Genomic DNA, 55,380 nt, shown 5'->3' with positions numbered 1-55,380 from the left:
GACCCCCTGCCCGCCGGGCCCCGAGGCGCGCGAGAACCGCCAGGTGAGCTCGGCCTCCGGGACCGTCAGGGCCGCGCTCACCGGGAGACCTCGGTGCGGGGTGGTGGGCATCCGTCCATCATCCCGCGTCGACAGCCGGGTCGGCGGCCGGTTCGACGGCGCCGCTCGCCTCAGGCGGCCCTCTCACCCGCGCGTCCCTCGGCGCGGTCGCGGATTCCGCGCAGCATGCGCGCGCTCATGAGGAAGCTGACGGGCTGGACCGGTTCGACGATCGCCCCGGACCACCACCGCGCGTAGCCGTAGCGCTCACGCACGAGCAGGCGTGTCGCGCCGTCGGCGGCGGGGCGGAGCACGAACGACCAGGAGAAGTCGTACGGCGGTGCCGACGCACCGACCGGGACGGCTCCCCGCAGCACGAGGTGACGTTCGGGGACGATCGCGGCGACGCGCAGCGCGACGTCAGGGTGGAGGCGCACGTCGTCCCCGACCGCGAGGCGCTGCCACCGCGGATCGATGCGGTCCGCGTTCTCGATGTCGCAGCCCACGAGGTTCTCGAGCCACTCGTAGCTGTAGAAGCCGCCTCGCCCCTGGCCGAGCTGCAGGACCCACTTCCACACCTCGCGCGGCAGGGCGTCGATCGTGACGGCGCGGGTCGCGACCGTGTCGGCGCACGGGACGATCTCGTCACCTGCGAGCGGCTCGGACGGTTCGCCGTCGCGCGTCCCCCAGGTCATGGTCATGCGTCGGGTCAGGAGCAGCGCCCCGACCAGGAACGCCGCGGTGGCGGTCCGTCGTACGAGCGGTCTCATGGCAGTCTCCTCCGTCGTGGGACCTCGGGCTGTCTCGATCGTCGCATCTCCGGGCACAGAAGAGGCGACGCTTGTGATGGATCGCACAAGCGTGTCGTGGACAGTCAGCCCACCCGGCCGAAGGCCAGGAAGTGCGGGCTCGCGGCGATCAGCGCCGGGTCCTGCTCGAGCAGGCGCGCCGCCCGGATCGCGGAACCCAGCAGGGGTTCGGCCTCGTCCAGCGGCAGGTTGTCGAGCGCCGGGGCGCTCGGCCCCTCGACGCCGTAGACCGCGACCTCGGCGAGCCCGGCCTCCGCCATCTCCCGCGCGAGCTCGTCCGGCCGGTGGAAGTACGCGGTCGTGAACCCGGACCGCGGATCGTTGACACCCGTCTCGATCGCGCGCCGCAGCGACGGCTCCGTCACGTCGCTGACCTCGCCCACGGCCGCGAGCTCCAGCAGGCCCGCGTACCTACTGATCGCCGCGACCGCCACGACGCCGCCCCGGCGGCCTACCCGGGCCGCCTCGCGCAGCGCGAGCAAACGGTCGGCGCGCGCCGTGAGGTGGTAGAGCGGTCCGAGGAGGAGCACGACGTCGGCCGACGCGTCCCCGAAGGGCAGGGTCCGCGCGTCGCCGACCTGCGCCCGGACACCCGGGACCTCGCCCGCCTGGGCCACGTGCGAGGGCACGGGGTCGATCAGGTCCACCTCGAACCCCACCTCGGCGAGCCACGCCGCGTGCACGCCGGTCGCGCCGCCGACGTCCACGACCCGGCCCGGTGGCGACGGGAGGAACCGGTCCAGCAGCTCACGCGTACGCAGCAGCTCGAGGCGACCGTGGGCGGTCGCGTGGAGACGCCGCTCCTCGCGGTAGCGGTCCGTGTAGAAGTCGAGGATCTCGGGGTCCAGCGCGGGTCCGGTGCTCACGCGGACATCCTGTCGGGGTCTGGGCGAGGTGTCCACGGCCGGCCCCACGATCCCTCGGGTCGCGTCGCATCGCGTCGGGCCGCCCCACCGCGCGCCGTCCTCACGTGAGGTGGTCGAAGTCCCCGCGCACCCACGCCGCGTGCCGGTCCGCGGACCGGCGCACGACGCCCCGCGCACCCACCGGGATCACACCCTCGAAGTTGTTGTAGAGCCGGTCGAACGCGAACCGCTCGACGTGGGTCGCGACCCGGTCCACCACGGCCCCCGACAGCGGGATGCGGTTCGGGTAGGAGCGCATGAAGCTCACCGACGTGCGGTCGGGGTTCGCGAAGATCGTGTCGCCGCTGAGCAGGACACCGCGGCCCTCGGCGCCGGCCGCCCAGTGCACGACCGCGCTGCCCGGGAAGTGCCCGCCCGGCTGGGAGAGCGTCACACCGGGCAGGATCTCGCGGTCCTCGGACCACGTCTCGATCACCGGGTCGGGGCGGGCGACCCACCCGGCGTCGGCCTCCGCGACGAGCACCGGGACGTCCCCGAGCGCACGGCTCCACTCGACCTGGACGCCGAACATGTGCGGGTGGCTCGCGACGACGGCCACGACCTCGCCCAGCTCGCGCACCCGGCGGACGGCGTCGTCGTCCAGGTACCCGACCGGGTCCCACAGCAGCATCCCGGCCGGGGTCCGCACGATCTTGGACTCCTGCCCGATCCCCACCCCGGGGTGCCCCGCGAGCGCGAAGAGGTCCGGTTCGAGCTCGGTCACCGACACCTCGTGCCCCTCGGCCGCGAGCTCGTCGAGCGTCGTCCACGCCTGACCGTCCGCGGGCACCCACTGGCGCTCGTCGGCGCAGATCGCGCACACCTCGGGACGGTCCGCGTGCTCGACGGCGCACGTCCGGCAGATCCACCACGTCATCGGGGTCGTCCTCTCCCTCGTCGAGCCCTTGTCATGCCCGGCGCGTCAGCGGCTCAGCGCCTCGGCATCCTGCGGCTCGTCGTCACCGGCACCACCCGGCACACCACCGGCCGCGTCCCCCGCGCCACCCACCGTCGGCACGTCGAGCCCGCGCAGCGGGTACGCCCAGAAGCAGAGCCACGCGAGCCCGGCGACCACGAGCGGCACGCCGCCCATGAGCACCCGGATCCCGGTCGACACGGTCTCCGGCTGGGCCGCCACCGTGAGCCCGGCGTCGTAGCCCGTCGCGCCGAGGACCACGGCGATCACGACCGCCTGCACGATCACCGAGCCGCGCACCACGAACCCGTTGACCCCGAAGTACATGCCCTCGCGGCGGAGACCGGTGCGCCGCTCGTCGTCGTCGATCACCTGCCCGAGCGCGACCTCGAGGAGCTGCATCATGCCCGCGACGCCGATGCCCACGAGCCCGGCCACGGCCATGGCCCCCGGCAGCGAGCCGGGGAGCATGAACAGCCCGACGGCCACGCCGTACGCCGCGACGGACCACAGCAACGCCCGGCGCGGGCCGACCGTGCGGACCACCCAGGACCAGCCGACGATCGAGGGGATCGCGACGACGAAGATCGGCGCGAGCACGAGCGTCGCGTCGGCCTCGGCGCCGCCGAGCACGTAGCGCACGTAGAACGGCACCGACGCGAGCAGGATCGCGGTCGTGGACTGGAGCAGCAGGGACCCCAGGACGTACGTCACGAAGGCCTTGTTCGCGAACGTGTACCGGAGCTGGTCCCGCAGCGGCAGCGCGGCCTCGCGAGCCCTGACCTCGACCTCGTCGACGGGCCGCTCGACCATGCCCGTGAGGGACCACACGAAGAACGCGAGGCACAGCGCGCCCAGCACGAGCCCCATGCCGACCCACCCGAGCGGCGACCCGTAGAGCAACGGTGCCGCGGCCGTGCCGAGGATCATCCCGACCAGCCCGAAGATCTGGCGCGGCGTGTTGCCGCGGGCGCGCTCCGCCGTCGTGCGGAAGATCTCCGGGAAGAGCGCCGAGGTGTTGAGGACGACCGCGACGTACGCGACGTCGTAGACCGCGACGACTACGAGGAACCAGACGAGCAGACCCGCGGGGCTGACCTCGGGAGGCATCCACAGCAGCGAGAACGCCGCGACGAGCGGCACGATCCCCAGCCCGATCCACGGGACACGCCGCCCCCAGCGGGTGCGGTGCCGGTCGGAGGCGGCGCCGACGAGCGGGTTGAGGAGCGCGTTGAGGATCCCGTGCGCGACCATCGCGCCCGCGACCCAGCCCGCGGGGACCTTGAGGTGGTCGACGTAGAAGAACACGACGAACGCGGAGAACGTCTGCGCCATGAGGTTCGCGGGGAACGCCGAGGCGCCGTAGGCGAGGGTCTGGGCGCGCGAGGGGAGGCCGGTCAGGCGACGGTCGCGCAGGGCCGTGAGCGCGCTCATCGAGCACCCCCGACGGCGTCGCTCGCCCGGGCGACCGGGGTGCCCGAGGCGTCGCGCGCCCGGGGTGCGAGCCCGCGCTGGACGTCGCGGAGGTCGCGCCAGCCGACGCGCACGATCCCCTCCTCGGCGAGGGTCGCGGCGACGTCCGGGTCGGCCAGCAGCCGGCGCTCGAAGCCGCGCTTGGCGACTGCGTGGTCGGCGACGTCGCCGAGCTCGTCGTCGTCGAGCATGGGGTGCAGGAAGACCTCGGTGACTCCCGGTGCGGTCGCGCGGAGCAGATCGAGGAAGCCCGCCTTCATCGAGGCGTAGTCCTCCTCGTCGGGCGTCCCCTCCCCGAGCAGCTCGAACGGGTGCGTCGCGAGGTGGTCGAGGATCACGACGCCGGCCGCGTCGGCCGCGGCCGCGGCCTGGTCGAGCGACGAGCGGTAGGTGTCGGGCAGTCCGAGGCCGACCGTGCGAGGCAGCCGGAACGGCAGGCCGTGACGGGCCGCGAGCTCGAAGACCTGCGGCAGGAAGCTGCGGCCTGTCTCGAGCCCGTAGACCGAGCCCATGTGGTTGTCGAGGTGCGTGACGTCCATGCCTGCGGCGAGCGCCGCGTCGAGCTGGGCGGCGAGCTCGGCCGCGACGTCCGCGTCGCTCGCCCGGAGCTCGACGCTGCGGCAGTCGGCCGGGAAGTATCCGGCGTCGTCGACGAGGGTCGTCCCGACCCCGGTGAGGGGGCGCCACCGGTACCGGGTCCACTCGCTCGTGAGGACGAGGTGCACGCCCAGGTCGAGGTCGATGCGGTCGGCCGCGAAGGCGAGCGCCTCGGGCGCCCAGGGGCACGGCACCATGAGCGTCGCGGAGTCGAGGTGACCCGCGACGAGCAGCTCGGTGATCGCACGGTTGGCGGCGCGGCACATGCCGAGGTCGTCGGCGTTGAGGATCAGCGCCCGGGCGTCCGGCGGGAGGCCGAGCCGGGTCACGAGGTCAGAGGGTGCGCGCATCGTCGACCCCTCGGGAGGAGAGGCCGGTGGCGAGGTCCGCGTCGAGGGGCGCGTCGTCGTCGGTCAGGTCCTCCGACTCGGCGGCGCGCCGGACCGCGGCGCTGAACGCCTGGTCCCGCAGCGTGTCCCGGGCGAGGGCCGCCGCACCGAGCAGCACGGCGTCGTCCGCGACGGCGCTGGGTTCGACCACGATCGGCAGGATGCCGACCCGTTCGGTGAGGTAGGTCTGGACGCGGCCCAGGACCGCGTCCTCGCGCGCGACGCCCGCGAGGACGATCTTCTGCGGTTCGAGCAGGAGCGCGACGGACGCGATCAGCACGGCGAGGCGCCCGGCGAGCTCGTCGACGACCGCGACGGCGCGCTCGTCGCCGTCGGTCGCGAGGTCGAGGACCTCGTGCGGTGCGAGACCCGCGGGCAGGCCCGCCTCCTTGGCCGACGCCTGGAGCGACGCGGCGCCGACGCTCTCGGCACCGAGCGCGCGGCCGGGCTGCGGGAGGAACGCGACCTCGCCGGCCCCGCCGGACGCGCCGCGGTGCAGCTTGCCGTCGATGACGATGCCTGCACCCAGCCCGATGCCCAGGCGCAGCAGGACGAACGAGTCGAGGCCCTTGCCCGCGCCCACGCGCTGCTCGGCGATCGCCGCGAGGTTGACGTCGTTCTCGAGGACGACGGGGCATCCGAGGCCTTCTTCGAGGGCGGCGTGGAGCGTGGGTCCGCCTTTCTCGAGGCCGGGGACGCGGCGCACCATGGCGTGGTCGGCGCCCACGATCGCCGGGAGCCCGACGACGGCGCACCGGATCGCGACGGACTCGGCGCCCGTGTCGTGGCGCACCGCGGCGACGCAGTGCGCTGCGAGCTTCTCGACCGCGCTCGCGCGCGCCTCGGGCTCCTTCGCGGACAGCGGCTGCTCGGCGCGGGCGCGGACGCGGCCGACGAGGTCGACGAGGGCGACGCGGACGCGCACGTGCCCGATGTCGACCGCGAGCGCGTAGCCGTGCTCGGGGTCGACGCGGTACAGCGTGGCTGCGGGGCCGCGTCGGTCGTGGTCGAGGCCGGCCTCCTCGACGAGCCCCTGCTCGACGAACGTGCGCAGCGCGAGGGCCACGGTGGTCTTGGACAGGCCCGTGGCCGCGACGATCTCGGGCCTGCCGAGCGTGTCGTGGGCGTCGAGCACCTCGAGGACCGCGCGGGCGTTGATCTCCCGGAGCAGTCGTTGATCTCCTGCAAGAAGCATGTCTACCGTTCTCCGTCGACGGTCGTTCCCCCGGACATGGGTAGGTCGGAAACCTCCCTACCCGGGCGAGAGTACCCCGCAGAAGTTCGGGACCGCTCGGCGAACGAGCAAGGTTCACCCCGCACCCCCGCCACCAGGGCCTGCGCCGGACTCGGGGTTGACCCCGAGGGCGAAATGGGGGGAACACCCGATGTCGCCCCGAGCCCCTTCCGTCCTAGCCTCGATGGTGGTGGGCCCCGCCGGGGGGTGGGGCCCCCACCACCTCACGAACACCTCGGACACGACGAACAGGGGATCGACATGCGGACCACGAACCGGCGACTGGTGACGGCGGGCCTGGTCGCCGTCACGGCGCTCGCGCTCGGGGCGTGCGGGTTCGGGTCGCGATCGATCGCGACCGACACCTACACGGTCACGGACGAGATCACGTCCGTGCGCCTCGACCTCGGCGCCGGGTCCGTCGCGCTGCGCGGGGACGCGGCGGCGACCGAGGTCGGCATCGAGCGCACGGTCGACTACGCGGGCGCCTACCCCGAGCAGGAGACGCACCGCGTCGAGGACGGCGTCCTGGTCCTGTCCGGGTGCGGACGGCACTGCTCGGCGAGCTACTCGGTCGACCTGCCCGCGGGGCTGCCCGTCACGGGCAGTACCGACCACGGCAGCATCGACCTGACCGCGACCGGCGCGGTGGACGTCGAGACGTCCAACGGGTCCATCACCCTCGCCGACATCGACCACGGGATCGTCGCGCGGACCTCGAACGGCAAGGTCACGGGGACGCGGCTCGGCGGCACCGAGGGCGTCGACGCCGAGACGTCCAACGGGGCGGTCGAGCTGACCCTCACGACCCCGCAGGACGTCCGGGCGACGACCGACAACGGCAGGGTCGAGGTCACCGTCCCCGACGGCAGCTACCGGGTGCGCGCCGAGACCGACCTGGGCGGCACCGACGTCACCGTCCCGGACGACCCCGACGGCGAGTTCTCGATCGACGCGTCCTCGTCCAACGGGCGGGTCACGGTCTCGCGAGGCGCGTGACCCAGGCGGGGCGCCGCGCGTCGTCGACGCGCACGACCACGTCGGCCGTCCGCTCGGGCGCCACCTCGGCCCGGTAGCGCTCGTACGCGGGCAGCGTCCAGGCGTCCGCGGGGGGCGTGCGCCGCGCGAGGGTCGCGTCCTGGAGTGCCAGGTGGACGGTCAGGTCGACGTCGAGCCCGCGCCCCAGCGACAGGGACCCGTCGAGCAGGACGACGAGCCCCGGTGGCGCCTCGACGTAGCCGGCGCGCGTCGAGCGCGAGGTCACGGGGTCGCGCAGGCTGGGCAGGTAGCGTCCCTCCCCCTGCGGCCCGACGGCGGTCAGCACCTCCCGGTTCAGCGCCTCCACGTCGATCCACTCGTCGAGCAACGAGTCCGGGTCCTCGTGCCCGTGCTCGAGCCGCAGCGACGCGGGCCGCAGGAAGTCCCGCACGCTGACGCGCGCCGTCGGGCGGCCGGCGACACGCAGGGGTTCGACGAGCGCGTCGGCGAGGCGCTCCGGGCGGGTCGAGGGGTGGCCGTCGACGAGGACCCTCGTCGACGGCCCGTCGCCGCGCAAGCGCTCGACGACGAGCGCGGCGACCCGTGCGACGAGGACCTCCTGGCTGACCGGCTCGACACGCACCGGGCCAGGATGCCACGGCGCCCTCCGCGCGACGAGGGACCGATCGCCGGCCGAACCTCGCGGGACGGATCCCGGACGCCCGACCGGCGGCCGGCCCTGCGGTCGTGCTCAGCGCATCCCGGGTGTCACTCGACCGCGGGCACGGTGGGGACGCGGGCGAGCGCGGGAGCCGTGAGGGCCGTAGCCGTTCGCGGACGCGTCCCCGAGGAGTTCCTCGACCCAGCGGACGGACAGGTGGCCGACCGTCGCGATCTGGTCGGTGGACGCCCCGTCCAGCGCCGCGGCCCGCACCGCCGCGGCCACGCGTTCGACCTCCTGCGGGCCGGGTACCTCGGGCAGGTCCGCAGCGAGGCCGGCCAGACGGTCGAGCGCTGTCGTCGGCGGCGTGTCCACGGCAGGAACGTACCAATGCAGCGCGGAGTGCGGGCTGCCCGGACCCGGAGCACGGTGGGAGCCTGTCGACCGCTACCAGGAGGCGTCCACGATGACCACGTTCCCGAGGATCCGGCAGGTAGTGCTCGACACGACCGACGCCCGCGGCCTCGCCGAGTTCTACCGCGCCCTCTTCGGCTTGGAGTACCGCGCGGGCGACGAGCCGCCCGCGACCGGCCGGCCGGACCCTGCCGGCGCGGACTGGCTGGTCCTGCGTTCGCCGGGCGGGGTGCCGCTCGCGTTCCAGCAGGTCGAGCACCTGCTGCCGTCGACCTGGCCCGAGCCGGCCGTCCCTCAGCAGCTCCACCTCGACTGCACGGTCCCCGACCGGGAGGCCCTCGACGCCCAGCACGAACGCGCCCTGGCGCTCGGCGCCCGCCTGCTCCGCGACCGGTCGGACGACCCCGAGGAGCCCCTGCGCGTCTACGCGGACCCGTCAGGTCATCCGTTCTGCCTCTTCGTGGGCTGACTCTCCGCCCCGCCTCCGGTCAGGCCGCGTCTGCGCGGTCCCCCACCGGCCGAAGCCGTCACAGCTCCTCGACGTCGATCAGCCACTGCGCGATCGTCCGGTCCTCGATCGTCATGCGGTACGTCTGCCCCGGGTCGATCGCGTCGTCCAACCGGCTCTGGCGGGTTTCGTTGACCCCGAGCAGGCCGCACGACGTGCGCACGTCGTAGTACGTCCGGGAACGGTTCGCGTGCGGGGCCACGTCGCTCTCGACGACGCAGGTCTGCTCGGTCGTCGTCCAGCTCGCGACCCAGACGACGACCGGTGTCGTGACGACGACGGCCGCGACCGTCCACCCGGCCACGACCTTGGGGATACGCATGGCGTGGAGGATATCGAAGCCCGCCTGCGGCAGTCGGCGTGCCCGCCGCCGAGCGCCTGCCCGCTCGCCGTGCGCGGAGGGTGCGAGCCGTCGTCGGGCAGCAGGGCCGGGCGACGCTCAGGCGGGCTTGGTCGCCTTGCCGTCCAACCACAGGGTGTCCGACTCGTCGCGGTGCGTGCCGGTCGAGCCGACGTGCTTGCTGTCGATCGTCGGGCCCTTCTTGATGACGTGGACGATCGCCATCGCGTGACCGCGGCCGAGGTCGTAGTCCTCCTTGAGCCACTCGACGATCACGCCGGCCTTCACGGCCGGGTCGTCGTAGCCCTTCTCGTGCGCGATCGCCACGAGCTGGCGCGGGGTGAGGCCGGTCTTGTCCTCGACGGCGTCCAGGTAGGCCTGAAATGACATGGTGCTCCTCGTGTCGGGTGGGTGGGGCGGGTCGGGGTGGTGGCTGGCCCGGTGCGGCTCAAGCGGTGCCGAGCACCTTGCGCAAGCGCTGGGCGAAGGCGGCCGGGTGGTCGACGAAGCCCGTGTGGTCGCCCGGGAAGAGCGTGGTCGTGGTGCCGAGCAGGGCCGCGAGCGCCGTCGACGTCCGGTCGCAGAGCTGACCCGTCGAGTCCTCGCCGACCCCGACGAGCACCACGAGCGGCCCCTGGCCCCTGACCTCGTGGTGGAGCGTGGCGCCCGGGCCCTGCAGCGTCCGGGCGGTCGCGGGGGAGGTCGCGGAGGCGGCCGGGGTGTCAGTCACAGGAACCTCCAGGAGTGCGCAGGACGGGTGGTCGAGGGGGTGGACCGTGCGGAGGGTCGGAACTCATCGGTCGCTGCGGCGCCAGCCTCACACCGTGAGCACGCCCGAGGCGTCCCTGGCGCGCGCCGGTCGCCGCCCGAGCCCGACCGTGATCAGCCAGATCGCGAGGACCACCTCGAACAGACCTGCCGGGACGGCGAGGACGAGGCCCGCCCCCGTGACCCCGAGGAGCTCGAGCACCGAGCCGAGCGCGAAGAGCGCGTAGCCCACCGCTCCCCAGAGCGCGATGCCGCGTGGCAGCAGTGCCGCACGGAGCAGGGTCACGCACAGGACCACGCTGCCCGCTCCGAGCGTCACCATCCCCAGGGCGTACGCGGCGTCGTCCAGAGCGACGAGCACCCCGCTGACGAGCGGGTCGCCCTGCGCGGCCGCGAGCGCCCAGAGCGCTGCCCCGCCGACGGCGAGCAGTGCGGCCTCGACGACGCGGGCCACGAGGTAGGTGGTCGCGGCGACCGGGCTGCGGTGGGAGAGGACGGGGACGAAGAGGATGCCGATGGCCAGGACGGCGAGGGAGTTCGCGAGGATCAGCACGACGCCTGCGCCGAGGGCGGGCGTGACCCCGTCCGTCCCCGGTCCGACGGCGGACGTGGCACCTGCCGCGAGCAGGCTCCCGGTTCCGTAGAGGGCGAAGGCGGACAGGAGCAGGATGCCGATCGCGGTGGTCGTGCGCCGGTCGATCTGGGTCGTGGGGTGCTCGGACATGGTGCCCTCCAGGTCGGACATACGGTGTAAGGCTGGATTCCCGACGCTACCATACGCTGTAAGGTGACTCCATGGCCCGATCCCCCCTGACCCGAGAGCGCGCACTGCGCGCCGCCGTGCGCCTTGCCGACGAGGCCGGCCTGGAAGCCCTGAGCATGCGGCGGCTCGCCACGACCCTCGACGTCGAGGCCATGTCGCTCTACCACCACGTCCGCAACAAGGGCGAGATCCTCGACGGCATGGTCGACCTCGTGATCGGGGAGATTGCCTCCCCCCGCCCGGGGACCGGCTGGCGGGCCGGCCTCGAGGAGGTCGCCCGCTCGACCCGGACCGCTCTCGCACGACACCCCTGGGCGACAGCGCTGCTCGACTCCCGGTCCACGCCGGGGCCTGCGCGTCTCGCGCACCTCGACGCCATGATCGGCGTGCTGCGCCGCGACGGGTTCACCGTCTCCGCGACCGGGCACGCCCTCGCCCTGTTCGACAGCTACGTGCGCGGCTTCGCGCTGCAGGAACAGGCGCTGCCGGTCCCGGCCGACGGCGACATGGCCGACGTCGCGACCGGCGTCATGGCCCAGCAGGAGTCGATGGCGACGTCGTACCCGCACCTCACGGAGATGGCCACCGAGCTCGTGCTCCGGCCCGGGTACGCGTTCGGCGACGAGTTCGACGTGGGCCTCGCCGTCGTGCTCGACGGGATCGCGGGCTTCGCACCGCCGAACTGACCCGCCGCCGGGCCGGCTACCGCCCGAGCAGCGTGTCGATCTCGGCCATCTCGGCCGTCTGCACGTCGACCATGACCTGCGCGAGGGCGCGGAGCTCGGCGTGGCCGCCACCCTCGATCTCGCCCTGCGTCATCGCGATCGCGCCCTCGTGGTGCGAGTGCATGAGCTCGAGGAACGTCGTCTCGGCCGCGGCCACCGCGGTCGCGTCACCCGTGCTCGCGTCCGCGAGACGTTCGAGGGAACCCATCTGGTCGCTCGTGAGCATGCCGTTCGCGACGTGCACGGAGTGCATCTGCATGAGGTCGTCCATCCCCCAGGCGTCGGCCCAGCCGCGCATGGTCCCGATCTCCTCGGTCTGACCGTCGAGGATGCGCTGCGCGAGGTCGCGCGTCGGCTCGCTGACCCCGTCGACGGCCAGGATGATCTTGCTCATCTCGACGGCCTGCTCGTGGTGCGGGGTCATCATCGCGACGAAGTGCGTGTCGACGTCGTTGACCTCGGCAGGGGCACCCGCGGAGCCGCTCGCGGCGGGCGCGCCCGCCTCCCCCGAGGACGACGCGCTCCCTGCCGAGCAGCCCGCGAGGGCGGCGGTCAGGACGAGCGCGGTGAGGGCGGCGGGCAGCTTCTTCATGAGGACTCCGGTGTGTCTCGGGATCGCCGGGGCACGCGGGCGCCGGTTCCGGCGAGCGTCCGCCCAGGGTAGGTGCGAAGCCTGGGAGCCGGCTGTGCCCCGGACGGGTGGCGCGCCTCCGGGATCACCCTGTGGATCCCGCGCCCGGGGGGTCGCCGCCACAGTATGGTCAGCGCACTCGACGAGGAGGCCACCGTATGACTTCCCCCCGCTCCACAGACCACCGTTCGGCCACGACCACCGTGGCGTGCACCGCCGACCGGGCGGACCTCCCGCCCCTGCTCACCGGGTGGCGGCGCCTGTGGACGCGCCCGGCCCTCATGCCGTACGTGCGGCTCGTCGTCCTGGTCCTGGCGATCAACGTCGCGGCCGCCGTCGCCCTGCTCCCGGGCACGTCGACGCCCGCCCGCCTGGACCTGACCCTCACGGCGGCGGCGCTGAACCTCGGGGCTGCGGCCGTGATCCGGCAGCAGCACGTCGTCAACCTGCTGTTCCGCGTCGCGACGAGCGCACCCGTGACGTGGCCGCTGCGCGTCCGCGCCGGGCTCGCGAAGGTCTACCACCTGGGCGGTATCCATGTCGGGGCCGCGATCTCCGCGACCGCGTGGTTCACGGTGTTCGCCGCGACGGCCCTGAGCCCGACCGGGCAGGGCCTGCTGTCGGGGCCGACCCTCGGGGTCGTCGTCGCGCTCACGCTGCTGCTGCTGACGATCGCCGCCCTGGCCACCGCGCCGCTGCGCCGCAGGCGCCACGACCTGTTCGAGACGAGCCACCGGCTCGGCGGCTGGTCGACCCTCGTGGGGTTTGGGGCCCTGACCGTCCTGTTCGCGCACGACCTCGCGCCGAGCGACCCGTGGGCCGCGATCCTCACGGCCCCCGCGACGTGGGTCCTGGCGGTCGTGGTCGTCTGCGTGGGGCTGCCGTGGCTGCACCTGCGCAAGGTCGCGGTGGACGTGCACACGCCGTCGTCCCACGTCGCGATCGTGCGCCTCCACCACGACCCGCGGACGTTCGTGGGGTCCTCGACGACGATCGCCCGGCACCCGCTCGGCCAGTGGCACCCGTTCGCGAACCTCGTCACGCCGAGCCGCCCCGAGCTGCGCCTCGCGATCTCCCGGGCGGGCGACTGGACGGGGTCGTTCATCGACTCCCCGCCGGACCACGTGTGGGTTCGTGGCGTGCCCACGGCCGGGGCAGGGAACGTCGGCAAGCTCTTCCGCAAGGTCGTGTGGATCACGACGGGCAGCGGGATCGGCCCGTGCCTGCCCAGCCTGCTCGCGGGCGCACCCGCCCACCTGGTGTGGGTCACCCGCACGCCCGATGCCACGTTCGGTCCAGGGCTCGTCGCCGAGATCACGGAGTCGCTGCCGGACGCCCTCGTGTGGGACACGCGCGCCCTGGGCAAGCCCGACCTCGTGGCCCTCGCGCTCGACGCGGTGCGCACGACCGGCGCCGAGGCCGTCATCTGCATCTCGAACCGTCCCACGACGTTCGAGGTCGTCGAGGGCCTCGAGTCACGGGGCATCCCCGCGTTCGGCGCCATCTGGGACTCCTGAGGCGCGTCGCCCTCCCCCCGCCCGACGGCGTCACGCGCGTGGCGCCGTCGGGCTGCGGCGGGCTCAGCGCGTCAGCGCGTGTCGCACGTCAGCCGCGCCCCGAGCGTGACGGCCGCGACCACGGCAGCTGCGGCGACGAAGACGACGTCCTTGAGGATGTACTGGCCCAGGAGCGTCATGCCGTCGCCGAAGAGCTCGTCGGGGAAGAGCACCACGGGCGACATCATGCCGACCAGCGCGACCGAGAGCACGACCAGGCCCACCTTCAACCATCGCCCCGTGAGGAGCGTCAGCCCGATGACGGTCTCGACGACCGCCGTCAGGACCACGGCCGCCGTCCCCTCGACGACGCCGAATGTCAGCGCCCCGACGGTCTGCGTGACGATCTGCTCCGCCGGGCTCGCCCCGGGGAAGAACTTGAGCACCCCGAACCCCAGGAAGACGAGGCCGAGCGAGACCCGGAGCGCGGGAACCGACCACCGCGTCAGGTGGACGGCCAGGGCGACGACCACGGCGTCGCACCGTCCCCGGAGCCCGGGCCGCGCTGGCAGTGCGATGGTGTGGGGCGGCTGCGGTGAGGTCGCCGCGGCGGGCGTGGCAGGCGAGGTCGGCGCGGGCGACAGCAAGGTCTGGGGTCCGGCAGCAGGCATCTGTTCTCCTCGTCGAGAGCGTGCGGACACGCGGCGCTTCGCGAAGAAAGCACCGTGACGTCCGGATATGTGATGGCTCGGCGAGCGTAGCCACCGCGGATGAGGACCAGATGAGGCCGGGCTCAGCCCGCGAGACGCGCGTGCAGGTGCATGTCGTACCAGCCGTCGACGTGCTTGCCGCTCTCCCGGAGCGTGCCCTCGGGCGCGAACCCTGCGGCGAGCGCGACCTTGCACGACGCCTCGTTGCGCGTCGAGTGCACGAGGCACCGGTACGGGAAGATGGATTGAGGAGTTGCTAAACTCGTCAAGTCTTCAGGAGGTCCTGTGCCCACCACCGCCACCACGGCGCCGCTCTACGCGATCAAGGCCGAGCTGTTCCGCTCCCTCGCGCACCCCACCCGCATCCAGGCGCTCGAGGTGCTCAGCGCCGCGCCCCACCACGAGGCCCCCGTGAGCGACCTGCTCGCCGCGACCGGCGTCGAGGCCTCGGTCCTGTCCCAGCACCTCGCGGTGCTCAAGCGCGCCGGCGTCGTGACGTCGTCGCGCACGGGCAACACCGTCGTCTACCGGCTGAGCAGGCCTCTCGTCGCCGAGCTGCTCGTCGTCGCACGCGCGTTCCTGCGCGAGACGCTCGACGCGTCCGGGCGACAGCTCGCCGCTGCGGACGAGCTGCCTCCCCTCCAGGGGGAGAGCGAACGGACCGGGCAGTGACACGGACGCCCCGGCCGTCAGGGCCGACCCTGCCCGTCGGCTCGACCCCGCCGACCCGCTCCACCCGCTCAGCCCGCTCGGCCCGTTCCGCCCGGTCCCCGCGCGACCTGCTCCCCTCGCGCGCCGACGTCGACCTGCGGCCGCGGACGCTGCGCGCCGACCTGCTGGCGGGCATCACGGTCGGCGTGGTCGCCCTGCCCCTCGCCCTCGCGTTCGGTGTGAGTGCCGGGGTCGGTCCCGGTCCTGGCCTCGTGACGGCCGTGGTCGCGGGCGTCGTGGCCGCGGTGTTCGGCGGCTCGCGCGTCCAGGTGAGCGGGCCGACCGGCGCGATGGCCGTCGTCCTCGCCCCGATCGTCGCCCAGCACGGCCCCGCGGCCGTGCCGCTCGTCGCGATCCTCGCGGGCGTCGTCGTGCTGCTGGCCGGGGTGACGCGGCTGGGGCACGTCGTGACGTTCATCCCGTGGCCCGTGGTCGAGGGGTTCACGGCCGGGATCGCCGCGATCATCTTCCTCCAGCAGGTCCCCGCGGCCCTGGGCGTCTCGGGCGCGGTGGGCGGCAACCCGCTGGTCGTCGCCGTCGACTCGGTGGTCGCGGCGTTCGCGAACAGCCCCGCGGCGCTGTGGACGCTCGGCACCGTGGCGCTCGTCGCCGTCGTGATGCTGGTCCTGCCGCGCGTCGCGCCCGCCCTGCCCGCGTCGCTCGTCGCGGTCGTCCTCGCGACCGTCGTCGTCCAGCTCACGGGCGCCCCTGTCGCGCGGATCGGGGCGCTGCCCGACTCGCTGCCGCTCCCGACCGTGCCGCCCCTCGACGCGGGCATGCTGCGGTCGCTGATCGGCCCCGCGGTCGCGGTCGCGGCGCTCGCCGCGATCGAGTCGCTCCTCTCGGCCCGCGTCGCCGCAGCCATGCCGTCGCCCGCGCAGGGCGGGCCCGTCAGGTCGTCGCGCGGCCCGTCGGGCGCCACGACCGTGCCCGACGACGCCTCCCACCGCTACGACCCCGACCGCGAGCTCGTGGGCCAGGGTCTGGCGTCGATCGCGAGCGGCGTGTTCGGCGGGATGCCCGCGACGGGCGCGATCGCACGGACCGCGGTCAACGTGCGCGCGGGTGCCCGCACGCGGCTCGCGGCCGTCGTGCACTCGGTCGTGATCCTGGGCGTCATCTACCTGGCGACGGGGCCCGTCTCCTCGATCCCGCTCGCGGCGCTGGCCGGTGTCCTCATGGTCACCGCGGTGCGCATGGTCTCGGTCGCGACGCTCCGTGCCGTGCTGACCTCGACCCGGGCCGATGCCGTCGTGCTCGTCGTGACCGCGGTCGTGACGATCGCGGTCGACCTCATCGAGGCCGTGCAGATCGGGCTCCTCGTCGCGGCGTTCTTCGCGCTGCGGTCGGTCGCGAAGGCGGCGGCCGTGCACCGCGAGCCACTGCCCGGGCCGGCACTGCCGGGCGACGAGCACATCGCGCTCTACCGGCTCGACGGCGCCATGTTCTTCGGCGCCGCCGACCGCATCCACGCCCAGATCCGCGACGACCAGGACGCCCTGGTCGTCGTCCTGCGGCTCTCGCACCTGCGCCTCGTCGACGCGACGGGCGCCCACGCGCTGGGCGAGCTCGTCGCGGGCCTCGAGCGCTCGGGCGTCACGGTCCTGGTCAAGGGCATCCAGCCCGCCCACCTGCCCGTGCTGACACGCGTCGGCGTGCTCGACGAGCTGCGTCACGAGAAGCACCTGTTCGCCGACCTCCCGCCCGCGATCGAGCACGCGCGCTCGCACGTCGCGCGAGCTCAGGCCGGGACCGGGTCCCCGCCCGCGAGCGCCGCCGGGGCCACGGGCCCCCGGAATCCCCTCAGCGCGTGACGTCGAGCGTCAGGAGCACCGTGACGGTGTCGCCCAGCTCGACGCCCTCTGACGCACGGATCGCGTCCTTGAGCGGCACGACGTACAGGCCGTCCTTGGCGAACAGCGACGTCGTCCAGGTCGTGCCCCCGATGCGCGCCGAGACCGGGATCATGCCCCAGCCGTAGGTCACGAGGGCCGCGACCTCGTGGATGCGGGCGCTCTCGTCGTCGGGCACGGTCACGAAGTGGAAGGGCGCGGGCCCCCGCCAGTGCCACACCTCGCCGACGGCCTCGATCTCCATCCGCCCAGCGTCCCCCGAGGACGCGCCGCCCGCCGCTCCTGCGCCGAGCGCGCAGCTCAGACCAGGATCGCGACCACGACGACGAACAACGTGACGAGGAGGCCCAGGAAGACGAGCGGGAGCGCGATGCTCCGCGTGGTGATCGCGAGCGTGACCGCGTTCAGCCCGAGGAGCGGCGCCAGGATCCCGATGAGCATCAGGTTGGTGCGCACCACGCGCCGCTTCGCGTCGTCGTGAAGGGTCAGCTCGGTCATGCGCGACATCGTTCCACGGCCGATACCAGTGTCCGGGACTGCGCCCGCGCCTCGACTCCCCTCTCCGCTCAGGCGCGGGTCGCGGTCGCGACGGCCCGCTCGAACGCGCCCGCGAGCGCCGAACGGACCGCATCCGGGGCGTCGGGGGCGCAGCGCGCGGCCACGGTCGCCGCGAGCTCGGCGAGGTGGGGCAGCAGGGCGTCGAGCTCCGGGGTCGTCGCGTCGAGCTCGTGCGCAGGCACGACGACCGTGGCGGTGATCCGTCGCCGCGACCGGGAGAACCGGACGTTGCGGACACCGGCCGGGCCGGCCGAGGGCGTGACCGAGCCGCCGAGCGCGAGCACGACGTCGAGCTCGTCCAGGCCCGGGACGTCGAGCGGGGCGCACTCGGCCTGGAGCGCGCGGCGCAGCCGGACTACCGCGCCGACGTCCCGGTCGGGGCCGCCCAGGACGTTGCGCTGCGCGAGGATCATGCGGGCGGCCCGGTGAGCGGGAGGTCGGGAAGGTTCTCGTCGAGCAGGTCCGCGAAGGTCTCGGCGAGGGTGTGCCGCTCGCCCGTGTCGTGGTCGAAGGTCACGACGGGCCCGTCGTTCGTGATCACGAGGGGATTGCCCGGGCCGTCGAACCCGATCACGAGCCCTTCGTCCGCGACGGCCCAGCCGTCCGCGCGGAAGGCGCGCGTGAGGGCCGCGACGTCGGTGTCCTCGAGCGAGGACGCGTTGCACAGGCCGTGGACGGGGACGCCCACGAAGCAGCCGCCGTGCCGCCCGACCACCTCCACGTACCCAGGGTCAAGGACCACGTCGAGGCCGCTCACGGCCTCCTCGATCTCGTCGCACGTCGAGGGCTCGCCCGCGCCGTAGAGGGCCACCGTGGCGTCCAGCCGCGCCAGGAGGTCGGGGGGCAGCACCATACGTGCAGGTTAGCCGGGGCCTGGGACAGCCCGACGGCGTCACGTGCCCGGGTGCGCGCGTCACTCCAGCGCGGGACCATGACCAGGCACGCACCACCGACCCGTGAGGCGCACCATGACTCGCTTCGTCGTCGACTCCGGCGCCGTCCTGCGACTCGTCGAGACCTCCGCCGAGGTGTCGAGCGCTCACGAGCTGCTCGCGCCGACCCTCCTTCGGTCGCAGATGCTGTCGGCGCTGCACGAGGCCGTGCACCGGGGCGATCTGTCGGTCGACGCCGGTCGGGAACGGTTGGGCCGGGTGGGCCGCCTGCCGATCCGCCTGCTCGGCGCGACGTGAGGACGACCGGGTCGTCGCGGCCGATGGTCCAATCCTCGACCGTGCACCCCGACACCGTCGCGCTCCGTCCATCAGCCGCGACCTCCACACTCACCGGATCGAACGGCCAAGGACCCGCCACCCGAACCGCCCCGTCCTCGTTGCGCTCCCGGGACCACTTGTTGAGGTTGCTGTTCATCTTGCGGATCGCAGCCGGTGTCCACGTCGCATGCAACGGATCCAGCTCCAGGTCACCGGCCGGCTCACCCTCCGACCACACCACCGACGGCGTCGGAGCAGGCCCAGGAACCTCCGGGGCACCACACCCCGCCACCACCACAACCACAACCACCCCAAGAAACGCCACCCTCGCCATCCCCGGTCGTCGCGGCCGATGGTCCAATCCTCGACCGTGCACCCCGACACCGTCGCGCTCCGTCCATCAGCCGCGACCTCCACACTCACCGGATCGAACGGCCGAGGCCCCACCACCCGAACCGCCCCGTCCTCGTTGCGCTCCCGGGACCACTCGTCGAGGTTGCTGTTCATCTTGCGGATCGCAGCCGGTGTCCACGTCGCATGCAACGACTCGGAAACGGATCCAGCTCCAGGTCACCGGCCGGCTCACCCTCCGACCACACCACCGACGGCGTCGGAGCAGGCCCAGGAACCTCCGGGGCACCACACCCCGCCAGGATCACCCCGGACGCGAGGACCACTCCGCCCCCTGCCCACCGTGTCATTGCGTGCATACCGCTTCTCCCGCGTTTCCGTCCGTCATGTCTCGGGCACTCGAATAGACATCGAGGTACTTCTGGGCCTGCTGGTCGTACGCCTCGATCGCGCCCTGCTCGGTCGCGAACTTCTCAGGTGCGATCTGGAACACGATCCGCGCTGAAAGGAACTTCATCTCATCGGCCCGGTCGATGCAGTCGGCATTCGCGTTGATCACGGCCTGCTTCTCGTTGCCGGCCCACAGCGCTTCCGCGCGTTTGCCCCCTTGCTCGACCCCCGCCGAGACGAGTTCCTCTATCGCGAGGTCCGCCACCCAGCCGACACTCTTCCCCAGGATCTGGTCGGTGCCCGGAATCGGGATGATCTCTTCGAGGACAGCGACGGGCCATTCGGCGATCTTCTGGTTGCGTGCGTCGATCGCCGCAGCCGAGGAGATGTCCACCCCGTCGGTCGCGCCGTCGACGAGCGCCTGAAGCCCCACGACACGAGCGAACACGCCGTCCCCGTCCAGGACCTCGACGCCGTCCTGGATGAACGACCCGGGAGCGCTTGCGGCCGTGCTGATCAGAGTCTGCTGGTAGTAGTCGACCGCTTCGGTCAGGTACCAGCCCGCGGCCTCGTGCTGCCCCAATGTGCCGGTGAAGTCCGCGAGGGTCTTCCGGCTGATGGTCAGCACCGAGCGGACTTCGTCCGTCCAGGGGAGGCGATCCCGCCCAGTCTTCGCACCCAAGTCTGCGGCGCCCTCGCCCCGGATGATCGCCCACTCGGTGAGCATCGGGATCTCCACGGCCAGGGCCGTCACCATCCGGATGGCCGCATCGTCAGTCAGCTGGTCGGTGGTGAATCGGGGGTTCCCGGCCAGTCCGTAGATGATGCCGCCGGAGACCTCTTCGGCCTTGGTCCAGGTCTCGGCGTCGTAGGTCCCGCTCGCGGGAGCGCCCTCCACGCTCTGCAGCGACGTCCACAGGGCCGCCGGAGTCTCGAATCCGTCGCCGGTCACGGACACGCCCCAGTCCCTCTTCCCGAACCAGTAGTCCACCCGACCTTCACCGCGCCAATCGGCCTGTGCCACGTCGTCTGGCCGACCGTCGCTGAACCAGTCGAGCGTCGCCTCGGGGTACAACGCGAGGGTGGCGAAGACCTGCTCCGCCGGGCGGTCGGACGGCATGGGATCCGTGGAGCTCGTCTCGAACCACATGAGGCTGCGACCTCCGGCGACCACGCTCGTATCGACGAGCCCCAGTTCGCCGGGGCGTCCAGGCGAGCGCTCGACCGCATCGATCTGATCTGCCATGGCGGTCGCGAACGTGGCGCTCATCGGCGTGCTCGCGCGGTCGTGGAAGAGCCACCCGATCACGGAGAGGCCGCCACCGATCGTTCCCGTGGCTCCTGTGAACATGTCCGCCGCGAACCGATCCGCAGTCTTCTCTCCCCAGCTGTGCGAGGCCGTCGCCAAGCCTTGCCGCATCGCGACCGCCAGCCCGTGGAGCGCCGCCGCGGTGACGGACTGGTCCGCGTCCGTCATCGACGTCCCGAGCGTGTTCACCAGCTCCCGCGTCCGCTCTCCGCCCAGGGACTGGAAGTAGGCGTCCATGACCGCGGGGTCCTTGCCCCACACGGTGAAGAAGTCCTGCAGGTAGGTCACGTCCCCGGCCTTCAGGTCCCCGTCCAGAGCCTGGTCGGTGAACCTGTTGTACGCCGCCACGAGCTTGGCGGTGTCCAACGCCTCGACCCCGGTGATCCCGGCGCGCGAGAGCACCTCCTTGCGCTGAGCCCACCCCGAGTCCCCCGGGATCGCCAATGCGGCGACCAACCGGTCGTCCAGCGCCTGACGCTGCACGGCCAGGTCCCGCAACGCGGCTCCGGCCACGTGCGCGTCCATCTCGGCCTGCTCGGCCAGCATCGCGCGACGCGCCTCGACCGCAGGGCTCGCGCTCCCGTCGAACCCGCCCACCGCGTACCGCATCCGCTCAGCGTCCTCGCGCACCTGCCGGTGGAACGACACCTGGGCTCGAAGACTCACGACAGCGTCCGCATACTCGTCGAGCGCAGCGTGCACGGGCCTGGCGAGCTCACCCAGCTCCCGCTGGCGCGCTCGCGCGTGCCCCGCCTCGTACTGCCACGCGTTCGCGGACTCCCCGCTCCACACCTTCGGCCCGAGCGCTTCCTGGACACCGCCGATGCCCGACTCGACCTGCGCGAGCACGTCCTCGTGCCCCCGCAACACCGCCGCGAACCCCATCGGCCCCCTCATCACCCCGGCCCCAGGATCCTCCTCGTCCCACCGGATCACGACACCACCCGCGCCAACCCGGCATCAGCCTGCGCCACCGCGTCCACGACCCCGCTCACCTGCGTGGCCAGCCCCTCGAGCACGCCCCGCCCCATCATGAGCTCGGTCGAGAACCACAACGCCCACTCCTCGACCGCCGCAGCCACCACCGGGCTCCCCACGTCCTCGCACCACGCCTGCGCCCGCTCCGGGACTTGCCCCACCAACGCCGACATGCGCGTCGAGCCATCGCTCAACGCCGCGTACGACACGCTCAGACCACTCGCCACCACACGCCCCCTGAAGCACCCTCACGTCGATCGACGCACCGCACAGTAGCGCAGCACGCGGTGCCCGACGGCGGAGCCCTCCGCCCTGTGGACAGCCGTGCGGGACCGTGGTCCCACCGGCCGACGAGCCTGGCAACGCCCTCCTCTTCGCCCGGCGTTCCCCGGGCGGAGCCCTGGAGGAGTCCTCGATGCTCCCCGACGACGACCTGGCCACGACTGTCAGCGGGATCGCCCACCTGACCGGTACTGCCGCAGGTCTGCGAACGCTGTTTCGACGACGCCGTGAGAGCGCTGACCCCGTCCTCCGCGGGGACGACTCCGAGGCCGTCCTCCGCGGTGCGCGGCCCCGCTCGCGGCAGGAGCCCTCGCGCCGCTCCGCGTGCGCGTCACGGCCTGACGCTCGCCCCGCGCTGCCCGACGACGTCACGCACCCGGGTGCGTCGGTCGCCGTAGAGCGGGACGATGGCGGAGGCACGTCCCCTCCTCCCCTGACCAGCCCCTGACCAGCGAGGTGCTCCATGACCCGGTTCGTCATCGACCCCGGCACGGTCCTGCGGCTCGTCGCCGACGACGCCCAGGTCTCGGACACGCACGAGCTGCTCGCGCCGACCCTCCTGCGGTCGCAGACGTTGTCCGCTCTGCACGAGGCCGTGCATCGCGGTGACCTGTCCGTCGAGGTCGGGCGGGAGCGGCTGGCCCGCGTCGGCCGTCTGAAGATCCGGCTCCTCGGCGACGGCGTGCTGCGCCGCACCGCGTGGACGGTGGCTGATCGGCTCGGCTGGGCCTCGACCTACGACGCCGAGTACGTGGCCCTCACACAGCTCCAGGGGGATGCCCTCGTGACGGCCGACGTGGAGCTCGCCCGCACCGTCCGGGGGGTGGTCGAGACGGCACCGTACGAGGCGCTTCTCGAGCCCCTGGCGTGATCTGCGCCTCGGGGTCGAACAGAGCCTCGAACCACCCACCTCACCCGGCCGGTGACTGACTCGAAGCACCCGACGGGCCGCCCTTGACGACGTCCTCGGGCTGGAAAGGCTCGACCACGGGCACAGGATCGAACCACCCGATGCTCCGTTGCGACGGCATGCATGCGAACGAACGCGTCCGTTCCCCCTCGTCCACGAGGTCCTGCGGAATCTCCCCCAGCCCACTCCGCAGACGACCGTCCTGACCCTTCACGACCTCGTACGCGTAGAGCTTCCACTCCACCGCTCCGTCCACCGACATGTCCTGCGCGGACACCCAGGTCCCCGCGAACTCGCACACCACGACCGTCGCGCGCTCGCCCGAGGGATCGGCGTCGACCCGTATCGGGTCAAAAGCCAACGGAGCCAGGACGACCAGGTGATCGTCGGGCTCCTCCTTCGCTCGGCCCGCCACGAGTGTCTCGGTACCTTCGATGAGAGCCGGCGTCGTCGTGCTCCACAGATCCGGATCGCTGAAGTCGTGCGCGTTGACCGCCAACGCCCGGTTCAGCTCCGAGGCCCGCACCGCCTGCACCCACGGATCGGACTCCAACGGTCCAGACGGCTCTCCCCCCTCCCACCGCATCCCCGGCGTCGCCAGGTCCGACGGCCCCTCACGCCTGGCGGGCACGGGAGAGCACCCCACCAGCACCACCGCCCCGAGCAACACGCCCACGACGCCCGCTGCGCCATCCCGCACGGTCACTGCCATCTCGTCTCCTCGTCAGTCCCTGTGGTCCGGCGTGCCGCTGCTCGCTCCGGCCCGGCCAGCGTTCACCGCGGCGTCGACCAGGTCGGTCATCGCAAGCCGTTCGGCCTCGACCGAGGGCAGCCCGGCCGCGACATGGCGTCCTACGGCGGCGTCCCACTCCTGGTCGTGGTGTCCCGTCGTGACGAGCTCGGTCAGCAGCTGCCCGACAGCGGCACGCCGGTCGACCAGCATCGACTCGATGCTGGAGTCGCCGGTCACACCTGCCGCAGCCCGGGCGTTGAGCCAGGAGGAACCCGTCACCTGCTTGCCTACCGCTGTCACCATCTCCCCGGCCACGAGGTCCACGCCGAGCTGGAGACCGGGAGCGGACACCGGCACCAGACCGACGGCCGACGAGGCCACGTCGACGAACGCCTGGTTCTGCGGCCAGCCCCGCCTGACGTGCCCGCACCGACCCCGCCTCCACCTGCCACGCCGTGGCGGCCTCACCGTCCCACGTCTGCGGGCCGAGCGTCCCGCGCACCCCTTCGACCCCCGCCGCGACCTGCGTCAGCGCGTCCTGGCACCGGCGCAAGGTTGCCGCGAACCCCGGCGGACCCATCATCACGCCAGCCCCCGGGTCCTCCTCGTCCCACCGGATCACGACATGACCCGAGCCAGCGCCCCGTCGGCCTCCTGCATCGCCTCCGCGACCCCCGTCGCGTGAGCGGCCAACCCGTCCACCTCACCGCGCGCGAGCAGAAGGTCGGTCGAGAACCACAACGCCCATTCCTCCACGGACGCAGCCACGGCTGCGCTCCCCACGTCCTCGCACCACGCCTGTACCCGCTCCGGTACCTGCCCCGCCAGCGACACCAACCGGGCTCCACCGCTCGCCAACGCCTCGAACGACACGCTCAGATCCCCTGCCACCACACAAGCCCCCTGCATCCCCCTGTGCGGCGGGAAGCGCCCTGCCGAAGGCCGCACACTAGCGGAACTCCGGACCCGCCCGGGTGCGGGTTCCGATCGCGAACGGCGAGCCGCAGGTTCACCACGACCACGGGACGAGCACGGAGATGACGTTCTCCGACCGGGACGAGGAGGCCACGCAGAGCGCGACCGTGCGTGAGCTGCGCGCACGGCCGGGCCCACCCGAGGTGAGCGACGCCGTCGGGCACCGTGCCAGGAAGGCTCCCGGATGCCGGCCGACCCGACCGCGAGGACCATGGCCGCATGACGAAGCTGCTGACCGCCGACCCACCGCCCGACACCCTGCCTCGCCGGATCGGGCGTGTCGCGCTCGGTCTGGCCCTCGTGTTCGCCGGGATCAGCCACCTGACCTTCTCGCGCGAGGAGTTCCAGGCCCAGGTGCCGGACTGGTTCCCGGTGGACGAGGACGTCACGGTCCTCGCGTCAGGGGCGGTCGAGATCGCGCTCGGCTCGTCCCTCGTGGTGCTCTCGAAGCGACGCGTCGCGGTCGGGCTGATCGCGGCGGCGTTCTTCGTCGTGATCTTTCCCGGGAACATCGGGCAGTGGCTCGAGCACAAGGACGGGTTCGGGCTAGACACCGACGCCAAGCGGTTCGGCAGGTTGTTCTTCCAGCCCGTGCTCGTCGCGTGGGCGCTGTGGTCGACGGGGGCGTTCAGCGCCCTGCGACGCGCCCGGGCCGACCGCCCCTGATCGGGACGTCGACCACGGAGCGCTGCGACCGGTCTTGACCCGGGGCGGATTCCAGCGGTGGTCGCAACACGTTCGGTGTTGATGGTACGGGCCCGGCCGCTAGAGCGGCCGGGCCCGTACTGTTCACAGGAGTGATGCGATATGGGCGAGGGTGCCGGACTCGATGAGGATGAACAGGCCGAGACCTATGAAGACCGCGGGCACGAGCCAGTGCTCGATCTTCTCCAGTACTTCGGTCACCTTCTCGTTGCTGCCGATGGCGCGCGCGAGCAGGCACCATCCGGCGAGCAGGACGAGGAACACCGCGATCGTGACCAGGGCGTCTGTGGTCGAGATGGTGCGGAACACCGGGGTGTAGATCGCGATGTTGTCCCCGCCGTTGGCGATCGTGATGCCTGCGACGCCGAGCAGCCCGACGGTCTTGAGGGCAGACTCGGCCTCATCGTCGTCGTCCTTGCCGCGCAACGTGCGCACCAGGGCCAGCACGCCGATCGCGAGCGGGATCAGGCCCAGCAGGCCTACCCACTCGTCCGGCACGATCGTCAGGCCCAGCGCAGCCAGGAAGCTGACCGCGATGAGCGTGATCAGGCCCAGGTACTGCCCGGCCACGATCTGCCACTCGCGCAGCCGCGACGTCCCTCGCGCGGCGACCGCGAACAGGACCGTCAGGATCACGATGTCGTCGAGGTTGGTTGCGACGAACAACCCGATCGCGGCCGCGATCGTGCTCAGCACGCCGACACCTGCCCATCCGCGCCGTAGGTCGGGCAGAGCGCGACTGCGCTGCCCGTCGCTGCGAGCAGCGTCTCAGCGGCCGCGAGCATGTCCAGCAGTTCCGAGCGTGCCAACGAGTAGAACACCCGCCGGCCCTCCATGCGTCCGACCACCAGGCCGCAGTCCTTCAAGCACGCCACGTGCGAGGAGACCGTTGACTGCGCCAGCCCTAGATCAGCCGTGAGCTCCGCGACCCGTGCCTCTCCGGCCGCGAGCCGGCGAACGATCGCCAACCTAGCCGGGTCGCCCAGCGACCGGAACAACGCGACCGCCGGCTCAACATCGGCCGTGGTTGCTGTACATACCTCGGATTCTATGATCGACATGGACCGATAATAGCCGACGATTGTCGATCATTTGGGGCTGAGAAGTTGAGTGAGCCGCTGGGTGGAGTGACCCATCCCAGTGTCTTGCGGGGCCGGGTGTTGAGCTGGTGAGCGACGGCGTCCAGGTGCGCGCGGTCGTGGCGGCGCAGGTCAGTGCCCTTCGGGAAGTACTGCCGCAGGAGGCCGTTGGTGTTCTCGTTCGATCCGCGTTGCCAGGGTGAGGCGGGGTCGCAGAAGTAGACCGGGATGCTGGTGGCGAGTGTGAACTCGTGGTGGCGGCCCATCTCCGAGCCCTGGTCCCAAGTGACCGAGCGGCGCAGCGCGACCGGCAAGGTCACCATGGTCTGTACGAGTGCGTCACGGAACGTCACGGCAGATCGGTCCCCGGGAAGGTGTACGAGCACGAGGAATCGGGAGGCTCGCTCGACCAGGGTTCCGATCGCGGACTGCTGGTTCTTGCCGATGATGAGGTCTCCTTCCCAGTGCCCGGGCACGGCTCGGTCAGCTACCTCGAGTGGGCGCTGGGAGATCATGACCATCGGGTGGGAGTAGCGAGGCTGGCGCTGCTGGGCCTGGCGGCGGGGCTTGCGCCGGGCGCGTCCGGTGCGCAGCGCGGTCACGACCTCGCGCCGTAGCCCGCCGCGCGCCTGAACGTAGATCGCTTGGTAAATCGTCTCGGTGCTCACGTTCATCTCCGCCCGACCGGGGTGGCGGGATCGGAGCGCGACGCTGATCTGTTCCGGGCTCCACCGCAGGTCCAGGTGCTTCTGGACGAAGTCTCGCAGGGGCGCGTGAGATGCGATCTTCGCGGGCTTGGGGCGGGGCCGGCGGCCGTCGGCGCGCAGTTGAGCAGCGTGCGGACGGTACTGCCCGTTCGTCGGGTGCCGGTTGCGTGTGACCTCCCGGCTGATCGTGGAGACCGACCGCCCGAGCTCGGCAGCGATCGACCGCAAGGACTTCCTCTCCCGCAGCAGGTCCGCGATCACGAGTCGGTCCGAGAGCGAAAGGAACCTGCCCGAAGACAGCGAGAAGGCCCGCGCGACCCCCACCGAATGTGGGAGTCCCGCGGGCCGTCTTCCTGCTGGGGATCCGTTGCGCCACCGCTTGCCCGTGCGCCGGTTGATCCCGACGATCCTGCAAGCCTCATTACTGCTCATGCCCTGGGCCATGAGCAGGAAGTATGCCTCGCGCTCACGCTCGAGCTTCCGCCTGCCCTGCGGTGCTCGCAGGGGTCTGATCTCAAAGTCCATCGCATCCCCGAAGGTCGGGTGTTGCGACGACTGCTAGAACTCAAGCGGCGCGGAGGGGGGCTATTTTCGGTCCATCGACCAGACCGACCGGTCGGTCTAGCCGACGGGACGGCAAGCGATCCCGCCTCGGACCACCACGAAGGAGCCGCACCGTGCTGACGATCCCACCGGCCTTCCACGAGGTGCTCGGCGAACGCCAGGACCCACGCATGCTCGGCGCGATCGCGGGCGTCGGCCTCGCGGGCACGGCGCTGCTCGTCCTCGCCGACCGTCCGGCGTTCGAGGCCGTGCCCACCTGGCAGGCCGTGGCCGCGACCCTCCTGGTCCTCGACGTCCTGTGCGGTGCGCTCGCGAACTTCTCCCGCGGGACCAACGACTACTACGCGACCCGCCCGCGGCACCGTGCCGTCTTCCTCGCGATCCACGTCCACCTGGTCGCGATCGCGCTGCTGCTCGGCACCGACCTCCTGCCCGCGGTCGTGGTGTGGGTCGTGACCGTCGCGGCCGCCGCGCTCGTCACGTCGCTGCGGCTCCCCGCGCAGCAGCTCCAGGTCGCTGCCGCCGTCGTGGTCGCCTCGGGGGCGGCCGTCCCCGTCCTGTTCGCCGGGTCGACCCTGATGACCGCGGTGGCGCTGCTGTTCGTGATCAAGGTCGTCCTCGCGTTCGCGGTCGACCACTACGGGGGACGTGCCACCCACGACCCCGCGCACGCCGACGCGCCCGGCCCCGCGCACCGTGACACGGCGCGGGACGCGACGTGACGACCGTCCGCGACCTGCACCGGTCCGAGCACCGCCCGGCCGCCGCCCTCCTGGCGAGGGCGTTCGCGACCGACCCGCTCTTCCTCGACCTGTTCGGCGACGTACCCGACGAACCGGACGCCCGCCGTCGGGCGCTCCGCTTCACGTCGTGGGTCCTCGGGGCGAACCGCCTGCTCGGGGGGCGTCGACGAGCGGTCCTGGACAGCGCACGGATCGTCGGAGTCGCGGTCGTCGAACCGCCGCAGGGAGCCACGCGACGCACCGTGGGCGCCGCCCTCGCAGCCCTGCGCTTCGCGCCCGTCGCCCTGGCGCTGCCGACCGCCGCGACGGCCCGGCTCAACCGGTACGGCCGCGAGACCCGGGCCCTCGTCCCGGCGACGCCCCACCACTACCTCACGATGATCGGCGTCGACCCCGCCGCCCAGGGCGCGGGCCTGGGCCGGGTGCTGCTCGACGACGTCGTCGAGCTCGCCGAGCGAGACCCCCGGTCGGCCGGGGTCGGCCTCGACACGGAGAACCCGGACAACCTCGGCTTCTACGCCCGGCACGGCTTCGCGCCGTGCGGCGAGCTCGCCACGGCCGCGTTCACCGCCCACGTGCTGTTCCGTCCACGAGGATCATGACCATGGCCAACACGCTCCCCACCCGTGATCGGATCGTCGAGACCGCGTTCCGACTCTTCCTGACCCAGGGCTACGAGAACACGAGCACCGTGCAGCTCGTCGCCGCGACCGGCCTGTCCAAGGGCGCGATCTACCACCACTTCCGCGACAAGGAGGAGATCCGGTCGGCGGCCGTCGAGCACTTCCTGCTGCGCTACGTCGCCCCGCCCGCCTCCGAGGAAGGCGAGGACGCACCCCTCGGTCTCGCCGCGACGCTGCACCACGTGGCCGACGCGTACGCCCGCGTCCTCGAGACCGTCGCCGCGCTCACGGACGACCCCCTCGCCTACCACCGGTTCGTGCTCGCGGCCGCACCTGGCCTGCGCGAGACGCTGCAGGACGCCGTCGGGCAGGTCCGCGACGCACTGACCGACGCCGCGCGCACGTCCCAGGACGACGGCACCGTCACGACGGCGCTCCCCCCGGAGCGCGTCGCGGAGAACGCTGCCGCGCTCGTCGAGGGGGCCGGACTGCTCTGGTCCGTGGACCCGCGCGGGTCGGCGCGCGACCGGCTGCGTGCCGCCGTGGACGACCACCTGCTGCTCCTGTCCGGGACGTCGACAGGGACCGCGTCGTAGCGCCGAGAGGTCGTCGAGCGGCCCGGACGCAGAGCGGAGGCCCGCCCTGACCGCGCCGCACTAGCTCGTGAGCAGGGAGACGACGAGCAACGTGGCGATGACGACCCCGGCGCAGACGACCAGGCCGATCAGCAGGCTCCTGTTCGTGGACGAAACAGCTCTCTCTGTCGGGCGGGCATGCTCTGCCCTGTGCTCCGCACATGACGTGACGTCGAGCGCGTTCGTTCCCGTCCATGCTGCCCCGAACTCGTCCGCCACGCCCGGGACGCGAGCCCAGGCGCGTCCAGGTCGTGCGCGCGGCTACGGTGGGGGCGCTCATCGCCGCCTCGAGCTGGAGCGTCCTCGCACCGTGATCACCACCCTCCTGGTCCAGCACCCGTGGTTCTCCCCGACTGTGCTCGCTCTGCTCGTGATCCTCGGCCCCGTCGTGGGAAGGCGGCTGGACGGGCGCCCACGGATCGCCTGGACGCTGTTCGGGATCTCGCTCGTGCCGATCGTGCTGCTCACCCTCGCCCCGTCCAGCCGAGAGATCGTCGAGCGGTGCACCGTCGCCTGGGCGCTGCCGACGTTCGGCCGCGTCGAGCTCATGGCCAACGTGATCCTCTTCGTGCCGCCCGTCCTGCTCGCGGCGATCGCGAGCCGTCGACCGTTCGTCGCGTTCCTCGGCGGCGTCGCGGGCTCGGCCGCAGTGGAGCTCGTGCAGGCGCTGACTCCTGCCCTCGGACGGTCGTGCGACACGAACGACTGGCTCACCAACTCGATCGGGGCCGCGATCGGCGCCCTCCTGGCAGGCGCCGCGATCTGGGCCGTACGACGGTGGCCGTCGCACGAGCCAGAGTCCTCCGGCGACGAGACGGCACGCGTCCGACCCACCTCGACTGCCCTTCCTGAGGTCGAGGAGCGTCGACGAGACGTGACAGGTTGACGTGCAGCGCAGACGGTACGGACACACCACTGGACCGTGCACGTCCGGGGCGTGGCACACCGGTCGCGAAAGGTAGGTTGCACGCATGCGTGTCCGAGGATCGGACGACCGGAACACGCGACTGCACGACAGACGTCAGTTCTTCCTGACCGCGCAGACGTCCGTTTGCGGGCGGCCCGGCTGTGTACTCGACGCAGCGGACCCGGCCGGTCGCGAGCTGACGTTCGACACAAAGAGGGCAGCAACCAGATGGCCACGTCAACAGAGCGGAACTCTCGGATGTCACGGGTGAACATCAGCAAGGAGCACCCTGTCGTCTATCAGCACGTCGCTGAGCTCAGCAAGGCAGCCGAAGCGGCCGCGGCAGACGCCGGACTCGACACACAGCTCGTCGAGCTGATCCGGCTGCGCGTGTCCCAGCTCAACGGATGCGCCTTCTGCTGTCGTCTGCACACGCGCGACGCGCTGCGGGCCGGCGAGAGCGCGGACAGGCTCGCAGTGCTGCCCGTCTGGTGGGAGTCGCAGTACTTCACGGACATCGAAAGGTCGGCTCTCGGACTGGCGGAGGAAGTGACACGGCTCTCCGTCCCCGCGCGCGACGACTGGGACGACGGGTCGCTCACCGCCGAGCAGGTCTCAGCGGTGAGCTGGCTCGCCGTGGTGATGAGCGCCTGGAACCGCGTAGCGATTCGCAGCGGCTACCGGGTTGCGCCCTGAGTCGTGCCGACCGGGACCTTGTTCCCGCGGTGGCTCGACGGCTGATCTCGACCGGTCGATCCACCCCAGCCAGGACTTCACCACGCTCTGGGAATCAGCGCCCGACATCGCCGACGTGTGCGCGGGAATGCTCGTCGGTGAATACCTGTGGGCTTCGACCCACATGGACGTCCCGCTGCGCATCTACGCAGCCGACTCCGGGCGCGTGATCCCGACCTCCGACGCGGGCAAGGGCCTTGATCACCGACGGCCGGAGAGCAGTGACGTTCGGAGCGTATGGGGCGCCGTCGACCTTCCGGGTCGGGGACCTGGGCGCCCACTCCCTGCGAGGGCCCCGCGCCCAGGGACGACTCCCCCTGTCCCGCACCGCGGCGGGTGACGGTCTACAGATGATGGGTCACCACGACGTGCTCCCCGTGTTCTCCAGAGACCGCTGGTTCACCGTCTCTCTCGACGAGATCCTCGCCTCGGCGTGACGAGTGCGACGGTGGCCTCCCAGCAGCGCTGACGTAGCGCGTCTCGGTCGACACGACAACAGAACTCAGACCTGCATGTCCACGAACCGCGCGTAGTGTCCCTGGAACGCGACGGTGATCGTGTCGGTCGGGCCGTTACGGTGCTTGGCGACGATCAGGTCGGCCTCGCCGGCTCGCGGGGACTCCTTCTCGTAGGCGTCCTCGCGGTGGAGCAGGATGACCATGTCGGCGTCCTGCTCGATGCTGTTGTGAACGGCGATGCCATTGGCGACGAAGTTGTGGGTCCCGACGACGGTCGCGTCGTAGACCGGCTTCTCGCCCTCGAGGGTGATCGACACGACCTCGTCCCACAGCAGGTCGTTGACCGCCATGATCTCGAGCTCCTCGCTGCCGAGGACGTCAGCGATCTTCCCGAGACGCTGCCGTGAGGGAGACGCCGTGAACATCGTGCTCCCGTTGAACTGCGTCCCCACGGCCTCGGCGAACTTCCGGTGCGACATGCCGCGTTCCTCGAGGAGCACACGGACGTCGTCCCACACCTGTCGCGGCACAGTGTCGACGTTGGTGTTCGCGCAGGTGTCGCGGATGATCTCGAGGAGCCGCTCGGCGGCGGCACCACGCTCGCCGTGCACCCCGATCTCCTGGAGGAACCGCCGCTGGTCGTCCACGCCGGAGATGTCGAGCGTGTACCCGGTCCGGTACGCGCCCTTGGGTGTGGCCGTCCGCAGACGGGTGGAGATGCCGAAGCGCAGCAGCAGGCGGGACAGTCCGTCGACGAGCTGTCGGGAGGTCGAGGCGTAGTAGATGCGGCCGCTGCGGCCGTTCGCGTTGACGGTCACGGACCCGTCGGTCGCCCAGATGTGCCGGATGAAGAGCGCGATCTGCTCCTTCGGCAGGTGGAACACGGTCGAGGGCACGAACTTCTCGTGGCTCCGCGCCCCGAAGAGCCCCAGGTCGTCGAGCCACTCGGCGACGGGGTTCCGCTTGCCGCGGGCCAGTCGGTAGGGCGCGGGGAGCCGCAGCGTGGTGCAGCGGGCGACCGCGTACTCGTCGCGGATCGGGGTGATGCCGAAGGCGCCCGCGGCCTCCGAGACGACCGCGAGGTTCTTCTCGTCGATCGACGCGTAGCGGATGGGTTGACGCTTGACGAACGAGCCGTCGCCCAGCATGTGGGCGAGCATGACGACCTTGCGGTCGTCCCATGCGACGTTCTGCTCCGGGCCGGGGACGTGGCGCGGCACGCCGAGGCGCGAGCCCACCTGGAGCTCGCCGAGCGGCGTCCAGCCCTCGTACGTGAGGAACGGGTGGTTCGCGGTCGCGCTGATCTCCTTGCCCGAGGCCAGCTTGAGGCGGAACGTCTCGCGCGTCCCGGTGGGGAACACGTGCGTGAGGTGGCGTCGCACGTACTGGAGGCGTTCGTTGAGCGCCCACACGGGGACGTCCTTGGCGCCGAGCGCGTAGAGCTCGCCCATCGTGGTCTCGGCGCCCGTGTCCGCTCGCAAGATCTTGGTGTCCTCGGTGAGGCAGCCGGACTCACGCAGGTCGCTCATCGCCGGCTTCTTGTCCGTGCGCTGCTCAGCGCCACGGTTCAGCTGCGAGATCGCGATGACCGGGACCTCGAGCTCCTTCGCGAGGAGCTTGAGCGCACGGGAGAACTCGGAGACCTCCTGCTGTCGGGACTCGACGCGCTTGCCCGACGTCATGAGCTGGAGGTAGTCGATCACGACGAGCTTGAGGTCGTGCTTCTGCTTGAGCCGGCGGCACTTGGCGCGGATCTCCATGAGCGACATGTTGGGCGAGTCGTCGATGAAGAGCGGCGCCTCGGAGATCTTGCCCATGGTGCCGGCGAGCTTCTGCCAGTCGTCCTCGCCCATGGAGCCGTTGCGCATCTTCTGCAGGTGGATGCGTGCCTCGGCGGCCAACAGACGCATCGTGATCTCGTTGCGGCTCATCTCGAGCGAGAACACGACGGACGTCATGTTATGCTTTATGGAAGCACTCCTAACAATGTCGATTCCCAGCGTCGACTTGCCGATTGCCGGACGTGCCGCGATCACGATCATCTGCCCGGGGTGCAGCCCGTTGGTCAGCCGGTCGAGGTCGGCGAAGCCCGTCGGCACCCCGACCATGCCCTCGCCGCGGTGCCCTGCGGCCTCGATCTCGTCGACGGTCCCACCGATGACCTCGCCCAGGACGATGTAGTCCTCGGCGGTGCGCCGCTCGGTGACGGCGTAGACCTCGGCCTGCGCGTTGTTCACGACGTCGTCGACGTCGCCGCCGTCGGTCGCGTAGCCGAGCTGGACGATGCGGGTCCCGGCCTCGACGAGGCGGCGCAGCACGGCCCGCTCGCGCACGATCCGCGCGTAGTAGCCGGCGTTGGCCGCGGTCGGGACCATGGCCATGAGGTCGTGGATGTAGGGCGCGCCGCCGATCCGACCCAGCTCGCCGCGGCGCGTGAGCTCGGCGACGACCGTGATGGCGTCCGCGGGCTCACCGCGCCCGTAGAGGTCGATGATGACGTCGTAGATCGACTCGTGGGCCGGCTTGTAGAAGTCGGTGCCGCGGATCTGCTCGATCACGTCGGCGATGGCGTCCTTGGACAGGAGCATGCCGCCGAGGACGCTCTGCTCGGCCGCGATGTCCTGCGGCGGGGTGCGGTCGAACCCGGGACCGCCGCTGCCTGCGGGTGGTCCGAAGCTCGACTCGAGCTCGTCGATCGACATGCGGGCCCCTCACTCCCCCGGCGTGGCCGGGTATCGTCCTGCGTCGCACATCTGTTCTACTCCGGCCCACCGACACGTCTTGAGCCCGCGTCGTCGAGGGGTGTCGTGTGGTGCTGCACCGTCGACCGTCCGTGGGCCCGAGCATGCACGACTCAGCGACACTAGATCGCGCTTCCATCCCCCGCAAACGCCCCTGTTCACAGACGTGTGGACAGCCTGTGGACAGACAGCCCCAGCCTGTTCACAGCCATGTGGACAACCATGTGGACAAGTGGTGAGTTGTCCCCTGTACACGTCCTTGAGCAGCCTGTTCACTAGGCTCAGGGGTGTGGACGAAAGAAATTCCGGCGACACGCCGCACACACGCCGACCTACTCCCGGTCAACCCGCCGACGCCGATCGTTCACCCCGTTCACCCGAGGGTCGTTCCCCGGCCCCCGAGGAAGGCCCGCCCCGGCCGCCGTCGTCCACAGGTGCCCCTCGCCCGAGCCGTCGTCTCATCGACAGGCAGATCCTGGCCCTCGCGGTCCCCGCCCTGGGGGCGCTCGTCGCGGAGCCGATCTTCGTGCTCGTGGACAGCGCCGTCGTCGGGCACCTGGGGACGGCCGAGCTGGCCGGGCTCTCCCTGGCCTCCACGGTTCTGCTGACCCTGGTCGGCCTGTGCGTGTTCCTCGCGTACGCGACCACCGCGGCCGTGGCCCGGCGCATCGGCGCGGGCCACCGGCGCGAAGCCCTCCAGTCGGGGATCGACGGCATGTGGCTCGCGCTGGGCCTGGGCCTGGTGCTCGCGGCGACCCTGTGGATCGGCGGCGGCTGGGCGATCGGCGCGATGGGCGGCACGGGCGAGGTCGCCGAGCACGCCCTGGTGTACCTGCGATGGTCGGGCCTGGGCTTGCCGGGCATGCTCGTCGTCCTGGCGTCCACGGGCGTGCTGCGCGGCCTGCAGGACACCCGCACGCCCCTCTACGTCGCCGCGGGCGGCGCGACGTTCAACGCGGTCCTCAACGTCGTCCTCGTGTACGGCGTGGGGCTGGGCATCGCGGGCTCGGGCATCGGGACGGCCGTCGCGCAGCTCACCATGGGCGCGGTGCTCGGCGTCGTCGTCGTGCGTGGTGCCCGACGGGAGGGTGCGTCGCTGCGCCCCGCCGCGGGCGGTATCTGGTCCAACGCGCGCGCGGGCGCGCCGCTGTTCGTGCGCACGCTCTCGCTGCGCCTCGCGATCCTCCTGACGGTCTTCGTCGCGACGGGCCTGGGCGAGGTAACGCTCGCGGGCTACCAGGTCGTCGCGTCGGTGTGGGGGCTCGCGGCGTTCGCGCTCGACGCCCTCGCGATCGCCGCGCAGGCCCTCGTGGGCCACGGCCTGGGCGCAGGCGACCGCTCGCACGTCCGTTCGGTGCTGCGCCGCACGCTCCAGTGGGGCGTCGGTGCGGGCGCGCTGCTGGGCCTCGTGATGGCCGCGGGCGGCTGGTGGTTCGCGCTGTTCTTCACGTCCGACCCCGACGTCCGCACGGCCGTCGCCCTCGGCATGGCCGTGTGCGGCCTGCTGCTGCCCATGGCGGGCTGGGTGTTCGTCCTCGACGGGGTGCTCATCGGCGCCGGGGACGGCCGCTACCTCGCGTGGGCGGGCATGGTCACGTTCGTCGCGTACGTCCCGTTCGCGCTGGCGGTCCGCGCACTGGCGCCCGACGGCGCCGCAGGCCTCGCGTGGTTGTGGGCGGCCTTCGCGGGGGTCTTCATGGCAGCGCGGGCCCTGACCACGGGGCTGCGAGCGCGCGGCGACCGGTGGATGGTCACGGGCGCATGAACGGAGCTGTCAGAACGAGCGAGGCCCAGAGGTCACGCTCGTTCTGACAGACCGGTCCACAGACCGGTCCAGCAGAACGCCGACGGCCCGGCCCCCTCCGCAGAGGGGACCGGGCCGTCGGGTGAGATCTCCGATCCATCCATCCCTCACGGGACAGGGGCGATCAGTCGATCAGGCAGCCACCACGTTGACCGCGATGTTCGCCGAGACCTCGGCGTGCAGGCGGATGGTGACCGTGTACGAACCGGTCGACTTGATCGGCTGGCCGATCTCGATCTTGCGCTTGTCGACGGACGGGCCGCCGGCAGCCTTCACGGCCTCGGCGATGTCACCGGTGGTGACGGCACCGAACAGACGGCCGCCCTGGCCCGCCTTGGCGGTGACGACGACAGGCTTCGACTGCAGCGAGTCGCGCGTCGCCTTGGCCTCGTCGAGCGTCGCGATCTCGCGAGCCTTGCGTGCCTTGCGGATCGCAGAGATCTGCGACTCGGCACCCTTGGACCATCCGGTCGCCAGGCCACGGGGCACGAGGAAGTTACGGGCGTACCCGTCCTTGACCTCGACCACGTCGCCGGGCTCGCCCAGGCCGGTGACCTCGTGGGTCAGAATGAGCTTTGCCATGTTCTATCCCCTCTCGATCAGCGTGCGGACGACGAGTACGGCAGGAGCGCCATCTCGCGAGCGTTCTTGACGGCACGTGCGATCTGACGCTGCTCCTGGACGGAGACGCCGGTCACGCGACGGGCACGGATCTTCCCGCGGTCGGAGATGAACTTCCGCAGCAGGGTCGTGTCCTTGTAGTCGACCGACTCGATCTTCGCCGACTTCAGGGGGTTGGACTTCTTCTTGGGCTTGCGCACCACTGGCTTCGCCATGGTGTTGCTCCTTCACAAGGTGCTATCCCCGGCCGGGGCGAGTGCCGTCGTCGGGCACCTGCCCTGCCGGGAAGGGTTTGTCTGGGGTGAGCGGTGACTAGAAGGGGGGCTCGTCCGAGAACGAGGACCCACCCGACGACGCCGGGCCAGCCGTGGCCCACGGGTCGTCGTTGTTCTGCTGGCCACCGCCGGAAGCGCTGAAACCACCGCCGCTCGAAGCGCCGCCGCCGCCGAAACCGCCGCCACCACCGAAGTTGCCGCCACCCGAGCGCTGGGCCCGGGTGACCTTCGCGGAGGCGTACTTCAGGGAAGGACCGATCTCCTCCACCTGCAGCTCGACGACCGTGCGCTTCTCCCCCTCGCGGGTCTCGTACGAACGCTGGACCAGACGGCCCTGAACAATCACGCGCATGCCCTTGGTCAAGGACTCGGCGACGTTCTCCGCGGCCTCGCGCCAGATCGAGCAGCGCATGAACAGCGTGTCGCCGTCCTTCCACTCGTTGCTCTGACGGTCGAAGGTGCGCGGCGTGGACGCCACGGTGAAGTTGGCGACGGCAGCCCCTGCGGGGGTGAAGCGAAGCTCCGGGTCCCCGGTCAGGTTTCCGACCACCGTGATGACGGTTTCACCAGCCATGCCAGCTCCTCATTGTTCGTTGCGTATCGAAGAAACTTCGAAGGGGATGACCCCCGTCCGCGGACATCCCACCACGTGCCACTGACGGCGCCCGTGAGGACGCGCAGAGCACCGGGACGGCGCGAGGGAAGTCAGACGTGCGAGGCGATCAGCGAGCGTCGGTGCGCAGGACCTTCGTGCGCAGGACGACCTCGTTGAGGCCGAGCTGACGGTCCAGCTCCTTGGCCGTGTCCGACGTCGAGGTGAAGTCGACGACGGCGTAGATGCCCTCGGACTTCTTGTTGATCTCGAAGGACAGGCGGCGACGGCCCCAGATGTCCACCTTGTCGACAGTGCCACCGTCGGTCTTGATGACCGTCAGGTACTTGTCGAGCGACGGAGCAACGGTGCGCTCCTCGATCTCGGGGTCGAGGATGATCATCAATTCGTACTGACGCATGCGGTAAACCCACCTCCTGCGGACTCAGCGGTCACGGTCTCTCCGTGACAGGAGGGTTGTGCGTCGCTGTGCCGTCCTCGAACTGATGGCAGCACGGATCGAGACACAGCAAGATCCCAAGGTACCCGGTCAGGGCCGGGGTCGGGAAATCTGGGGGGCGGGACCGCGGCGGCGGCACGGTGCGTGCCGCCGCCGCTGGGGAGGGCTAGTTGCCCCTGCCTCCGCCGTTGCCCTGGCCACCCGAGGCGTTCCCCTCGTTCTCGTCCGGCGGGGTCGTCGGAGGCGGGGTCGTCGGGGTCGTCGGGGTCGGCGTCGGGTTGGGCGCACTCGGCTTGGGGCCCTTCGACAGGACGATCGAGACCCGCGAGCCGGGTTCGACCTGCTTGCCACCGGGGGCGCGGATCACCACGCCCGGCGCCTGGTCGGACCAGTCCTCCGTGAAGCTCACCTCGAGACCGAGGCCCGCCAGGATCTGTGCGACGTCGTCCTTCGACTTGCCCACGAGGTCGGTCGGGACGGTCGCCAGCTCGGGCTCGACGGGCTCGGGCTCGACGGGCTCGTCGACCGGCGGGATCTCGGTGGGCGCCTCGCTGGGCGTCTCGGTCGGGAGCGGCTTCTTGGGCGTGTACTTGGGGAACTCCTGGACGTCCGCGTACTGCGGGAGCGCGAGCACGCCCTCCATGTACGAGGTCCAGGCCTCGACGGGCCACGTACCACCCGTGATGGCCGGGTTGCGCCCCGTGGCCCACTTGCCGAACGGGGTGATCGACTCCTGGGCGTGCGTCTCGTCGTTCGTCTGGTAGAGACCCACGACGGTCGCGAGCTGCGGCACGTAGCCGGCGAACCAGGCGGACTTGTTGTCGTTCGAGGTGCCCGTCTTGCCGGCGACCGGGCGTCCCACCGCCTTGGCGACCTGGCCCGAACCGCCCTTCTGCTCGACGACCTGGGTCATCGCGTAGGTCGCGGCGGCCATGACGTCCGGCTCGAACGCCTTGCCGTTCCGGCCGGCCGGCTCCCAGATCTCCGCGTCGTTGCTCAGCATCTTGACCGACTGCACCACGTGCGGCGTCGACTCGTAGCCCTGCGCGGCGAACGTCGCGTAGGCGTGGGCGATGTCGAGCGCGCGCACCGACGCGGACCCCAGCACGTTGGACGGGACGGCCGCGAGGTCCTGGGCGTCCTCGGGGATGCCGGCGCGGATCGCGGCGTCCATGGTCTTGTCGGGACCGACCTCCATGTTGAGCGCGGCGTACACGGTGTTGACCGAGTTCGCGGTCGCCTTGACGAGGTCGATGTTGCCGTACCCGTAGTTGCCGAAGTTGACGACCTTGCGGTCACCGTCGTAGAACCCGGGGACCTGGATCCCGTTCTCGCCGTCGTACCTGGCGGACAGGTCGATGCCCTGCTCCAGGGCGGCGACGAGCGTGAACGGCTTGAAGGTCGAGCCCGCCTGGGCCACGCCTCGGGTGGCCGAGTTGTACTGCTGGGTGACGAAGTCAGGACCGCCGTACACGGCCTTGACCGCGCCGTCGGCCGGGTCGATCGAGACGATCGACGGCTTCAGGTACGGCGACGCCGGGTGGTCCCCCTCGCGGGGGATGGTGGTCTCGGCGGTCTGGACCGCCATGGCCTGCATGTCCTTGTCGATCGTCGTGGTGATCTTGTAGCCCTTGACCTCGAGGTCGCCCTCGTCGTTCCCGGCCGCGACCCACTCGTTCTTGACCAGCTCGAGCAGGTAGCCCGCCTGGCCACCCTTGGTGTTGGTCTGGACCTTCTCGTTGACGACGGGGAAGGCCGCGGCGGCCTTCTCCTCGGGCGTGATGTACCCCTGCTCGGCCATGCGCCGGATCACGCGCTCCCACTTCTGCTGCGTGATCTCCGGGTTGACGGCGGGGTCGTAGTTCGTGGGGTTCGGGATGATCGCCGTGATCATCGCCGCCTGGGAGATGGTGAGCTCGGACGCCGGGACGCCGAAGTACGTCTGCGCCGCTGCCTCGATCCCGTGGGCGCCACGGCCGAAGTAGATGGTGTTGAGGTAGTTCCCCAGGATCTCCGACTTCTCCTGCTTCTGCGTCAGACGCAGCGCGAGCATGGCTTCGCGGAACTTGCCCGCGTAGCTGGAGATCGTCTCGTCGGAGTAGTAGCGCTCGGCGTACTGCTGGGTGATGGTCGAGGCGCCCTGTCGGGAGCCGCCCTGGAGGTTGTTGAGCACGGCACGGCCGATGCCCTTGAGGTCGATCCCGGAGTTCTCCCAGAAGGTGGCGTCCTCGGACGCGACGACGGAGTTGCCGACGTACTTCGGGAGCGACTCGAACGGGACGATCACACGGTTCTCGGTGAGGAAGTTCCCGATCTCGGTCACGCCGTCGGAGTAGTAGACCGTCGTCTTCTGCTGCTTCGCGTAAGCAGCCTCTTCGGGGACCGTGGTGGTGGCGTAGGCCGCGATGACCACGCCGGCGACCAGCGCGACGCCGGCCAGGAACGTCCCGAGCAGCACACGCCACGACGGCAGCCAGCGGCGGAATCCCTTGACGTGGGACCGGGGGTAGTTGAAGAAGCGGCGCTTGCGCGCCGTGGTGCCCGTACGCGCTGTGCTGGCGGTGCGCGCCGTGCCCTTCGTCTGCCTCGCGGAGCTCGCCACGGTTCACCTTCCTCTGGGGGTCACTTCAGGTCCGGACCGGACCGCGCCACGCCCAGGGGGAGGGCGACGGGGACGCGGGACATGCATCGGACCACCCTGAACAATAGGCCGTCGGTCCGTGAGGACAAGGACCTGCGCGGGGGGAAGACCATTGCTTCGCCACAGCCCCGCCGCAGTTCCGCCAGTCCTTCACATCTGGTCGGTCGAGCGGGCCGCACAGCGTCCTATGCACCGACGCGTTGCGCAGCGGTGCGATTGCACCTAGCCTGTCGATGTATCGACTCGATACATCGAGTAGGTGAGCAAGCCCGAACCGCCCTCCGTGCGGCCCGGTCCACGGAGGAGGTGTCATGGCACGCAGCCGTTCGGACGTGCTCGAGACCGCCATCCTCGGCCTCCTGAACGAGTCCCCGTTGCACGGGTACGAGCTGCGCAAGCGGCTCAACCTGATGCTGGGCTCGTTCCGCGCCTTCTCCTACGGTTCCCTCTACCCGGCGCTCAAGGCGATGGTCGCGCACGGCCATATCGTCGGCACCGAGTCACCCACCACCCCTCCCCACGCACTGTCCGGCAAGCGTGCCCGGATCGTGTACCAGCTCACGGCCGAGGGCAAGGAGCGTCTTCAGACGGTCCTCGCGACCTCGGGACCGGCGGCCTGGGAGGACGAGAGCTTCGACGTCCGGTTCGCGTTCTTCGCGCAGACCGACGCCGAGACCCGTCTCCGCATCCTCGAGGGCCGGCGCAGCCGGCTCACCGAGAGGCTGGAGTCGGTCAAGGAGTCCGCCGCCCGCACTCGCGAGCGCCTGGACGAATACACCCTTGAGCTGCAGCGTCACGGCCTGGAACAGGTCGAACGTGAGGTTCGCTGGCTCGACGGACTGATCACGACCGAGCGCGACCGTCGTCGCACCCGGCCGTCGAGCGGCCCCGAGAACCGTCACGGGCAAGACAACCACTAACTACGAAGCCGTCGGCGCGCAGCGCCCCGGCACTGACAGCAAGGAGCGAGGATGTCCTCCATCCGCGTCGCCATCGTTGGCGTCGGAAACTGCGCATCTTCCCTGGTCCAGGGCGTGCACTACTACCGCGATGCTGACCCGAGCAGCACCGTGCCCGGACTGATGCACGTGCAGTTCGGTGACTACCACGTGTCCGACCTGGAGTTCGTCGCCGCTTTCGACGTCGACGCCAAGAAGGTCGGCTTCGACCTCTCGGAGGCCATCAACGCCTCGGAGAACAACACGATCAAGATCGCCGACGTGCCGCCCCTGGGCGTCACCGTCCAGCGTGGTGTGACGAACGACGGCCTCGGCAAGTACTACCGCGAGACCATCGAGGAGTCGGACGCCGAGCCGGTCGACATCGTCGCCGCGCTCAAGGAGTCGGGTGCTGACGTGCTCGTCTGCTACCTCCCTGTCGGTTCGGAGGTCGCCGCGAAGTACTACGCGCAGTGCGCGATCGACGCGGGCGTCGCGTTCGTCAACGCCCTGCCGGTCTTCATCGCGTCGGACCCCGAGTGGGCCGCGAAGTTCGAGGCCGCCGGGGTCCCGATCGTCGGCGACGACATCAAGTCGCAGGTCGGCGCGACGATCACGCACCGCGTGCTCGCGAAGCTCTTCGAGGACCGTGGCGTCGTGCTGGACCGCACGTACCAGCTGAACGTCGGCGGCAACATGGACTTCAAGAACATGCTCGAGCGCACGCGCCTCGAGTCCAAGAAGATCTCGAAGACGCAGGCCGTGACGTCGAACCTCGAGGGTCCCCTCGGTGGCAAGACCGAGGACCGCAACGTCCACATCGGCCCGTCGGACTACGTCGCGTGGCTCGACGACCGCAAGTGGGCGTACGTCCGCCTCGAGGGTCGCGCGTTCGGCGAGGTGCCCCTGAACCTGGAGTACAAGCTCGAGGTCTGGGACTCCCCCAACTCGGCCGGGATCATCATCGACGCCGTGCGCGCCGCGAAGATCGCCAAGGACCGCGGCGTCGGTGGCCCGATCCTCTCGGCGTCGACGTACTTCATGAAGTCCCCGCCGGTCCAGATGGAGGACACGAAGGGCCGTGCGGCTCTGGAGGCCTTCATCGCCGGCGAGACCGAGCGCTGATCCGTAGCGAGCTTGCGAGTGCAGGACCAGCGCGACCATACGTACCTGCGCTGATCCGTAGCGAGCTTGCGAGTGCAGGACCAGCGCGACCACAGGTACCTGCGCTGATCCGTAGCGAGCTCCGGGTTGTCAGAACGAGCGTGAGCCAGAGCCCACGCTCGTTCTGACAGCTCACGAGGAGGGTCCGGAACCTGAGGGTTCCGGGCCCTCTTCGCATGTCCGGCCTCGCGTCGCACGGCCCGACGGCGTCGCTCCCCAGCCCCGTCGGCTCGCCGTGGCCCGGGGCACCGGGGCGAGACGGCTCCGGCCACCGTCCGCGCTGCCGGGCCAGCCTCCTGCCCGCCCCGCCCCCGCACCCCGGTGCACCCCCGGATGCGGAGGGGCGAGCCGCCGTCGGGCCGTCCGGGGGCGGGGATCGCTCGTGCCACCGCATACCCTGAACCGGTGGGTGTGATCTCGGAACTCGGTGTCCTGCTTCGGCTGCGCGACTTCAGGAAGCTCTTCGCGGTCCGGCTGGTCAGCCAGGCGGGCGACGGGATGTTCCAGGTCGGGCTGGCGTCGCTCCTCTTCTTCTCCCCGGAGTCCCAGGGCACGGCGGCGTCGATCGCCGCTGCCTTCGCGGTGATGCTGGCCCCGTTCACGATCGTGGGTCCGTTCGCGGGGGTCTTCCTCGACCGGTGGAGCCGGCGCCAGGTCCTGGTGTGGGGCAACGCGGTGCGTGTGGTCCTGACGGCCGCGACAGCGGTCCTCATGCTGACGATGGGCGTGACGCCGTGGATCTACGTGCTCGCGCTGGCCACGCTCTCGGTCAACCGTTTCCTGCTCGCGGGCCTGTCGGCGGGCCTGCCGCGCGTGGTGGACGGTCCGTTGCTGCTGACGGCGAACTCGCTGACTCCCACGCTGGGCGCTGCGGCGGCGTTCGTGGGTGGTGGCATCGGTTTCCTGCTGAGCCTGACGTTCGAGCCGGGGCGGGAGAAGGACTCGGTCGCGCTGGTGTGCGCGGCCCTGGTGTTCGGGGCGGCGTCGTTGCTGGCGCTGCGCATGTCGCGCGGTCTGCTGGGGCCGGACCGGCCCGCGGAGGCGGCGATCACGACCGAGATCGCGAAGGTCGCTCGCGGCCTCGCGGACGGCGCCCGCTATCTCGTGGCGCGCCGCACGCCGGGCCAGGCGCTCATGGTCATGGCGACGCACCGGTTCTTGTACGGGGTCACGTTCATCGCGTCGATCCTCATCTCGCGCAACCTGCTCTCGGACCCGGGCGACACGAACGCGGGCCTGGCGACGTTCGCGACGGTCGTGGGTCTCACGGGGGTCGGTGGCGCGTTCGCCGTCGTGCTGACCCCGACGCTGTCGCGGTACACGGGCCCGCACCTGTGGATCGCGCTCATGCTGGGTCTGGCGTCGGCGAGCCAGCTCCTGCTGGTCACGACGCCGTCACGCACGGTCGTGTACGCGGGTGCCCTGCTGCTGGGCCTGGCTGCGCAGGCGACGAAGATCGCGGTGGACACGATCGTGCAGCGTGACACGGCGGACGCGTTCCGGGGCCGTGCCTTCGCGTTCTACGACGTCCTGTACAACGCGGCGTTCGTGGGTGCGGCCGCCCTCGCGGCGTTCACGCTGCCGGACACGGGGTACTCGCGTCCGGTGTTCGTGGTCCTCGCGGTCGCGTACGCGGGCGCCGCGTTGGTCTTCGGCCGGTTCGGGGCGCGGCACGCCGCGGGGCCCGACGGCGCCGCTCCCCTTTCCGAGGCTGCTCCCGACGGGCGTCCCGCGGCGGGGTGAGGTAGCCCACCTTCTCGTCCTCCGCACGGCCCGGTACGGCCCGGTACGGTGGCGACCTGCCGTCGCGCCACCGATGAGTCCTGCCCGGAAAAGGAGTCGTCAGGACCGGGGGAATATCCGAGGATGGTTGAGCGTAGTTCTCGTAGGGCGTACGACATCCCGACCCGACGCTCCCCCTCTCGCTGCGCGCCGTCCCTCGTCGCGTGAGTGCGCACCGACCCACAGGAGAGCCCATGCAGGTACCGCAGAGCACCGCCCCGTCCTTACCCGTCTCGGAGAAGCTGTCTCGCGAGAACTTCCTCGTGATCGCGCTCCTCCTGGTGTCGGCGTCGGTCGTGATCCTCAACGAGACGACCATGGGCGTCGCGCTCCCTCACCTCATGGAGGAGATGGACATCACGGCGTCGACGGGCCAGTGGCTGACCACGGCCTTCATGCTCACGATGGCGGTCGTCATCCCGGCGACGGGCTTCCTGCTCCAGCGTCTGGGGACGCGCGGGGCGTTCCTGCTCGCGATGTCGCTGTTCAGCGCGGGCACGGCCCTTGCTGCGTTCGCTCCGGGCTTCGGCTGGCTCCTGGGGGCCCGTGTCGTGCAGGCGTCGGGCACGGCGATCATGATGCCGCTGCTCATGACGACCATCATGACGCTCGTCCCGCCGTCGGCTCGTGGCCGGATCATGGGGAACGTCGCGATCGTCATGGCCGCGGCCCCGGCCCTCGGGCCCACGCTGTCCGGCCTGGTCCTGGAGACCCTGTCCTGGCGCTGGATCTTCGGTCTCGTGCTGCCGATCGCCCTCGTCGCGCTCGTGGTCGGCGCGAAGTACGTCAAGGACTCCGCCGACCGTACACACACGCGCCTCGACCCGCTGTCGTTGTTCCTCGCGGTCCTCGCGTTCGGTGGCCTGGTCTTCGGCCTGTCCAACCTGGGCGAGGCTGCGCGCGCCACGCCGGCCGTGCCCGTGTGGATCCCGCTCGTCGTCGGGCCCGTGTTCCTCGTGCTGTTCGTGGCACGCCAGCTCACGCTCCAGCGCCGCGACGCGGCGCTGCTCGACCTGCGCGTGTTCTCCTCGCGCGGCTTCACGGTCTCGCTCGGCATCATGGCGGTCGCGATGATCGCGCTGTTCGGCTCGATCATCCTGCTGCCGCTGTACCTGCAGAGCTCGCTGGGGCTCGACCCGGTCTACACGGGGCTGATGATGCTGCCGGGCGGCCTGATCATGGGTCTTCTGGGCCCCACCGTCGGTCGCCTGTACGACCGCGTCGGCCCGCGCCCCCTGGTCCTGCCGGGGCTCAGCGCGGTCGCGGTCTCGCTCGCGGCGCTGACCACGGTCGGCGCGACGACGTCGCCGTGGTTCGTCCTGGGCGCGCACGTGGTGCTGAGCCTGGGTCTGGCCTTCGTGTTCACGCCGCTGTTCACGGGTGCGCTCTCGGCGCTCAAGCCGTCGCTGTACTCGCACGGCAGCGCCATGATCGGTACGGTGCAGCAGCTCGCGGGCGCGGCGGGGACGGCCTTGTTCATCGCCGTCATGACCTCGCACGAGGTCGCCCGGACCGCGGAGGGCGCGAGCCCGCAGGTCGCCCTCGCCGACGGGGTGTCCTCCGCGTTCGTCTGGGGTGCTGCGGTCATGCTCGTCGCGGTCGCGCTGTCGTTCCTGCTGCGCAGGCCGGCGGTCGTGGAGACCCCGGCCGTCCTGCCCGACGACGTCGCGCCCCTCGTGCAGGACGCTCCCGTCCTCGAGACGGCGGGCGAGGCGGCCGAGCGCCGCTGACGGTTCGACCGGTCCCGCAGGGGACCGTGCCCGAAGGGCGGGCACCCATCGGTGCCCGCCCTTCGGGTGTCCGGCGTCCGGGTGTCCGGCGTCCGGGCGTCCGGCGTCCGGGCGTCCGGCGTCCGGGCGTCCGGCGTCACCCCTCGCGCGACGCCCACCAGTCCAGCAGCTCTGCACGGGCGACGTCCTCGCCGAGCGGTCCACGGTCCAGGCGCAGCTCCAGCAGGAACTTGTAGGCCTGTCCCACCTCGGGGCCCGGCGAGATGCCCAGGACGTCCATGATCTGCTGCCCGTCGAGGTCGGGGCGGATCGACGCCAGCTCCTCCTCCCCACGGAGCCGTTCGATGCGCTGCTCGAGGTCGGTGTATGCGTCGGACAGGCGCTGCGCCTTGCGCTTGTTGCGCGTGGTCGAGTCCGCGCGCGTGAGGCGGTGGAGGCGCTCCAGGAGCGGCCCCGCATCGGTCACGTAGCGGCGCACCGCGGAGTCGGTCCACTCCCCCTCGCCGTACCCGTGGAAGCGCAGGTGCAGCTCGACGAGCCGGGCCACCTGCTTCACGGTGTCCTTGTCGTAGCGCAGCTCCTTGAGGCGCTTCGCCGCGAGCTTGGCGCCCACGACCTCGTGGTGGTGGAAGCTCACGCCGCCGCCCGACTCGAACCGGCGCGTGGCCGGCTTGCCGATGTCGTGCAGGAGCGACGCGAGACGCAGGACGAGGTCCGGGCCGGGCACCACGCCGTCGGGCCCGGTCTCCTGGGCGATCGCCTGCTCCAGCACGGTCAGCGAGTGCTGGTAGACGTCCTTGTGCCGGTGGTGCTCGTCGATCTCGAGGCGCAGCGCCGGGAGCTCGGGCAGGACGTGGTCCGCCAGGCCCGTCTCGACGAGGACCTCGAGCCCCTTGCGCGGGTCCGCGGACAGGAGCAGCTTGGTCAGCTCGTCCCGGACCCGCTCGGCCGAGACGATCTCGATGCGCGACGCCATGTCGACGATCGCCGCACGCGTCGCGGGCTCGACCTCGAACCCGAGCTGGGCCGCGAACCGCGCCGCCCGCATCATGCGCAGCGGGTCGTCGTCGAACGAGCGTTCCGGGGCGATCGGGGTACGCAGGACACCGATCGCGAGGTCGCCGAGCCCGTCGTGCGGGTCGACGAACAGCATCTCCGGGACCCGGACCGCCATGGCGTTGACCGTGAAGTCACGCCGCGACAGGTCACCGACCAGGGTGTCGCCGAACGCGACGAGCGGCTTGCGCGACGCCGGGTCGTACTCGTCCGTGCGGTACGTCGTGACCTCGACGACGAGCTCCCCCGTGCCCCGCGGGCTCCCCTTCGGCGCGAAGCGCTTGGCCCCGATCGTGCCGAACTCCTTGCCGATGTCCCAGTGCGCGTCACCCCACGCCGCGAGCAGCGCCTGGGTCTGGTCCGGGTCGGCCGACGTGGCGAAGTCGAGGTCGTTGCTCGCCCGCCCCAGGAACGCGTCCCGGACCGGGCCGCCGACGAGGGCCAGCTCGTGGCCTGCCGCACGGAACAGCTCGCCCAGCTCGATCGCGGCGGGCGCCATCTCGGTCAGGACCGCCAGCGCACGCCGGAGGAGCTCGAGCTGTTCGGGCGTCGTCGGCACCCCGCGAGACCCCTCGGCGGGCAGCGCGACGGGGTCGGGGACGGGAGAGTTCTGGGAAGGAGTCGGCACGACATCCAAGCGTGCCAGATCAGGCGCGGACTCCACACTCGGTAATGTTGGGTCATGTCCACCCCAGCGCACTCTCCGGACCATCGCGGTGTACCTGCACCGCCCGGTGGTCACGCGCTGCGGAGAGACCCGGAGACCCACCGGGACCCCCCGCCCTCGCCGGGACCGCCCCCACCACTCCCCGTCGTCGAGGAGATCTCCGCAGGTGGGCTCGTCGTCGACACGTTCGAGGGCCTGTTCCGCGCCGCGGTCATCGCCCGCCGCAACCGCGGCGGCCGACTCGAGTGGTGCCTGCCGAAGGGCCACCTCGAAGGCGAGGAGACACCGGAGGAGGCCGCCGTCCGGGAGATCGCCGAGGAGACGGGGATCACCGGATCCGTCCAGAAGCCGCTCGGGATCATCGACTACTGGTTCACGGGTGAGGACCGCCGGGTGCACAAGGTGGTCCACCACTTCCTGCTCCGGGCGACCGGCGGGCGACTCACCGTCGAGGGCGACCCCGACGGCGAGGCCGAGGACGTCGCCTGGATCCCGTTCGACGAGCTGCCCGATCGTCTGTCCTACCCCAACGAGCGACGACTCGCGGCGGTCGCCCACGACGTCCTCCGGGGGCGACGCACGAACGCCCACTTCCGGGGTACCGTGACTCGCACCGTCGTCCGTACCAGCCGGCCGGCACCCGACGACCCACGGAACCCGACCGACCACCCATGAGCTTTCACTTCCCCGGTGGCGCACGCCGCGCCTCGACGCGCCGCCCAGCAGCGCACGCCCCGCTCGTGGCCCAGGGCACCCCGGGCCACGGCACCCTCCGGTCGTCGACCACCGGCCCCCGACGAGCCGCTCGGTCGCGTACGCGTGCTCTCCTCACCTCCCTGCTCGTCCTCGGCCTCGCCGTCCTGCCCTCGGCCGCCACTGCCACGACGCCAGCTGCCATGACGCCCACCGCACCGTGGGCGACGGGTGACGGGCGGACCGCAGCCCTGGGGACGGACCGCCTCACCGCGGACACGGACCCGACGGCTTCGTCCGACGAGGCGGGCGCGGTCTCGACGACGCTCGTCTCGATGTCGCCGACCACGGTCGTACCCGGCGACACGCTCACGGTCGTGGCGCGCATCCACAACGGCACCCAGGACACGCTCGAGACCCCCCGGGCCACGCTCGGCGTCAACTGGCGGGTCGTCAGCACCCGGTCGGCCCTCGACGCGTGGGCCGAGGGCCCCACGTCGCAGCAGGTCGCGGGACGCATGGCGGTGGAGAACCTGGATCCTCTCGCCCCCGGCGAGGACACCACCGTCACCTTCTCCGTCACGGCCGACGACCTCAACCTCGAACCCGGCTCGGTCTGGGGCCCCCGTCCCCTCTCCGTCACCGTCGAGGACGGCCGCGAACGCCTCGACGTCCTGCGCACGTTCTTCCTGTGGGGAGAGTCGCCGGCCCCCCTCCCGGTCAGGATCAGCCTGATCGCGCCCGTGACCGGCCCCGCCCTGGGGCTCTCGGCCCCCTCGGGCGACGACTCCTCGGGCGACGCGACCCCGGGCAGCGGGGCCGTCGAGGTCGGCGCCGTGGACGACGAGCTGGGCACCGACCGGCGCCTGGGTCGACTCGTGTCCGCGACGGCGGACGTCCCGGACATCGCCTGGGCGATAGACCCCGCGGTCCTCGCAGCTGCCGAGAGGTCCGCAGAGCCCGCCTCCCACGCGTGGGCGATGCTGCTGCGCGACGGGACCGCCGGACGAACGGTCTTCGGTCTGCGCCCCTACGACCCAGACCCCGCCGCCTACGCGCAGGTGGGTGCAGCCCTTCCCGCCACGACGACCCCTCTCCCGGACGGCACCACGGTCGACCCGGCCTGGCGGACCGATCTCACGTACCCGGCCGACGGGGTCCTCGACCTGCGAACGGTCGGGACGAGCGTCCGGTCGGGTTCACCGCTGGTGGTGGTCCAGGGCGACGGACTCGCCCCGGAGAGCTCGGTGAACTACACCCCGACCGGCCTCGCCACCGTCGCGACCGACGCGGGCCCTGCGACGGCCCTGGTCGCCGATCAGCCGCTCACCGAGGTCTTCGCCGACGCGACGAGCGTCGAGCGCGACGCCGAGGTCCGGTCCACCGCCGACGGGACGCAGCGGCTCCTCGCAGACCTCGCGGTCGTGGCCTCCGAGCGGCCGACCGAGTCGCGCCATCTCGTCGTCGCGCTCCCCCGCTCGTGGGACCCGGACGACGCCGCGCTCTCGACGGTCCTCGGAGCCCTGCACGGGGCGGCCTGGGTGGACGTCTCACCCGTCGACGAGCTCCTGGCGTCGCCGGTGCCGGACGTCGCGAGGAGCCCGCTGGCCGAGGCCGAGGTCACCGACGGAACCTTGCCGGCCGCCGAGATGAACAAGCTCCAGCGCGCACGCACCGAGGTCGCCGACTTCGCGACGATCGCGACCGATCCCGCGCCGGTCGTCCAGGGCGCGGAACCCGCCCTGGTGGTCCCCACCGCGATCGCCTACCGGTCCCTTCCCGACGAGCGGACCGAGGCCGTCGAGGCCGCGGTCGAGGGTGCGGCACTGATCCGGTCGACGGTGTCCGTCGTCCCCCGCGGGCTCGACGTCATGCTGATCAACACGTCGGGCAACCTCCCTGTCAGGGTGCGCAACACGCTCGACCAGCCCGTCACCGTCCAGGTCGCCCTGCGGCCCGACAACGCCCTCCTCAAGGTCGTCTCGTTCCCTGCCGGCCCGGTTCCCGCCGGGGCCGAGGTCGACTTCAAGGTTCCCGTCCGGGCCATCGGCAGCGGCGACGTGAGCGTCTCGGTCGAGCTCCTCAGCGTGCCCGTCGGCACGGTCGTCTCACCGCCGTCGGAGTTCGTGGTGCAGGTCCGCGCCGAGTGGGAGAACACCGGGACCGCGATCTTCGCCGGACTCGTCGCGCTCCTCATGATCGGCGGCATCTGGCGCACCATCCGCCGGGGCCGGTCACCGCGCCGCGTCGCCGAGCTGACCCCCGCGACAGGTGTCCCGGGAGCTCAGGGCGGCGCGGCGCCGTCGGGCCGCTCGACAGGTCACGACGGGTGAAGCACGCCCGACCTGCCGGCGTCCCACGGACCCGCCGTTCCCGCTCGGACGCCCCGCCGCCCGCCGACGCGGCCCATGAGACCTCCGACGCTCCGGACGCGTCCGTGCCCGCCGCCGCCCCCGCGAAGAGCAGCCTCGGCCGGAGCTCGGCGCTCATGGCGTCGGGCACCGCGGTCTCCCGCATCCTGGGGCTCGTCCGCAACGTCCTGCTCGTCACCGCGATCGGGACCACCGGGCTGGCCGCGGACGCGTTCGACGTCGCCAACAAGATCCCGAACGTCCTGTTCGCGATCCTCGCAGGGGGCGTCCTCAACGCTGTCCTCGTCCCGCAGATCGTCCGGGCGTACCGCTCCAAGAACCCCCAGGAGCGCCTCGACAAGCTGCTGACCCTCTCGGGGGTCCTGCTCCTCGGGCTGAGCCTGATCCTCACGGCGGGCGCCGCGGTGATCGTCACCCTCTACACCGACGGGTGGGGGTCCGCGCAGTTCTCTCTCGCCGTCGCGTTCGCGTTCTGGTGCACTCCGCAGCTCTTCTTCTACGGTCTGTACACGCTGCTCGGCCAGGTCCTCAACGCCCGCGGGCAGTTCGGCCCGTTCATGTGGGCCCCGGTCGTCAACAACATCGTCTCGATCGTCGGGTTCGGTGCGTTCATCGCGATCTACGGGCCCTACGCGACGGGCGCTGCCGACGACCTCGGGACGTGGGACGGCGCCAAGATCGCCGTCCTGGCCGGGACCGCGACGCTCGGTGTCGCCGCCCAGGCGCTCGTCCTGATCCTGCCCCTGTGGCGCGCCGGGTTCCGATGGCACTTCCGCCTCGGGATGCGCGGGATCGGGCTGCGCTCGGCAGGACAGGTCGCGATCTGGACGTTCGGCGCGGTCATCCTGGAGCAGGTCGGCGTCCTGTTCACGACGCAGTTCGCCTCGAGCGCGCCCGCCGCCGCACTCCAGCAGGCCTTCGGCACCTACGCCGGCGACCCCGTCGCGAACGGTGTCGTGACCGGCGTCGTCACGGGCGCCCCCGAGGCCTTTGCCGTCGCCGGCAACGCCGCGTACACGCAGGCGCTCATGATCTACCTGCTCCCGCACTCGCTCGTCACGGTGTCGATCGCCACGGCCCTGTTCACCGGCATGAGTGCCGCGGCCGGCGCCGGGGACTTCGCGCGGGTCCGGCACGACCTGTCGCGCGGTGTACGGACCGTGGGCGTCTTCACGGTGTTCGCCACGGCCGTGTTCGCGATCCTGGCGCTGCCGATCACCAAGCTCCTGCTCATCAACGTGACGCCGGCGAGCGCGGTGGCGGTCAGCCAGATCCTCGTCGCCATGGCGTTCGGCCTGGTCCCCCTCGGCGGCATGGTTCTCATGAAGTGGGTCTACTACGCGTACGAGGACGGGAAGACGGTCTTCTGGATCCAGGTCCCGGCGACGCTCGCCCTCGTGGGGATCGCCTGGCTCGCGACGCGCACTCTCGACCCCGTGTGGTGGGTCGTCGGGGTCGGCGCGGCGATGTCGCTGTCGAACGTCGTCGCGGTCCTCCTGCGGACCGCCGGCCTTCGGCGCAAGCTGCACGGGCTCGACGCGTTCCGCATCGTGCGGATGCACGTCAAGACCGTGCTCGCCGCGGGGATCAGCGCCGCGGCCGGCTGGGGGGTCCTCCAGCTCTTCGGCGACCTGTACGGACTCTCGTGGCTGCGTGCCGCCGTGGTCACCACGGTCGTCGGGATCATCATGACCGTCGTGTACATCGGCGGGCTCAAGGTCATGAGGGTCCGTGAGCTCGACCAGCTCGCCGACCCGTTGCTCCACAAGCTCGGGCGGCGACGCCCGGCCACGAGATAGAGGACGCCCGTACCATGTGGGGGGAAGATGTCAGCGGCAAGGAAGTTCGAGGTGGGCAGGTGACCGCAGCAGGACCCGGCACGACACTGGTGGGGCGCTACCTGCTGGCCGAACGGCTGGCGAGCGACCTGGTCGACGTCACCGCCTGGTCCGCGCACGACTCGATCCTGAACCGTCCCGTGCGGGTCTCCTTGCTCGCCGGGGAGCACGTCGCGGAGGCGATCGACTCGGCGCGACGCGCCGCGCTCGTCACCGACCCCCGACTGACCCGGGTCCTCGACGTCGGGACGGACGACGGCCTCGCCTACGTCATCACGGAACCGTTCACCGGGATCACGCTGTCCGAGGTCGTGGCGGGCGGGATCGTCGACGCCCAGCAGGCGCGTGCGATCGTCGGCGAGGCCGCGTCCGCGCTCGAGGTCGCCCGACGACGCGGCGTCCACCACCTGGCGCTGCGTCCCGAGGCCCTGCGGGTCGACGGGGACCGGGTCGTCGTGACGGGTCTCGGGCTCGACGCGGGCATCAGCGGCCAGGACCAGCACGACGCCGACGAGACGTCGCGCACCGACACCCTGGGGCTGGTGGCGCTTCTCTACTACGCGATGACGGCGCGTTGGGCGGGGACCAGCCTCGACGTCCCGTGGATCAGTCCCGACTCCGTCCACCCCCTGCCCGCGCAGCGCGACGCAGCGGGGGTGCTCCCGCTGTCGGCCCTCGTCCCCGGGGCTCCCGCCGACCTGTCGGAGCTGTGCACCAAGGTCTTCGCCGACGCAGAGACCGCACGTGCTCGGGTGGGTGCAGATCGCGCGACGACCAGCGACGACACGCAGGAGTTCGACAGCCTCGGCGCTCCCCCCTCGTCCCCGGCCGACCTCGTGAGCGCACTCGAGCCGTGGGGCGCGCTGTCCGTGGTCGCGGCACTGCCGGCGTTCGTCCAGCCCGCTGCCCCGCCCCCCGCGAACCGCGTGAGCAGACAGTCGATCCGGAGCGCTTTCGACGTCCCCCTCTCGACTCCTCCGGGGACTCCGCCGCCCGCGGTCCCCTTCCACCGGCCCGCGACCGGGCGTATCCACCGCGTGCCTCTCGCAGGGTCCTCGTCCCTCCCCGACGGGGCCAGCTACCCCGCGCCCACCTACGCCGACGTGCCCGCCACCTACCAGGCCGCTCCGACGGCACCCGCGACGGGTACCTACCCCACCGCGCCACCGCCCCCTCCCGTACCGTCAGCCCCGGTCGGGGTGGCCACGCACGCGCCGGCTTCGCAGGCACCGGCTGGGCACGCACCGGCCGAGACCGCTGCCGCAGAGCCACGGACAGGGCCCTTCGCGACCACGAGCGCGAAGAAGACCAGTGTCAAGACCACCTGGATCATCATGCCGATCGTGCTCCTCCTGGTCGTCGTCGCGGTGATCTGGGGAGTGAAGTCAGGGCTGGGCGCGTTCGACGCCGTCGTGACCCCGGGCTCGGATCAGGGGGGATCAGGGGCGAGCGGCGCCCAGACGCCCGGCGAGACACCGGACGACGACGACGTGCCGGTGAACACCGAGCCGCTCGCCATCGCCGAAGGCGGCCTGCTGGACCCGGACGTCACGGACCCGAACGACGTCGGTGAGAAGCCCGAGGCCGTGCCCTTCGCCGTCGACGGCGACCCTGCAACGTTCTGGTACACGTACTCGTACAACTCGGCGGCCTTCGGCGGCAACAAGTCGAGGACGGGCTACACCTTCACTCTTGCCGACGAGGCGACCGTCCAGCGCATCGTCCTCGACACCAACAACACGGGTGGCCACGTCGAGGTCCGCGCCATCACGGACGACGAACCGAACGGTGGCGACGTCCTCGCATCGGCGGCCTTCTCGCAGAGCGTCGAGCTCGAGCTCGATCCCGCGACGGAGGGCACCACGTTCGTCCTCTTCATCACCGAGCTCCCGACGAACGCCGAGGGCAAGTTCCGCGTCGAGCTCAAGGAGATCACGGTCTACTGACCCCGTGACTGCGCCCGGCCGGAGCGCGACCCGTCGCGTGTGCTGACCATCCACAGGCTGACCTATCCACAGGCCGACCGGCCGACGGTGCCCTCGGAACAGAACGACGCCATCCGGCGTTGCACCCGGTGCACCACCCACCACTGAGGAGTACACGTGACGGAACAGACCCCCACGACACCGCGCAACGTCATCATCGTGGGTTCGGGCCCCGCTGGGTACACGGCTGCTGTGTATGCCGCGCGTGCGGGTCTTGAGCCCTTGGTCCTGGCGGGTTCGATCACTGC

The 55,380-nt window shown here is 71.5% G+C and carries 58 protein-coding genes and 1 pseudogene (1 of these 59 only partly in view); 24 read left to right on the top strand and 35 right to left on the bottom strand.

All coding sequences use genetic code 11. From position 1 onward, the window contains the following. The 7 genes from arfB to IE95_RS0116295 form a co-directional block, all read right to left on the bottom strand. On the bottom strand, nucleotides 1-111 hold the 5' end (the start) of the coding sequence (arfB, locus tag IE95_RS0116325; RefSeq protein WP_030152764.1) for an alternative ribosome rescue aminoacyl-tRNA hydrolase ArfB. Its footprint begins 327 nt before the window's first position; 111 of the gene's 438 nt are visible here — the first part of the coding sequence; it begins with the start codon at nucleotides 109-111; the stop codon falls past the left edge of the window. Between the two features lie 59 nt (nucleotides 112-170). After that, nucleotides 171-809, bottom strand: a complete 639-nt coding sequence (locus IE95_RS0116320) for a hypothetical protein (RefSeq protein WP_036572376.1) — start codon at nucleotides 807-809, stop codon at nucleotides 171-173. A 104-nt stretch (nucleotides 810-913) separates the two neighbouring features. Then, the gene (locus tag IE95_RS0116315; RefSeq protein WP_030152759.1) at nucleotides 914-1,714 is read right to left on the bottom strand and encodes a class I SAM-dependent methyltransferase; all 801 of its coding nucleotides are present in this window, start codon (nucleotides 1,712-1,714) and stop codon (nucleotides 914-916) included. A 100-nt stretch (nucleotides 1,715-1,814) separates the two neighbouring features. Continuing rightward, nucleotides 1,815-2,630, bottom strand: a complete 816-nt coding sequence (locus tag IE95_RS0116310) for an MBL fold metallo-hydrolase (protein ID WP_030152758.1) — start codon at nucleotides 2,628-2,630, stop codon at nucleotides 1,815-1,817. A 45-nt stretch (nucleotides 2,631-2,675) separates the two neighbouring features. Then, nucleotides 2,676-4,103 carry an MFS transporter gene (locus IE95_RS0116305; protein ID WP_084690362.1) on the bottom strand — a complete coding sequence of 476 codons (1,428 nt, stop codon included), beginning with the start codon at nucleotides 4,101-4,103 and terminating at the stop codon, nucleotides 2,676-2,678. Next, complete coding sequence (locus IE95_RS0116300; protein WP_084690361.1) at nucleotides 4,100-5,089, bottom strand: polysaccharide deacetylase family protein; 990 nt, start codon at nucleotides 5,087-5,089, stop codon at nucleotides 4,100-4,102. The genes IE95_RS0116305 and IE95_RS0116300 overlap by 4 nt, the downstream gene beginning before the upstream one ends. After that, nucleotides 5,073-6,323, bottom strand: a complete 1,251-nt coding sequence (locus IE95_RS0116295) for an ROK family transcriptional regulator (protein WP_051703213.1) — start codon at nucleotides 6,321-6,323, stop codon at nucleotides 5,073-5,075. Before IE95_RS0116295 ends, IE95_RS0116300 begins: the two co-directional genes overlap by 17 nt. A gap of 300 nt (nucleotides 6,324-6,623) precedes the next feature. Here IE95_RS0116295 and IE95_RS0116290 point away from each other — a divergent pair, with 300 nt between their 5' ends. Then, nucleotides 6,624-7,361, top strand: coding sequence for a DUF4097 family beta strand repeat-containing protein (locus IE95_RS0116290; RefSeq protein WP_030152749.1), 738 nt, complete (start codon nucleotides 6,624-6,626; stop codon nucleotides 7,359-7,361). On the opposite strand, the gene IE95_RS0116285 is transcribed toward IE95_RS0116290, so the two are convergent. Both IE95_RS0116285 and IE95_RS0116280 read right to left on the bottom strand, forming a co-directional pair. Further along, nucleotides 7,339-7,983 carry a nucleoside/nucleotide kinase family protein gene (locus IE95_RS0116285; RefSeq protein ID WP_030152747.1) on the bottom strand — a complete coding sequence of 215 codons (645 nt, stop codon included), beginning with the start codon at nucleotides 7,981-7,983 and terminating at the stop codon, nucleotides 7,339-7,341. The two genes, IE95_RS0116290 and IE95_RS0116285, sit on opposite strands and share 23 nt — an antisense overlap. Before the next feature lie 108 nt (nucleotides 7,984-8,091). Next, nucleotides 8,092-8,376 (bottom strand): hypothetical protein, encoded by a 285-nt coding sequence (locus IE95_RS0116280; RefSeq protein WP_030152745.1) that lies wholly within the window; start codon nucleotides 8,374-8,376, stop codon nucleotides 8,092-8,094. A gap of 91 nt (nucleotides 8,377-8,467) precedes the next feature. On the opposite strand from IE95_RS0116280, the gene IE95_RS0116275 reads away from it, so the two are divergent. After that, nucleotides 8,468-8,884, top strand: coding sequence for a VOC family protein (locus tag IE95_RS0116275; protein WP_030152742.1), 417 nt, complete (start codon nucleotides 8,468-8,470; stop codon nucleotides 8,882-8,884). A gap of 58 nt (nucleotides 8,885-8,942) precedes the next feature. Here the strand turns inward: IE95_RS0116275 and IE95_RS0116270 are convergent, their stop codons facing one another. From IE95_RS0116270 to IE95_RS0116255, 4 genes are all read right to left on the bottom strand, one after another. Next, the gene (locus IE95_RS0116270) at nucleotides 8,943-9,245 is read right to left on the bottom strand and encodes a hypothetical protein (protein ID WP_030152739.1); all 303 of its coding nucleotides are present in this window, start codon (nucleotides 9,243-9,245) and stop codon (nucleotides 8,943-8,945) included. A gap of 117 nt (nucleotides 9,246-9,362) precedes the next feature. Beyond that, nucleotides 9,363-9,653, bottom strand: a complete 291-nt coding sequence (locus IE95_RS0116265; protein WP_030152737.1) for a DUF4287 domain-containing protein — start codon at nucleotides 9,651-9,653, stop codon at nucleotides 9,363-9,365. 58 nt (nucleotides 9,654-9,711) lie between these two features. Next, the gene (locus IE95_RS20920; RefSeq protein ID WP_030152735.1) at nucleotides 9,712-9,993 is read right to left on the bottom strand and encodes a hypothetical protein; all 282 of its coding nucleotides are present in this window, start codon (nucleotides 9,991-9,993) and stop codon (nucleotides 9,712-9,714) included. Nucleotides 9,994-10,080: 87 nt separating this feature from the next. Then, nucleotides 10,081-10,776: a DUF4386 domain-containing protein gene (locus IE95_RS0116255; protein ID WP_051703212.1), complete on the bottom strand. Its 696-nt coding sequence runs from the start codon at nucleotides 10,774-10,776 to the stop codon at nucleotides 10,081-10,083. 50 nt (nucleotides 10,777-10,826) lie between these two features. Between IE95_RS0116255 and IE95_RS0116250 the strand changes: the two genes are divergently transcribed. After that, nucleotides 10,827-11,480, top strand: a complete 654-nt coding sequence (locus IE95_RS0116250) for a TetR/AcrR family transcriptional regulator (RefSeq protein WP_030152731.1) — start codon at nucleotides 10,827-10,829, stop codon at nucleotides 11,478-11,480. A 16-nt stretch (nucleotides 11,481-11,496) separates the two neighbouring features. On the opposite strand, the gene IE95_RS0116245 is transcribed toward IE95_RS0116250, so the two are convergent. After that, a complete protein-coding gene (locus IE95_RS0116245) occupies nucleotides 11,497-12,111 on the bottom strand; it encodes a DUF305 domain-containing protein (protein ID WP_030152728.1) in 615 nt (204 codons plus the stop codon). A 197-nt stretch (nucleotides 12,112-12,308) separates the two neighbouring features. On the opposite strand from IE95_RS0116245, the gene IE95_RS0116240 reads away from it, so the two are divergent. Continuing rightward, on the top strand, nucleotides 12,309-13,667 hold the full coding sequence (locus IE95_RS0116240) for a ferredoxin reductase domain-containing protein (RefSeq protein WP_051703211.1): 1,359 nt from the start codon (nucleotides 12,309-12,311) through the stop codon (nucleotides 13,665-13,667). Between the two features lie 71 nt (nucleotides 13,668-13,738). Here IE95_RS0116240 and IE95_RS19180 read toward each other — a convergent pair whose 3' ends face one another. Both IE95_RS19180 and IE95_RS20565 read right to left on the bottom strand, forming a co-directional pair. Then, on the bottom strand, nucleotides 13,739-14,179 hold the full coding sequence (locus tag IE95_RS19180) for a DoxX family membrane protein (protein ID WP_036572372.1): 441 nt from the start codon (nucleotides 14,177-14,179) through the stop codon (nucleotides 13,739-13,741). Between the two features lie 260 nt (nucleotides 14,180-14,439). After that, a complete protein-coding gene (locus tag IE95_RS20565; protein ID WP_129429636.1) occupies nucleotides 14,440-14,625 on the bottom strand; it encodes a GNAT family N-acetyltransferase in 186 nt (61 codons plus the stop codon). Between the two features lie 16 nt (nucleotides 14,626-14,641). Here IE95_RS20565 and IE95_RS0116225 point away from each other — a divergent pair, with 16 nt between their 5' ends. After that, a complete protein-coding gene (locus IE95_RS0116225; protein WP_030152721.1) occupies nucleotides 14,642-15,028 on the top strand; it encodes an ArsR/SmtB family transcription factor in 387 nt (128 codons plus the stop codon). A 107-nt stretch (nucleotides 15,029-15,135) separates the two neighbouring features. Further along, nucleotides 15,136-16,881, top strand: a complete 1,746-nt coding sequence (locus IE95_RS0116220) for a SulP family inorganic anion transporter (protein WP_030152719.1) — start codon at nucleotides 15,136-15,138, stop codon at nucleotides 16,879-16,881. On the opposite strand, the gene IE95_RS0116215 is transcribed toward IE95_RS0116220, so the two are convergent. From IE95_RS0116215 to IE95_RS0116200, 4 genes are all read right to left on the bottom strand, one after another. After that, nucleotides 16,871-17,164: a DUF1905 domain-containing protein gene (locus IE95_RS0116215; RefSeq protein ID WP_030152716.1), complete on the bottom strand. Its 294-nt coding sequence runs from the start codon at nucleotides 17,162-17,164 to the stop codon at nucleotides 16,871-16,873. The genes IE95_RS0116220 and IE95_RS0116215 overlap by 11 nt on opposite strands. A gap of 56 nt (nucleotides 17,165-17,220) precedes the next feature. Continuing rightward, nucleotides 17,221-17,418, bottom strand: coding sequence for a hypothetical protein (locus tag IE95_RS0116210; RefSeq protein WP_030152713.1), 198 nt, complete (start codon nucleotides 17,416-17,418; stop codon nucleotides 17,221-17,223). 68 nt (nucleotides 17,419-17,486) lie between these two features. Further along, nucleotides 17,487-17,891, bottom strand: coding sequence for a hypothetical protein (locus tag IE95_RS0116205; RefSeq protein WP_030152712.1), 405 nt, complete (start codon nucleotides 17,889-17,891; stop codon nucleotides 17,487-17,489). After that, the gene (locus IE95_RS0116200) at nucleotides 17,888-18,331 is read right to left on the bottom strand and encodes an SMI1/KNR4 family protein (protein ID WP_030152711.1); all 444 of its coding nucleotides are present in this window, start codon (nucleotides 18,329-18,331) and stop codon (nucleotides 17,888-17,890) included. Before IE95_RS0116200 ends, IE95_RS0116205 begins: the two co-directional genes overlap by 4 nt. A 115-nt stretch (nucleotides 18,332-18,446) precedes the next feature. Here IE95_RS0116200 and IE95_RS0116195 point away from each other — a divergent pair, with 115 nt between their 5' ends. Continuing rightward, nucleotides 18,447-18,668, top strand: a complete 222-nt coding sequence (locus IE95_RS0116195; protein WP_051703210.1) for a PIN domain-containing protein — start codon at nucleotides 18,447-18,449, stop codon at nucleotides 18,666-18,668. Nucleotides 18,669-19,386: 718 nt separating this feature from the next. Here IE95_RS0116195 and IE95_RS0116190 read toward each other — a convergent pair. Both IE95_RS0116190 and IE95_RS20560 read right to left on the bottom strand, forming a co-directional pair. Further along, entirely contained in the window at nucleotides 19,387-21,624 is a 2,238-nt protein-coding gene (locus IE95_RS0116190; RefSeq protein ID WP_129429633.1) for a hypothetical protein, read from the bottom strand. Nucleotides 21,625-21,671: 47 nt separating this feature from the next. After that, the gene (locus IE95_RS20560; protein ID WP_157283442.1) at nucleotides 21,672-21,836 is read right to left on the bottom strand and encodes a hypothetical protein; all 165 of its coding nucleotides are present in this window, start codon (nucleotides 21,834-21,836) and stop codon (nucleotides 21,672-21,674) included. Nucleotides 21,837-22,462: 626 nt separating this feature from the next. On the opposite strand from IE95_RS20560, the gene IE95_RS0116175 reads away from it, so the two are divergent. Then, a complete protein-coding gene (locus IE95_RS0116175) occupies nucleotides 22,463-22,870 on the top strand; it encodes a type II toxin-antitoxin system VapC family toxin (RefSeq protein WP_030152701.1) in 408 nt (135 codons plus the stop codon). A gap of 40 nt (nucleotides 22,871-22,910) precedes the next feature. Here IE95_RS0116175 and IE95_RS20555 read toward each other — a convergent pair whose 3' ends face one another. The 3 genes from IE95_RS20555 to IE95_RS20550 form a co-directional block, all read right to left on the bottom strand. After that, on the bottom strand, nucleotides 22,911-23,324 hold the full coding sequence (locus IE95_RS20555) for a hypothetical protein (RefSeq protein ID WP_129429632.1): 414 nt from the start codon (nucleotides 23,322-23,324) through the stop codon (nucleotides 22,911-22,913). A gap of 309 nt (nucleotides 23,325-23,633) precedes the next feature. Then, nucleotides 23,634-24,023: a hypothetical protein gene (locus tag IE95_RS0116165; RefSeq protein WP_030152691.1), complete on the bottom strand. Its 390-nt coding sequence runs from the start codon at nucleotides 24,021-24,023 to the stop codon at nucleotides 23,634-23,636. A gap of 237 nt (nucleotides 24,024-24,260) precedes the next feature. Continuing rightward, complete coding sequence (locus IE95_RS20550; protein ID WP_157283440.1) at nucleotides 24,261-24,410, bottom strand: hypothetical protein; 150 nt, start codon at nucleotides 24,408-24,410, stop codon at nucleotides 24,261-24,263. Between the two features lie 426 nt (nucleotides 24,411-24,836). On the opposite strand from IE95_RS20550, the gene IE95_RS0116155 reads away from it, so the two are divergent. Next, nucleotides 24,837-25,283 carry a DoxX family protein gene (locus IE95_RS0116155; protein ID WP_030152687.1) on the top strand — a complete coding sequence of 149 codons (447 nt, stop codon included), beginning with the start codon at nucleotides 24,837-24,839 and terminating at the stop codon, nucleotides 25,281-25,283. Nucleotides 25,284-25,406: 123 nt separating this feature from the next. Here IE95_RS0116155 and IE95_RS0116150 read toward each other — a convergent pair whose 3' ends face one another. From IE95_RS0116150 to IE95_RS0116140, 3 genes and pseudogenes are all read right to left on the bottom strand, one after another. Further along, complete coding sequence (locus IE95_RS0116150; protein ID WP_030152685.1) at nucleotides 25,407-26,018, bottom strand: cadmium resistance transporter; 612 nt, start codon at nucleotides 26,016-26,018, stop codon at nucleotides 25,407-25,409. Then, nucleotides 26,012-26,383 (bottom strand): ArsR/SmtB family transcription factor, encoded by a 372-nt coding sequence (locus tag IE95_RS0116145; protein ID WP_030152683.1) that lies wholly within the window; start codon nucleotides 26,381-26,383, stop codon nucleotides 26,012-26,014. The genes IE95_RS0116150 and IE95_RS0116145 overlap by 7 nt, the downstream gene beginning before the upstream one ends. Before the next feature lie 27 nt (nucleotides 26,384-26,410). After that, nucleotides 26,411-27,540 (bottom strand): annotated as a pseudogene (locus IE95_RS0116140) (IS30 family transposase). Between the two features lie 245 nt (nucleotides 27,541-27,785). Between IE95_RS0116140 and IE95_RS0116135 the strand changes: the two are divergent. The 5 genes from IE95_RS0116135 to IE95_RS0116110 all read left to right on the top strand — a co-directional run bounded on the left by IE95_RS0116135 (nucleotide 27,786) and on the right by IE95_RS0116110 (nucleotide 31,276). Continuing rightward, a complete protein-coding gene (locus tag IE95_RS0116135; RefSeq protein WP_051703209.1) occupies nucleotides 27,786-28,394 on the top strand; it encodes a hypothetical protein in 609 nt (202 codons plus the stop codon). Further along, entirely contained in the window at nucleotides 28,391-29,017 is a 627-nt protein-coding gene (locus tag IE95_RS19780) for a GNAT family N-acetyltransferase (RefSeq protein WP_051703208.1), read from the top strand. Before IE95_RS0116135 ends, IE95_RS19780 begins: the two co-directional genes overlap by 4 nt. Before the next feature lie 2 nt (nucleotides 29,018-29,019). Then, nucleotides 29,020-29,634 (top strand): TetR/AcrR family transcriptional regulator, encoded by a 615-nt coding sequence (locus IE95_RS19775; protein WP_030152674.1) that lies wholly within the window; start codon nucleotides 29,020-29,022, stop codon nucleotides 29,632-29,634. 349 nt (nucleotides 29,635-29,983) lie between these two features. Then, nucleotides 29,984-30,559, top strand: a complete 576-nt coding sequence (locus tag IE95_RS0116115) for a VanZ family protein (RefSeq protein ID WP_051703207.1) — start codon at nucleotides 29,984-29,986, stop codon at nucleotides 30,557-30,559. Between the two features lie 279 nt (nucleotides 30,560-30,838). Then, nucleotides 30,839-31,276 carry a carboxymuconolactone decarboxylase family protein gene (locus IE95_RS0116110; RefSeq protein WP_030152668.1) on the top strand — a complete coding sequence of 146 codons (438 nt, stop codon included), beginning with the start codon at nucleotides 30,839-30,841 and terminating at the stop codon, nucleotides 31,274-31,276. 541 nt (nucleotides 31,277-31,817) lie between these two features. Here IE95_RS0116110 and IE95_RS0116100 read toward each other — a convergent pair. Beyond that, the gene (locus tag IE95_RS0116100) at nucleotides 31,818-34,475 is read right to left on the bottom strand and encodes a replicative DNA helicase (RefSeq protein WP_030152664.1); all 2,658 of its coding nucleotides are present in this window, start codon (nucleotides 34,473-34,475) and stop codon (nucleotides 31,818-31,820) included. Nucleotides 34,476-34,974: 499 nt separating this feature from the next. Here IE95_RS0116100 and IE95_RS0116095 point away from each other — a divergent pair, with 499 nt between their 5' ends. Then, entirely contained in the window at nucleotides 34,975-36,279 is a 1,305-nt protein-coding gene (locus IE95_RS0116095) for an MATE family efflux transporter (protein ID WP_030152658.1), read from the top strand. Nucleotides 36,280-36,450: 171 nt separating this feature from the next. Here the strand turns inward: IE95_RS0116095 and rplI are convergent, their stop codons facing one another. The 5 genes from rplI to IE95_RS19170 form a co-directional block, all read right to left on the bottom strand. Beyond that, nucleotides 36,451-36,900 (bottom strand): 50S ribosomal protein L9, encoded by a 450-nt coding sequence (rplI, locus tag IE95_RS0116090; protein ID WP_030152656.1) that lies wholly within the window; start codon nucleotides 36,898-36,900, stop codon nucleotides 36,451-36,453. Between the two features lie 17 nt (nucleotides 36,901-36,917). Beyond that, nucleotides 36,918-37,154, bottom strand: a complete 237-nt coding sequence (rpsR, locus tag IE95_RS0116085; protein ID WP_030152654.1) for a 30S ribosomal protein S18 — start codon at nucleotides 37,152-37,154, stop codon at nucleotides 36,918-36,920. Between the two features lie 97 nt (nucleotides 37,155-37,251). Further along, nucleotides 37,252-37,788 (bottom strand): single-stranded DNA-binding protein, encoded by a 537-nt coding sequence (locus tag IE95_RS0116080; RefSeq protein ID WP_030152653.1) that lies wholly within the window; start codon nucleotides 37,786-37,788, stop codon nucleotides 37,252-37,254. 148 nt (nucleotides 37,789-37,936) lie between these two features. Next, complete coding sequence (gene rpsF, locus IE95_RS0116075) at nucleotides 37,937-38,227, bottom strand: 30S ribosomal protein S6 (RefSeq protein WP_030152648.1); 291 nt, start codon at nucleotides 38,225-38,227, stop codon at nucleotides 37,937-37,939. Between the two features lie 205 nt (nucleotides 38,228-38,432). Next, nucleotides 38,433-40,868: a transglycosylase domain-containing protein gene (locus tag IE95_RS19170; protein WP_051703206.1), complete on the bottom strand. Its 2,436-nt coding sequence runs from the start codon at nucleotides 40,866-40,868 to the stop codon at nucleotides 38,433-38,435. A 350-nt stretch (nucleotides 40,869-41,218) separates the two neighbouring features. On the opposite strand from IE95_RS19170, the gene IE95_RS0116065 reads away from it, so the two are divergent. The 4 genes from IE95_RS0116065 to IE95_RS0116050 all read left to right on the top strand — a co-directional run bounded on the left by IE95_RS0116065 (nucleotide 41,219) and on the right by IE95_RS0116050 (nucleotide 46,521). After that, nucleotides 41,219-41,827, top strand: coding sequence for a PadR family transcriptional regulator (locus IE95_RS0116065; RefSeq protein ID WP_036572368.1), 609 nt, complete (start codon nucleotides 41,219-41,221; stop codon nucleotides 41,825-41,827). 51 nt (nucleotides 41,828-41,878) lie between these two features. Then, entirely contained in the window at nucleotides 41,879-42,970 is a 1,092-nt protein-coding gene (locus IE95_RS0116060) for an inositol-3-phosphate synthase (protein ID WP_030152642.1), read from the top strand. Between the two features lie 444 nt (nucleotides 42,971-43,414). Continuing rightward, on the top strand, nucleotides 43,415-44,752 hold the full coding sequence (locus IE95_RS0116055) for an MFS transporter (RefSeq protein ID WP_030152640.1): 1,338 nt from the start codon (nucleotides 43,415-43,417) through the stop codon (nucleotides 44,750-44,752). Nucleotides 44,753-44,985: 233 nt separating this feature from the next. Continuing rightward, complete coding sequence (locus IE95_RS0116050) at nucleotides 44,986-46,521, top strand: MDR family MFS transporter (protein ID WP_084690359.1); 1,536 nt, start codon at nucleotides 44,986-44,988, stop codon at nucleotides 46,519-46,521. 136 nt (nucleotides 46,522-46,657) lie between these two features. Here IE95_RS0116050 and IE95_RS0116045 read toward each other — a convergent pair whose 3' ends face one another. Beyond that, nucleotides 46,658-48,076: a CCA tRNA nucleotidyltransferase gene (locus IE95_RS0116045; protein ID WP_240666397.1), complete on the bottom strand. Its 1,419-nt coding sequence runs from the start codon at nucleotides 48,074-48,076 to the stop codon at nucleotides 46,658-46,660. Between the two features lie 183 nt (nucleotides 48,077-48,259). On the opposite strand from IE95_RS0116045, the gene IE95_RS0116040 reads away from it, so the two are divergent. The 5 genes from IE95_RS0116040 to IE95_RS20545 all read left to right on the top strand — a co-directional run. Then, entirely contained in the window at nucleotides 48,260-48,919 is a 660-nt protein-coding gene (locus tag IE95_RS0116040; RefSeq protein ID WP_084690370.1) for an NUDIX hydrolase, read from the top strand. Next, a complete protein-coding gene (locus IE95_RS0116035; protein ID WP_129429629.1) occupies nucleotides 48,916-51,270 on the top strand; it encodes a DUF6049 family protein in 2,355 nt (784 codons plus the stop codon). The genes IE95_RS0116040 and IE95_RS0116035 overlap by 4 nt, the downstream gene beginning before the upstream one ends. A gap of 104 nt (nucleotides 51,271-51,374) precedes the next feature. Continuing rightward, on the top strand, nucleotides 51,375-53,108 hold the full coding sequence (gene murJ / locus IE95_RS0116030; protein WP_030152631.1) for a murein biosynthesis integral membrane protein MurJ: 1,734 nt from the start codon (nucleotides 51,375-51,377) through the stop codon (nucleotides 53,106-53,108). Nucleotides 53,109-53,167: 59 nt separating this feature from the next. Continuing rightward, on the top strand, nucleotides 53,168-55,093 hold the full coding sequence (locus tag IE95_RS0116025) for a protein kinase family protein (RefSeq protein ID WP_030152630.1): 1,926 nt from the start codon (nucleotides 53,168-53,170) through the stop codon (nucleotides 55,091-55,093). Nucleotides 55,094-55,249: 156 nt separating this feature from the next. Next, nucleotides 55,250-55,380: FAD-dependent oxidoreductase (locus tag IE95_RS20545; protein WP_157283438.1), on the top strand; the 131-nt coding region annotated here is incomplete at its 3' end.

The organism is Oerskovia turbata (assembly GCF_000718325.1).
GTDB classification, from domain to species: domain Bacteria; phylum Actinomycetota; class Actinomycetes; order Actinomycetales; family Cellulomonadaceae; genus Oerskovia; species Oerskovia turbata.
The sequence above is the reverse complement of the archived record's forward strand: the minus strand, read 5'-3'. Positions and strand labels throughout refer to the sequence as shown.

Coding starts and splice junctions, on each gene's coding strand:
- IE95_RS0116300 (WP_084690361.1), bottom strand. CDS start 5,089: ATGCGCGCACCCTCTGACCTCGTGACCCGGCTCGGCCTCCCGCCGGAC.
- IE95_RS0116040 (WP_084690370.1), top strand. CDS start 48,260: ATGTCCACCCCAGCGCACTCTCCGGACCATCGCGGTGTACCTGCACCG.
- IE95_RS0116080 (WP_030152653.1), bottom strand. CDS start 37,788: ATGGCTGGTGAAACCGTCATCACGGTGGTCGGAAACCTGACCGGGGAC.
- IE95_RS0116195 (WP_051703210.1), top strand. CDS start 18,447: ATGACTCGCTTCGTCGTCGACTCCGGCGCCGTCCTGCGACTCGTCGAG.
- rpsR (WP_030152654.1), bottom strand. CDS start 37,154: ATGGCGAAGCCAGTGGTGCGCAAGCCCAAGAAGAAGTCCAACCCCCTG.
- IE95_RS0116110 (WP_030152668.1), top strand. CDS start 30,839: ATGTCACGGGTGAACATCAGCAAGGAGCACCCTGTCGTCTATCAGCAC.
- IE95_RS0116050 (WP_084690359.1), top strand. CDS start 44,986: ATGCAGGTACCGCAGAGCACCGCCCCGTCCTTACCCGTCTCGGAGAAG.
- IE95_RS0116305 (WP_084690362.1), bottom strand. CDS start 4,103: ATGAGCGCGCTCACGGCCCTGCGCGACCGTCGCCTGACCGGCCTCCCC.
- IE95_RS0116320 (WP_036572376.1), bottom strand. CDS start 809: ATGAGACCGCTCGTACGACGGACCGCCACCGCGGCGTTCCTGGTCGGG.
- IE95_RS0116265 (WP_030152737.1), bottom strand. CDS start 9,653: ATGTCATTTCAGGCCTACCTGGACGCCGTCGAGGACAAGACCGGCCTC.
- IE95_RS0116190 (WP_129429633.1), bottom strand. CDS start 21,624: ATGGGGTTCGCGGCGGTGTTGCGGGGGCACGAGGACGTGCTCGCGCAG.
- IE95_RS0116065 (WP_036572368.1), top strand. CDS start 41,219: ATGGCACGCAGCCGTTCGGACGTGCTCGAGACCGCCATCCTCGGCCTC.
- rplI (WP_030152656.1), bottom strand. CDS start 36,900: ATGGCAAAGCTCATTCTGACCCACGAGGTCACCGGCCTGGGCGAGCCC.
- IE95_RS0116060 (WP_030152642.1), top strand. CDS start 41,879: ATGTCCTCCATCCGCGTCGCCATCGTTGGCGTCGGAAACTGCGCATCT.
- IE95_RS0116205 (WP_030152712.1), bottom strand. CDS start 17,891: ATGATCCTCGCGCAGCGCAACGTCCTGGGCGGCCCCGACCGGGACGTC.
- IE95_RS0116295 (WP_051703213.1), bottom strand. CDS start 6,323: ATGCTTCTTGCAGGAGATCAACGACTGCTCCGGGAGATCAACGCCCGC.
- IE95_RS0116275 (WP_030152742.1), top strand. CDS start 8,468: ATGACCACGTTCCCGAGGATCCGGCAGGTAGTGCTCGACACGACCGAC.
- IE95_RS0116270 (WP_030152739.1), bottom strand. CDS start 9,245: ATGCGTATCCCCAAGGTCGTGGCCGGGTGGACGGTCGCGGCCGTCGTC.
- IE95_RS0116250 (WP_030152731.1), top strand. CDS start 10,827: ATGGCCCGATCCCCCCTGACCCGAGAGCGCGCACTGCGCGCCGCCGTG.
- IE95_RS0116045 (WP_240666397.1), bottom strand. CDS start 48,076: ATGGCGCCCGCCGCGATCGAGCTGGGCGAGCTGTTCCGTGCGGCAGGC.
- IE95_RS0116290 (WP_030152749.1), top strand. CDS start 6,624: ATGCGGACCACGAACCGGCGACTGGTGACGGCGGGCCTGGTCGCCGTC.
- IE95_RS0116310 (WP_030152758.1), bottom strand. CDS start 2,630: ATGACGTGGTGGATCTGCCGGACGTGCGCCGTCGAGCACGCGGACCGT.
- IE95_RS0116240 (WP_051703211.1), top strand. CDS start 12,309: ATGACTTCCCCCCGCTCCACAGACCACCGTTCGGCCACGACCACCGTG.
- IE95_RS19775 (WP_030152674.1), top strand. CDS start 29,020: ATGGCCAACACGCTCCCCACCCGTGATCGGATCGTCGAGACCGCGTTC.
- IE95_RS0116145 (WP_030152683.1), bottom strand. CDS start 26,383: ATGTCGATCATAGAATCCGAGGTATGTACAGCAACCACGGCCGATGTT.
- IE95_RS0116155 (WP_030152687.1), top strand. CDS start 24,837: ATGACGAAGCTGCTGACCGCCGACCCACCGCCCGACACCCTGCCTCGC.
- IE95_RS0116035 (WP_129429629.1), top strand. CDS start 48,916: ATGAGCTTTCACTTCCCCGGTGGCGCACGCCGCGCCTCGACGCGCCGC.
- IE95_RS0116175 (WP_030152701.1), top strand. CDS start 22,463: ATGACCCGGTTCGTCATCGACCCCGGCACGGTCCTGCGGCTCGTCGCC.
- IE95_RS0116210 (WP_030152713.1), bottom strand. CDS start 17,418: ATGACCGAGCTGACCCTTCACGACGACGCGAAGCGGCGCGTGGTGCGC.
- IE95_RS0116245 (WP_030152728.1), bottom strand. CDS start 12,111: ATGAAGAAGCTGCCCGCCGCCCTCACCGCGCTCGTCCTGACCGCCGCC.
- rpsF (WP_030152648.1), bottom strand. CDS start 38,227: ATGCGTCAGTACGAATTGATGATCATCCTCGACCCCGAGATCGAGGAG.
- IE95_RS0116215 (WP_030152716.1), bottom strand. CDS start 17,164: ATGGAGATCGAGGCCGTCGGCGAGGTGTGGCACTGGCGGGGGCCCGCG.
- IE95_RS0116100 (WP_030152664.1), bottom strand. CDS start 34,475: ATGTCGATCGACGAGCTCGAGTCGAGCTTCGGACCACCCGCAGGCAGC.
- IE95_RS0116200 (WP_030152711.1), bottom strand. CDS start 18,331: ATGGTGCTGCCCCCCGACCTCCTGGCGCGGCTGGACGCCACGGTGGCC.
- IE95_RS0116255 (WP_051703212.1), bottom strand. CDS start 10,776: ATGTCCGACCTGGAGGGCACCATGTCCGAGCACCCCACGACCCAGATC.